This is a genomic window from Mesorhizobium sp. CA10, assembly GCF_020165285.1.
In the GTDB taxonomy this organism is placed as follows: Bacteria; Pseudomonadota; Alphaproteobacteria; order Rhizobiales; family Rhizobiaceae; genus Mesorhizobium.
This window is the reverse complement of sequence record NZ_JAIUHV010000020.1, coordinates 1-55,969: the sequence shown is the minus strand read 5'-3', so window position 1 is coordinate 55,969 and position 55,969 is coordinate 1. Positions and strand designations below refer to the sequence as shown.

56 protein-coding genes and 2 pseudogenes are annotated in these 55,969 nt (G+C 61.6%); 37 read left to right on the top strand and 21 right to left on the bottom strand.

The features are described from left to right. Positions 1–147 precede the first annotated feature (147 nt). Positions 148–990: a PRC-barrel domain-containing protein gene (locus LB535_RS27655; RefSeq protein ID WP_318012361.1), complete on the bottom strand. Its 843-nt coding sequence runs from the start codon at positions 988–990 to the stop codon at positions 148–150. A 778-nt stretch (positions 991–1,768) separates the two neighbouring features. On the opposite strand from LB535_RS27655, the gene LB535_RS27650 reads away from it, so the two are divergent. The 8 genes from LB535_RS27650 to LB535_RS27615 all read left to right on the top strand — a co-directional run bounded on the left by LB535_RS27650 (position 1,769) and on the right by LB535_RS27615 (position 7,890). Next, positions 1,769–2,095, top strand: a complete 327-nt coding sequence (locus tag LB535_RS27650) for a DUF736 domain-containing protein (protein WP_224634434.1) — start codon at positions 1,769–1,771, stop codon at positions 2,093–2,095. 287 nt (positions 2,096–2,382) lie between these two features. Continuing rightward, a complete protein-coding gene (locus LB535_RS27645) occupies positions 2,383–2,664 on the top strand; it encodes a helix-turn-helix transcriptional regulator (protein WP_224634433.1) in 282 nt (93 codons plus the stop codon). Positions 2,665–2,681: 17 nt separating this feature from the next. Further along, the gene (locus LB535_RS27640; protein WP_224634432.1) at positions 2,682–3,737 is read left to right on the top strand and encodes a replication initiator protein A; all 1,056 of its coding nucleotides are present in this window, start codon (positions 2,682–2,684) and stop codon (positions 3,735–3,737) included. Further along, positions 3,734–4,225: a DUF2840 domain-containing protein gene (locus LB535_RS27635; protein ID WP_224634431.1), complete on the top strand. Its 492-nt coding sequence runs from the start codon at positions 3,734–3,736 to the stop codon at positions 4,223–4,225. Before LB535_RS27640 ends, LB535_RS27635 begins: the two co-directional genes overlap by 4 nt. Continuing rightward, complete coding sequence (locus LB535_RS27630; RefSeq protein WP_224634430.1) at positions 4,222–4,767, top strand: S26 family signal peptidase; 546 nt, start codon at positions 4,222–4,224, stop codon at positions 4,765–4,767. Before LB535_RS27635 ends, LB535_RS27630 begins: the two co-directional genes overlap by 4 nt. A 37-nt stretch (positions 4,768–4,804) precedes the next feature. Further along, positions 4,805–5,134 (top strand): DUF736 domain-containing protein, encoded by a 330-nt coding sequence (locus LB535_RS27625; RefSeq protein WP_224634429.1) that lies wholly within the window; start codon positions 4,805–4,807, stop codon positions 5,132–5,134. 149 nt (positions 5,135–5,283) lie between these two features. Beyond that, positions 5,284–5,907: a lytic transglycosylase domain-containing protein gene (locus tag LB535_RS27620; protein WP_411969621.1), complete on the top strand. Its 624-nt coding sequence runs from the start codon at positions 5,284–5,286 to the stop codon at positions 5,905–5,907. Between the two features lie 243 nt (positions 5,908–6,150). Then, positions 6,151–7,890, top strand: a complete 1,740-nt coding sequence (locus tag LB535_RS27615) for a relaxase/mobilization nuclease domain-containing protein (protein ID WP_224634428.1) — start codon at positions 6,151–6,153, stop codon at positions 7,888–7,890. Positions 7,891–8,294: 404 nt separating this feature from the next. On the opposite strand, the gene LB535_RS27610 is transcribed toward LB535_RS27615, so the two are convergent. Continuing rightward, a complete protein-coding gene (locus LB535_RS27610) occupies positions 8,295–9,605 on the bottom strand; it encodes a type II toxin-antitoxin system HipA family toxin (RefSeq protein WP_224634427.1) in 1,311 nt (436 codons plus the stop codon). After that, on the bottom strand, positions 9,605–9,859 hold the full coding sequence (locus tag LB535_RS27605) for a helix-turn-helix domain-containing protein (RefSeq protein WP_224532300.1): 255 nt from the start codon (positions 9,857–9,859) through the stop codon (positions 9,605–9,607). The genes LB535_RS27610 and LB535_RS27605 overlap by 1 nt, the downstream gene beginning before the upstream one ends. Positions 9,860–10,144: 285 nt before the next feature. On the opposite strand from LB535_RS27605, the gene LB535_RS27600 reads away from it, so the two are divergent. Together LB535_RS27600 and LB535_RS27595 are read left to right on the top strand one after the other, a co-directional pair. Next, on the top strand, positions 10,145–12,130 hold the full coding sequence (locus LB535_RS27600) for a conjugal transfer protein TraG (protein WP_224634426.1): 1,986 nt from the start codon (positions 10,145–10,147) through the stop codon (positions 12,128–12,130). Positions 12,131–12,135: 5 nt separating this feature from the next. After that, positions 12,136–12,573: a CopG family transcriptional regulator gene (locus LB535_RS27595; protein WP_140721097.1), complete on the top strand. Its 438-nt coding sequence runs from the start codon at positions 12,136–12,138 to the stop codon at positions 12,571–12,573. 94 nt (positions 12,574–12,667) lie between these two features. Here the strand turns inward: LB535_RS27595 and ehuB are convergent, their stop codons facing one another. Then, the gene (ehuB, locus tag LB535_RS27590) at positions 12,668–13,540 is read right to left on the bottom strand and encodes an ectoine/hydroxyectoine ABC transporter substrate-binding protein EhuB (protein ID WP_224634425.1); all 873 of its coding nucleotides are present in this window, start codon (positions 13,538–13,540) and stop codon (positions 12,668–12,670) included. A 326-nt stretch (positions 13,541–13,866) separates the two neighbouring features. On the opposite strand from ehuB, the gene ligD reads away from it, so the two are divergent. Both ligD and LB535_RS27580 read left to right on the top strand, forming a co-directional pair. After that, on the top strand, positions 13,867–15,636 hold the full coding sequence (gene ligD, locus LB535_RS27585; protein ID WP_224634424.1) for a DNA ligase D: 1,770 nt from the start codon (positions 13,867–13,869) through the stop codon (positions 15,634–15,636). Positions 15,637–15,856: 220 nt separating this feature from the next. Then, positions 15,857–16,120, top strand: a complete 264-nt coding sequence (locus LB535_RS27580) for a hypothetical protein (RefSeq protein ID WP_224547917.1) — start codon at positions 15,857–15,859, stop codon at positions 16,118–16,120. Between the two features lie 187 nt (positions 16,121–16,307). Here the strand turns inward: LB535_RS27580 and LB535_RS27575 are convergent, their stop codons facing one another. The 3 genes from LB535_RS27575 to LB535_RS27565 all read right to left on the bottom strand — a co-directional run bounded on the left by LB535_RS27575 (position 16,308) and on the right by LB535_RS27565 (position 19,139). Further along, a complete protein-coding gene (locus tag LB535_RS27575; RefSeq protein ID WP_224547915.1) occupies positions 16,308–16,592 on the bottom strand; it encodes a PilZ domain-containing protein in 285 nt (94 codons plus the stop codon). Between the two features lie 181 nt (positions 16,593–16,773). After that, positions 16,774–17,433 carry a hypothetical protein gene (locus tag LB535_RS27570; RefSeq protein ID WP_224634423.1) on the bottom strand — a complete coding sequence of 220 codons (660 nt, stop codon included), beginning with the start codon at positions 17,431–17,433 and terminating at the stop codon, positions 16,774–16,776. 446 nt (positions 17,434–17,879) lie between these two features. Beyond that, positions 17,880–19,139 (bottom strand): GGDEF domain-containing protein, encoded by a 1,260-nt coding sequence (locus LB535_RS27565; RefSeq protein ID WP_224634422.1) that lies wholly within the window; start codon positions 19,137–19,139, stop codon positions 17,880–17,882. A 2,413-nt stretch (positions 19,140–21,552) separates the two neighbouring features. On the opposite strand from LB535_RS27565, the gene LB535_RS27560 reads away from it, so the two are divergent. Beyond that, the gene (locus tag LB535_RS27560; RefSeq protein WP_224532308.1) at positions 21,553–22,290 is read left to right on the top strand and encodes a Crp/Fnr family transcriptional regulator; all 738 of its coding nucleotides are present in this window, start codon (positions 21,553–21,555) and stop codon (positions 22,288–22,290) included. Between the two features lie 15 nt (positions 22,291–22,305). After that, positions 22,306–22,545 carry a DUF6894 family protein gene (locus tag LB535_RS27555; RefSeq protein ID WP_140695510.1) on the top strand — a complete coding sequence of 80 codons (240 nt, stop codon included), beginning with the start codon at positions 22,306–22,308 and terminating at the stop codon, positions 22,543–22,545. Positions 22,546–23,183: 638 nt separating this feature from the next. On the opposite strand, the gene LB535_RS27550 is transcribed toward LB535_RS27555, so the two are convergent. Further along, positions 23,184–23,651, bottom strand: coding sequence for an Lrp/AsnC family transcriptional regulator (locus LB535_RS27550; RefSeq protein ID WP_224634421.1), 468 nt, complete (start codon positions 23,649–23,651; stop codon positions 23,184–23,186). Positions 23,652–23,777: 126 nt separating this feature from the next. Here LB535_RS27550 and LB535_RS27545 point away from each other — a divergent pair, with 126 nt between their 5' ends. The 3 genes from LB535_RS27545 to LB535_RS27535 all read left to right on the top strand — a co-directional run bounded on the left by LB535_RS27545 (position 23,778) and on the right by LB535_RS27535 (position 28,292). Continuing rightward, the gene (locus LB535_RS27545; RefSeq protein WP_224634420.1) at positions 23,778–26,159 is read left to right on the top strand and encodes a transketolase; all 2,382 of its coding nucleotides are present in this window, start codon (positions 23,778–23,780) and stop codon (positions 26,157–26,159) included. Positions 26,160–26,286: 127 nt separating this feature from the next. Further along, on the top strand, positions 26,287–27,225 hold the full coding sequence (locus tag LB535_RS27540) for a kinase (RefSeq protein ID WP_318012360.1): 939 nt from the start codon (positions 26,287–26,289) through the stop codon (positions 27,223–27,225). Beyond that, positions 27,219–28,292 carry a PLP-dependent cysteine synthase family protein gene (locus LB535_RS27535; protein WP_224634419.1) on the top strand — a complete coding sequence of 358 codons (1,074 nt, stop codon included), beginning with the start codon at positions 27,219–27,221 and terminating at the stop codon, positions 28,290–28,292. The genes LB535_RS27540 and LB535_RS27535 overlap by 7 nt, the downstream gene beginning before the upstream one ends. On the opposite strand, the gene LB535_RS27530 is transcribed toward LB535_RS27535, so the two are convergent. Beyond that, positions 28,287–29,396 carry a threonine synthase gene (locus LB535_RS27530; RefSeq protein ID WP_318012359.1) on the bottom strand — a complete coding sequence of 370 codons (1,110 nt, stop codon included), beginning with the start codon at positions 29,394–29,396 and terminating at the stop codon, positions 28,287–28,289. The genes LB535_RS27535 and LB535_RS27530 overlap by 6 nt on opposite strands. 118 nt (positions 29,397–29,514) lie before the next feature. On the opposite strand from LB535_RS27530, the gene LB535_RS29015 reads away from it, so the two are divergent. From LB535_RS29015 to LB535_RS27515, 3 genes are all read left to right on the top strand, one after another. After that, positions 29,515–30,018, top strand: a complete 504-nt coding sequence (locus tag LB535_RS29015) for a helix-turn-helix transcriptional regulator (protein ID WP_318012358.1) — start codon at positions 29,515–29,517, stop codon at positions 30,016–30,018. A gap of 191 nt (positions 30,019–30,209) precedes the next feature. Then, a complete protein-coding gene (locus LB535_RS27520) occupies positions 30,210–30,914 on the top strand; it encodes a LuxR family transcriptional regulator (RefSeq protein ID WP_224634417.1) in 705 nt (234 codons plus the stop codon). A gap of 67 nt (positions 30,915–30,981) precedes the next feature. Then, on the top strand, positions 30,982–31,596 hold the full coding sequence (locus tag LB535_RS27515; protein ID WP_224634416.1) for an acyl-homoserine-lactone synthase: 615 nt from the start codon (positions 30,982–30,984) through the stop codon (positions 31,594–31,596). Between the two features lie 455 nt (positions 31,597–32,051). Here the strand turns inward: LB535_RS27515 and LB535_RS27510 are convergent. From LB535_RS27510 to LB535_RS27500, 3 genes and pseudogenes are all read right to left on the bottom strand, one after another. Next, positions 32,052–32,357, bottom strand: a pseudogene (locus LB535_RS27510) (SDR family oxidoreductase); the annotation flags it as partial. Between the two features lie 122 nt (positions 32,358–32,479). Continuing rightward, positions 32,480–32,905: a type II toxin-antitoxin system VapC family toxin gene (locus LB535_RS27505; RefSeq protein WP_224634415.1), complete on the bottom strand. Its 426-nt coding sequence runs from the start codon at positions 32,903–32,905 to the stop codon at positions 32,480–32,482. After that, a complete protein-coding gene (locus tag LB535_RS27500; RefSeq protein WP_224532317.1) occupies positions 32,905–33,147 on the bottom strand; it encodes a type II toxin-antitoxin system Phd/YefM family antitoxin in 243 nt (80 codons plus the stop codon). The genes LB535_RS27505 and LB535_RS27500 overlap by 1 nt, the downstream gene beginning before the upstream one ends. Positions 33,148–33,396: 249 nt before the next feature. Here LB535_RS27500 and LB535_RS27495 point away from each other — a divergent pair, with 249 nt between their 5' ends. Continuing rightward, entirely contained in the window at positions 33,397–33,732 is a 336-nt protein-coding gene (locus LB535_RS27495) for a hypothetical protein (protein WP_224634414.1), read from the top strand. Positions 33,733–33,847: 115 nt separating this feature from the next. Here the strand turns inward: LB535_RS27495 and LB535_RS27490 are convergent, their stop codons facing one another. From LB535_RS27490 to LB535_RS27480, 3 genes are all read right to left on the bottom strand, one after another. Continuing rightward, positions 33,848–34,264: a curlin gene (locus LB535_RS27490; protein WP_224634413.1), complete on the bottom strand. Its 417-nt coding sequence runs from the start codon at positions 34,262–34,264 to the stop codon at positions 33,848–33,850. A 233-nt stretch (positions 34,265–34,497) separates the two neighbouring features. Further along, entirely contained in the window at positions 34,498–34,899 is a 402-nt protein-coding gene (csgH, locus tag LB535_RS27485; RefSeq protein WP_224532319.1) for a curli-like amyloid fiber formation chaperone CsgH, read from the bottom strand. Positions 34,900–34,934: 35 nt separating this feature from the next. Then, positions 34,935–35,372, bottom strand: coding sequence for a curlin (locus LB535_RS27480; protein WP_224634412.1), 438 nt, complete (start codon positions 35,370–35,372; stop codon positions 34,935–34,937). 249 nt (positions 35,373–35,621) lie between these two features. Between LB535_RS27480 and LB535_RS27475 the strand changes: the two genes are divergently transcribed. Continuing rightward, positions 35,622–36,557 (top strand): GGDEF domain-containing protein, encoded by a 936-nt coding sequence (locus LB535_RS27475; protein ID WP_224634411.1) that lies wholly within the window; start codon positions 35,622–35,624, stop codon positions 36,555–36,557. Between the two features lie 501 nt (positions 36,558–37,058). After that, positions 37,059–37,757 carry a winged-helix domain-containing protein gene (locus tag LB535_RS27470; protein ID WP_224634410.1) on the top strand — a complete coding sequence of 233 codons (699 nt, stop codon included), beginning with the start codon at positions 37,059–37,061 and terminating at the stop codon, positions 37,755–37,757. Positions 37,758–37,838: 81 nt separating this feature from the next. On the opposite strand, the pseudogene LB535_RS27465 reads toward LB535_RS27470, so the two are convergent. The 3 genes and pseudogenes from LB535_RS27465 to LB535_RS27455 form a co-directional block, all read right to left on the bottom strand. Further along, a pseudogene (locus tag LB535_RS27465) lies at positions 37,839–38,616 on the bottom strand (amino acid ABC transporter ATP-binding protein). Next, entirely contained in the window at positions 38,616–39,275 is a 660-nt protein-coding gene (locus tag LB535_RS27460; RefSeq protein WP_224634409.1) for an amino acid ABC transporter permease, read from the bottom strand. Before LB535_RS27460 ends, LB535_RS27465 begins: the two are co-directional and overlap by 1 nt. After that, positions 39,265–39,924, bottom strand: coding sequence for an amino acid ABC transporter permease (locus LB535_RS27455; RefSeq protein ID WP_224634408.1), 660 nt, complete (start codon positions 39,922–39,924; stop codon positions 39,265–39,267). Before LB535_RS27455 ends, LB535_RS27460 begins: the two co-directional genes overlap by 11 nt. A 419-nt stretch (positions 39,925–40,343) precedes the next feature. On the opposite strand from LB535_RS27455, the gene trbB reads away from it, so the two are divergent. From trbB to LB535_RS27400, 11 genes are read left to right on the top strand one after another with little or no spacing between them, the layout of a single operon-like run. After that, positions 40,344–41,327 carry a P-type conjugative transfer ATPase TrbB gene (gene trbB, locus LB535_RS27450; RefSeq protein WP_224634407.1) on the top strand — a complete coding sequence of 328 codons (984 nt, stop codon included), beginning with the start codon at positions 40,344–40,346 and terminating at the stop codon, positions 41,325–41,327. Then, a complete protein-coding gene (locus tag LB535_RS27445) occupies positions 41,324–41,656 on the top strand; it encodes a TrbC/VirB2 family protein (protein WP_224634406.1) in 333 nt (110 codons plus the stop codon). The genes trbB and LB535_RS27445 overlap by 4 nt, the downstream gene beginning before the upstream one ends. Next, positions 41,656–41,937, top strand: coding sequence for a VirB3 family type IV secretion system protein (locus LB535_RS27440; protein WP_224634405.1), 282 nt, complete (start codon positions 41,656–41,658; stop codon positions 41,935–41,937). Before LB535_RS27445 ends, LB535_RS27440 begins: the two co-directional genes overlap by 1 nt. A gap of 10 nt (positions 41,938–41,947) precedes the next feature. Then, positions 41,948–44,398: a conjugal transfer protein TrbE gene (gene trbE, locus LB535_RS27435; protein WP_224634404.1), complete on the top strand. Its 2,451-nt coding sequence runs from the start codon at positions 41,948–41,950 to the stop codon at positions 44,396–44,398. Beyond that, positions 44,395–45,153, top strand: coding sequence for a P-type conjugative transfer protein TrbJ (gene trbJ, locus LB535_RS27430; protein WP_224634403.1), 759 nt, complete (start codon positions 44,395–44,397; stop codon positions 45,151–45,153). Before trbE ends, trbJ begins: the two co-directional genes overlap by 4 nt. Before the next feature lie 11 nt (positions 45,154–45,164). Next, positions 45,165–45,491 (top strand): putative entry exclusion protein TrbK-alt, encoded by a 327-nt coding sequence (gene trbK-alt / locus LB535_RS27425; RefSeq protein WP_224634402.1) that lies wholly within the window; start codon positions 45,165–45,167, stop codon positions 45,489–45,491. Between the two features lie 2 nt (positions 45,492–45,493). Next, positions 45,494–46,864 (top strand): P-type conjugative transfer protein TrbL, encoded by a 1,371-nt coding sequence (gene trbL / locus LB535_RS27420; protein WP_224634401.1) that lies wholly within the window; start codon positions 45,494–45,496, stop codon positions 46,862–46,864. Positions 46,865–46,867: 3 nt separating this feature from the next. Then, positions 46,868–47,557 carry a conjugal transfer protein TrbF gene (trbF, locus tag LB535_RS27415; protein WP_224634400.1) on the top strand — a complete coding sequence of 230 codons (690 nt, stop codon included), beginning with the start codon at positions 46,868–46,870 and terminating at the stop codon, positions 47,555–47,557. Then, on the top strand, positions 47,554–48,612 hold the full coding sequence (gene trbG / locus LB535_RS27410; protein WP_224634399.1) for a P-type conjugative transfer protein TrbG: 1,059 nt from the start codon (positions 47,554–47,556) through the stop codon (positions 48,610–48,612). Before trbF ends, trbG begins: the two co-directional genes overlap by 4 nt. Next, on the top strand, positions 48,609–49,745 hold the full coding sequence (locus tag LB535_RS27405; protein ID WP_224634398.1) for a TrbI/VirB10 family protein: 1,137 nt from the start codon (positions 48,609–48,611) through the stop codon (positions 49,743–49,745). The genes trbG and LB535_RS27405 overlap by 4 nt, the downstream gene beginning before the upstream one ends. 1 nt (position 49,746) lies before the next feature. Further along, positions 49,747–49,968, top strand: coding sequence for a DUF2274 domain-containing protein (locus LB535_RS27400; RefSeq protein WP_224634397.1), 222 nt, complete (start codon positions 49,747–49,749; stop codon positions 49,966–49,968). Between the two features lie 80 nt (positions 49,969–50,048). On the opposite strand, the gene LB535_RS29130 is transcribed toward LB535_RS27400, so the two are convergent. Then, a complete protein-coding gene (locus tag LB535_RS29130; protein WP_224634396.1) occupies positions 50,049–50,243 on the bottom strand; it encodes a transposase in 195 nt (64 codons plus the stop codon). A gap of 276 nt (positions 50,244–50,519) precedes the next feature. Here LB535_RS29130 and LB535_RS27390 point away from each other — a divergent pair, with 276 nt between their 5' ends. Next, the gene (locus tag LB535_RS27390) at positions 50,520–53,189 is read left to right on the top strand and encodes an EAL domain-containing protein (RefSeq protein ID WP_224634395.1); all 2,670 of its coding nucleotides are present in this window, start codon (positions 50,520–50,522) and stop codon (positions 53,187–53,189) included. 882 nt (positions 53,190–54,071) lie between these two features. Continuing rightward, positions 54,072–54,359 (top strand): RES domain-containing protein, encoded by a 288-nt coding sequence (locus LB535_RS29010; RefSeq protein WP_318012357.1) that lies wholly within the window; start codon positions 54,072–54,074, stop codon positions 54,357–54,359. 439 nt (positions 54,360–54,798) lie between these two features. Here the strand turns inward: LB535_RS29010 and LB535_RS27375 are convergent, their stop codons facing one another. Continuing rightward, positions 54,799–55,098: a hypothetical protein gene (locus LB535_RS27375; RefSeq protein ID WP_224634394.1), complete on the bottom strand. Its 300-nt coding sequence runs from the start codon at positions 55,096–55,098 to the stop codon at positions 54,799–54,801. 192 nt (positions 55,099–55,290) lie between these two features. On the opposite strand from LB535_RS27375, the gene LB535_RS27370 reads away from it, so the two are divergent. Continuing rightward, on the top strand, positions 55,291–55,482 hold the full coding sequence (locus LB535_RS27370) for a DUF6494 family protein (RefSeq protein ID WP_224634393.1): 192 nt from the start codon (positions 55,291–55,293) through the stop codon (positions 55,480–55,482). A gap of 182 nt (positions 55,483–55,664) precedes the next feature. On the opposite strand, the gene LB535_RS27365 is transcribed toward LB535_RS27370, so the two are convergent. Continuing rightward, positions 55,665–55,969 (bottom strand): DUF982 domain-containing protein (locus LB535_RS27365; RefSeq protein ID WP_224634392.1); only part of this gene is annotated, 305 nt, incomplete at its 5' end.

Sequence of the window (55,969 nt, the reverse complement as noted above, 5' to 3'; positions counted from 1 at the left end):
TCGATGAAGTGCAGACACGACATCGGACAGGACCAGGTCGCTGATATCTTCAGAGCTATGACGGACCTCGTCGGCTAATTTCAAGTCCGCTCCTGCGTTTTCCAGTGGAAGCGCCCGCCACACGGGCGAGCGCTGCGCGGTGATTTTTTACTTGTTGACGATGATGCGCTGCTTGTCCCGGTTTTGGGCGTAAGTGGCCTTGTCGTAGGCAGTCTGCGCCTCCAACTGGTCCTTGGTGAAGTTCGTGTAGAGGTAACGGTTGCCGTTCTTGTCGGTCATGAACTTGAGGTTCTCCATAGCGACCGCGACCTTCTTTTCGCCAATGCCCAGAAAGCCGCCTACATCAACGATTATTGCGTCGACCTTCTTGTCACCAGTCAGGATGACGTCGCCGATCTCGCCGACCTTCGCATCATCTGCGCCATAGACGTTGGTTCCGATCAGATTTGCCGCACTGATTTTGTCTGACGGCATTTCGGTCAGGGACGACTTGTCGATCGAGGCTGTCGAAGTCGTATCGGTTTTGCCGTTAGCCGCTTGGCCGTTAGTCGTCTGCTCCGTCGGTGCTGCCGCGGTATCATAAGCCTTCGTATCAAAATTGGGTTGAGCTTTGAGCTCATCCTTCGTCGTCTTTGCGACTAACCAGCGATCGCCCTTTTTGTTGACCCATTCAAGCTTGCTGAAATCATAGGCTACGTTCTTTTCCCCCACGCCAAGGAATCCGCCGACGCCAATGACGACGAGCTTGGCGTTCCCGTCCTTGTCCAGGACGATGTCATTGACATCGCCTATCTTCGTCGCGTCGTCGGCGGTGCTGTCATAGACCGCGGCTCCCATGATCTTGGAGACGAGCTTGCCATCAGTGACCGGGGCAACAACCTCCGTCTGGGTAGCGGGGTTGCTGGTATTTGCGGCGTGAGCACCCGCCGTGCAGAGCGCCGCCGACATGAGAGCTGCCGTCGCGGCCGTAGCTAGTATCTTGCGGATCATTGTGAAATTCCTCCTGTTGCCTGGTCGATTGACGTCGGCAGCAGCCAACGCCAATTCATCCAACGGAAGGAACTGCCTTGCGTTCCGGGAGGAGGCCAATGGTCGCAAAGGGCGCCGGACTGAAGGCCCATGCAGAACCTGCACGGGTTTACCGCCCCCCGCCACCAACGAGTCAAATGACCCGACCTGCAAACAGGATTACAACTGCCGTCGATGCCAGGGACCTAGCCTAATTGTCCGAAGAGGACGTTCCGTTATCGGCCGCAACGAGACGTCCGCAATATACGGCCGCTCAATAGCAAAAGCCGGTATTTGGAGCGCGTGTCTGGACCAGCTTCGATAGCATCCAGCAACGGCATTACCAGTCATGACGCGAAGCCGAGGCCGATCCCATCCGCGATCGCCAGATGGATCAGGTTCTGATGCAGCACATGTCAGGCCCTGGTGACATCAGCACCGGCGAGACGGTCCACATCATCTCTTTCAGTCGCAGATGATCCCATCGTCTCCGTCTTCCATTTCACAGAGCGCACCAACGACCTCTCGAACGGGCTATCTGGCCGAAGGACGGCTGAAGCCTCGACCGCCTATGCCGCAATGGCGCGTCGCGCGTTTCTTCCCCTGGGCGAAGCCCATTCCTCGCGAAACCAAGAAACGCGCGCCTGCGCCATCCTGCGCTTTGCTGCGGTCGCAAGCGATGCAGCGGCGGTCGCCTCCGGCCTCACGATCGCCATCGAGGCCGCATGGTGCGGCTCGGAAACGAGAACGGAGACTGAAAATGGCTACCATCGGCAGCTTCAAGAAGACCAATGCGAACGAGTTCACCGGCGAGATCATCACCCTCAGCGTCCAGGCCAAAGGCGTGCGCATCGTCCCAGACATCCGGGCCAGCGGCGAGAACGCTCCAAGCCACCGCGTCGTGGTCGGCAAGGCCGAGATCGGCGCCGCCTGGTCCAAGCGCTCCAACGAGGGCCGCGACTATCTCGGGCTCAAGCTCGACGACCCGAGCTTCACCGCTCCGATCTACGCCAACCTCTTCGCCGACGAGGAAGGCGAGGGCCACAGCCTCATCTGGTCCCGCCCCAACCGCCGCAATAGCGAGTGACCTGGCAGACGCCTCGCCCGGTCCCGGGCGAGGCGCTTTCGGCCGGCGGTCGCGCAAGCTCTTCGCGCCGCCGGTCTGTCCGACCGGATTCCTGTTACCCGATGCGCTGCTTGATGCACGATAGGGGCGAAGATGGTTGAATTGCTGCAGGCGCCGCCGCCAGTCCCGAAAGCCTTTTAATGGTGCAAAATAGCGCCCCTCAATTGCGCACCTGATCATCGTGCCCTTGCTCCTCCATCCTGGCCATCGATCGCCGTTCAACCGCAACGGCCGGAAGGAGAAACCTCATGAACGCCGACGCCGCGCCATTGCCGCCGCGCTACCTGCGCACTTCTGAAGCCGCGCATTTCCTCAGTCTCTCGGCGCGCACGCTTGAGAAACATCGCACCTACGGCACCGGGCCTGCCTATCGCAAACTTGGCGGCCGCGTCGTCTACGCCGTCGATGACCTCCAGCTCTGGGTTCAGCGCGGCGCGATGACATCGACATCCGATCCGCACGGCTCGGTGGTGCCCGCCAAGCCTCAGGCCGCCCGCCTGATCCCCTATGCCGGGCGCGAACGGCGCTGAGCCCGCTGATTTCCCCCTTGTCGGCACGACTACGCCCACCATTGGAGCGCGAACAGCTCGACCTGTTCCAGGCGCTGCCCGGCGTGGTCGCGCCACGCGATGCGCAGGACCTCATGGCCTATCCCTTCTTCTCTCTCGCCAAAACCAGGCGCATCGCGCCGATCGACTTTCGCGCCGGCGAGGTGGCGATCCGTGTCGAAGCGATGCCCGATCACGGCATGGCGACGATCTGGGATGCCGATATCCTGATCTGGGCCGCGAGCCAGATCGTCAGCGCGCGGGACGCCGGGTTGCGCACATCGCGCCTGATGGCTGCGACGCCATACGAGATGCTTACTTTCATCGGCCGCGGCGTCTCCAAGCGAGATTACCTGCGCCTCAAGGCGGCGCTCGACCGCCTGCAGTCGACAAGCGTCGTCACCTCCATCCGCCAACCCGCTGAAGGCCGTCGCCATCGCTTCTCGTGGATCAATGAATGGCAGGAGCGCTCAGGTCGAAACGGCCGCCCGCTTGGCGTCGAACTGATCCTGCCCGATTGGTTCTTTCGCGCCGTCATGGACGACGCGCTGATCCTGACGATCGACCGCGCCTATTTCGGGCTGACCGGCGGCCTGGAGCGCTGGCTCTATCGGCTGGTGCGCAAGCATGGCGGGCACCAGCGCGCCGGCTGGCGTTTCGACATCAGCCATCTGCATCGGAAATCCGGCAGCCTCTCGCCGCTCAAGCGCTTCGCCTTCGAGCTGCGTGACATCGTGCGTCGCCAGCCTTTGCCGGGATATCTGCTGTTCACGGAGGTCGAAGCCAGCGGCCGTGTGTTGTTGGCTTTCGAACCGGCGCCGACGCCTGTTGATAGGATCGTGCCATCGGGAACCCGAGCTATCGTGCCATCGGGAACCGCTTCCTCGTGCTTTCGGGAACCGCGATCGGCCTTAAGGAACGGACCCGAAACGAAAAATCGCGCTCCTAACTTAGACTCTAACTCTCAATCTAACACTCTTGCGGGCAAGCCGCGGACCGACGGTGGGGAGCAGAAGCCGCGATTTGTCGGCCGACGCTGTGGAGGCGACGCATGACGCGGTCTCCTCAATCGACGCCGCGCGCCAGCCTCACGACGGTCGAGCTGATTTGGATCGAGAAGCGGATCGAGCACCGGATCCGCTTCGGACGCCCTGCCGATCAGACGATCATCGACAACCGACGTCGCGTCGTGGGATTTGCGCCGGGTAGTGTTTTTGCCTTCGTGCGCTGGGCGGCGAACGACTTTGGCACCTTCGTTTCGCGCATCGACATCGTGCGCGCCGTCTTGCCCGCTGAACCCTATCAGACGCTGCCTTACATCCGGCCAGGCGCCGAGATCCTGCTCAAGATCGCAGGCTGGGACAAGGTTGAGCGGGTTCTTCAACTGATCGATGCGATCGAGGCGATCGGCCTCGATCCGGTCGATGCCGCCCCTGACTATTGGCGTCAGACCCACAACCGACTGGTTGCCGGCGGAACGCCGCGCGCCTATTCGCTCGAGCAGCACCGGGCCTTTCTGCTGCGCAAGCGAGCGACATCATGAGCCGCGCCGCTTGCATGGCGGTGACGCTTGCGGCCGTTGCCGCAATCGTCGCTCCAGCTGCTGTGGAAATGCCGCCGCTGCTGGTATGGAACGCATCGGCCAGCGCACCCCTCGGGCTCTATGCGATCCGGAGAATGGCCGTTCCAACGGCCGGCGCCCTCGCCATCATCGAACCGCCGGAGACCGTTGCTCGGTTCGCCGCCGAACGCGGTTACCTTCCGCTCGGCGTGCCAATGCTGAAGCACATCGAAGCGCTTCCTGGACAGGAAGTTTGTCGCGTTGCTGGCGTCATCACGGTGAACGGGCTTGCCGTTGGCGTCGCGCTGGAACGCGACGGCAAGGGGCGCGCGCTGCCCGACTGGCAGGGCTGCCGCACCATTGTCGCCGCCGAAATCTTCGTCATGAACCGGAATGTCCAGGACAGTCTCGACGGCCGCTACTTCGGCCCGTTCCCGATGGGCTCGATCGTTGGACGCGCGATGCCGCTTTGGACCGACGAGAGGGGCGATGGCCACTTCACCTGGCTTGCTCCCGCGAGCTGAAATTCAGCACAGCCAACAAGAGGAAGGAGACAGTCACATGGCCGAGATCGGCATCTTCCATGAAACGGAATCCGGTTACTCCGGACGCCTTCGAACACTGCTCGTGGACGTCGCGCTGGTGCTTGTCCCGATCAGGACGTCCAACGGCAATGCGCCGGATTTTCGCATTCACATCGGCGATGGCAGCGGCCCCGAGGTCGGCGCGGCCTGGAAGGAAACCGGGCAGACGGCTGGCGACTATCTGTCTTGTCGACTGGAAGATCCGCTGTTTGGCCGACGCTTTCGCGCCGGTCTCTTCCGCTCCGACGACGGTTCCTGGTTGCTGCGCTGGATCCGGCCGAAATCGCGGCCGGAGCGTGCTCGATGAGTGCGCCATCGGCGCCGAAATATGCGCACGAAAGCCGCCCCGTCAGTTGGTTGCCTGGTCGGAGGCAAGCACGTTGGCTTGTCGCTGGCATGCTGATTTTTTGTCACGCGATGACGGACGCCGTTGCACAGAGCGCCCCGGGGCCACGCATGCCCGCGGACGATCCATATGCCGCGGATATCACCGAGGCGTCGCATCGCTTCCGTATTCCTCAGCTCTGGATACGGGCAGTCATGCACATCGAGAGCGCCCGCGACCCGCGCGCCGTCTCGCGAAAAGGGGCAGTGGGGCTGATGCAGATCATGCCCGAAACCTGGGCTGAGCTGCGTCTTCGTCACCAACTCGGCCGCGATCCCTACGATCCGCACGACAACATCCTTGCCGGCGCCGCCTATCTTCGCCAGCTCTATGATCGATACGGTTCACCGGGCTTCCTGGCCGCCTACAATGCGGGGCCGGGTCGCTACGAAGCCTCTTTGAGGGGCCGCCCGCTGCCGGCAGAAACCTGGGCTTATGTTGCGAAGCTTCGCCCTTTGTGGCGCGGCGGTGATGCGCCCGGCGCGCTCACCGCCGGTCATGCCAAGGCCATCACTTGGAACCTCGCGCCGCTGTTCATAGTGCGGTCCGGGTCCTTGGCCGATTCCGGTCTCTGGTCCGGAGAACACGCTGCCGTCGAGGTCTCGTCGTCACCGTTGGCGCGCGAACTTTTCGCGGCCGGTTCGCTGCCGCGGCAACTGTTCACTGGGTCCGACCTGCGGACATCGCAGCGATGACGAAGTGTCCGTCAGCTCGTGCGCCGGCGCCTCTTTGGACGTCGCAGGCTTTGAGGCGCATAGGGCACAAGGCAACAACCGAGGGATGGCAAGATAAAAGGGCGCACATTGTGCTGCGGTCGGTTCGTTGTATTTGCTGGGTTTTTTGCCGCTTCTCGCACATTGCGGCGCCTCGGCGCAATGTGCTTGGAACATGCAAATCACTGTATTTGCTGTACTTATGGCAAGGTGAGGGCGGGCGCCGTGTCTGATGAGCACGAGTTCCGCATCCGTCCGGGCCGCATTCGCTCGACGCGAGCCCAATCGTCGCGGCCCTTCATCGCCCAGGCGCTTGCGGCAGCGCAAAAGGCTGGCGGCAGCGTGTCGCGCTCAGGCCGGATCGGGACAGGCAAGCGCTCGCAGTTCGGACGCGGCAGGGCAGCGAGCGTTCAAGCCAATCGCTTGCTCACCGGCCGTTCCCGCCTCGCCACGATCAAGACCCGCGTGGTTCGCCATTCGAAACGTGGCGCGCCGCTGGCGACCCACCTCAATTATCTGCGCCGCGAAGGAGTCACACGCGACGACGCGAAAGCCCGAATGTTCGGACCGGAGGTCGACGATGCGTCGACCACGGATTTCGTCGATCGCTGCAAGGACGACCGGCATCATTTCCGCTTCATCGTCTCGCCCGAGGATGCCGCCGACATCGCCGACCTGAAATCCTTCACCCGTGATCTCATGGGTCGGATGCAGGAGGATCTCGGCACGCCGCTCGACTGGATCGCGGTGGACCATTGGAACACCGACAATCCCCATGTCCACGTCATCCTGCGCGGCCGGGCCGACGACGGCCAGGACCTGGTCATCTCGCGCGACTATATCAGCCGTGGCATGCGCGATCGCGCCAGCGAGCTCGTCACGCAGGAGCTTGGCCCCCGGTCGGAGCTTGAGATCCGCCGGCATGTCGAGCGCCAGGTCGAGGCCGAGCGGTGGACCGGGCTGGACCGCCAGTTGCTCCGCGACGCAGGCGAGGACGGTGTCATCGATCTCGCGCCACGTGCCGATCGCCAGCCTGACGAATTCATTGCGCCGAAGATCGGGCGGCTGCGCAGGCTGGAGACGCTCGGCCTCGCTGAACAGCTCGGTCCTGGCCAATGGATCGTCAGCGAGAGAGCCGAGGCGACGCTGCGCCAGATGGGTGAGCGCGCCGATATCATCAAACGCATGCATCGCGCATTCTCGGCCCGCGACATCGAACGCGCGAGCGCCAGCTATGTGCTGGCCGCAGAGAGCATCGGCGAGACGATTAGCGGCCGTCTGATCGAGCGCGGCCTGGATGACGAGCTGAGCGGCAGTGCCTATGCAATCATGGATGGCGTCGATGGCCGCTGTCATCACGTCCGGCTCGCCGATCTCGAGGCGGCGGGCGATGGTGCGCCGGGCGCAATCGTCGAACTGCGCAAATTCGAGGACGCTCAGGGTCGGCGGCGGCTGGCGCTTGCCGTGCGCTCCGATCTCGACATCGACAGACAGGTGGTTGCGGAGGGGGCGACCTGGCTCGACCGGCAGGCGCTTGCCCGTCCTGCGGCGGCTCTTTCCGATGGCGGCTTCGGCGCCGAGGTGCGCCAGGCGCTCGATCGGCGCGTCGAGCACCTGGTCGGGCTGGGGCTGGCGGAGCGGCAGCCGGGCGGGACCGTCTTTGCCGGCAACTTGATCGACACGCTGCGCCGAAGGGAGCTCGAGGCGCTGGGCGACAGGATCGCGGCCCAATCCGGCCGCTCCTTCAACCGTGCGGCAAGCGGTGAATCCGTGTCCGGCACCTACAGCCAGCGCTTTGCGCTTGCGTCCGGCCGATTCGCGATGATCGATGATGGCCTCGGGTTCCAGCTCGTGCCCTGGACGCCTTCGCTCGAAAGGCACCTTGGCCAGCATATCAGCGGCAGCACTCGCGGGGACGGCGGTGTCGATTGGAGCTTTGCCCGCAAGCGCGGGCTAGGTCTCTAGCAGCTGAACGAATGGTCCTGCCATGTCGGCCGCGAAAATCCTTTGGGAGCAGATCTCACGGTTTTCCTGAGCCGTGGTGCTGACGACTTGGACGGCGACACAATCGCGGCATGGAGACTTGGCGTTCGGCGGCACCTCGGGCCGCGCTGGTCGGTCGCGCCGGCCTGCCCGTCCACTTATGCGCCTGCACGCCCGAGCCGCGCGGGGGACCGGCGAACCCTAAGAGGCCTTCGTCACCGCGCGGGACAGCCTGGCGAAAAGGGGGCGAAGCTGCGCCAAGAGATTTCGGAAGACACGATCCCGTGTACCGAGAAGAGGCAGCCTTAGCTGCGCCGCAGGGGATGTCGATATCGAATGTGCGGTTGGGTGGCCCTGAATTCTTGTGCGGCCGCCCACTAGTTTGATCAGTGTATCTCGGCGAGGATTGTCGCACGCCTGATTATCGCCGATCCGACCGACTCGACGAGTTGCGCGGGAAAGTGACGTGGCAACGACGAAATCACGGCCTCGGTCCACCGCTCGGCATTTGCGGAGATGTCTTCGAAAATCTTGCGCATCAGGGACCTCCCCACGCCGGAAACCTCGGCGGTCTGCATGAAATGGCGGGGTACAATTTCATGTATGGAATAATGCCGGCTCTTGCCTGCAGACATCGCCAGCTTGAATTTTTTGCGGGGGATCTGTCCAGCATCAAGGCTGGGCTGCGCGGTCAGCACGTCGTAGAGCGGCGTCATCCGAAACCGCCCGCCGGGCCCGAGAAAAATGCTGAAGTTCTTGGCGTGGCCGTCGGTCGCGCCAATGAGCCAGAATATTATGCAGGCACGCAAAAACAGCGAGATGTCGTCTTCGGGCCTGTCACTGCCCTTAAGCAGCTCGATAATCGACGGCATGCCGGGACCGCCCTCTGACTGGTATTTGCGTGTCGGCGGGACCGACAGTGCTTGACACATATCCTCCTGTGGAAGGCGCATGAGACGGCCATCCGCGGCCCACAACCGGTCGAACCGCTCGACGATCAGCGTACGGCGCTCCCCGAAGTCGGCGATCTCAGTTTTGGCGGCGGGAACGCCGAACGCGTCGATCAGCTTAAGGCACAGATATTCGTTCTCAACGCTGTTGGAGAGATCGATGCCATTCGGCAACCTGCCGATCTGCGGTTTCAGGATGTGGGTGGTCGCCGCCGTGCCGACCGGCTTGTACCAGCGTCCGTCCTTGCGTAGCAGCGCCGTCTTTTCCTGGGCGCCGGCGATCGAGATGCGGAAATCCTCATCCTCGCCGAGGCCAAGCGGGGCGTCAGCGAGGTTTGCGATTATCCCGGCAATCTCCTTTTTGCTGACCGGCTTGCCTTCGCTGCTACCAGGGCTGCCGGGATCGACGCCATCAGGCAGGAATTGCAATGCGCCGACGCAGTCATGGCCGAGGGCGGCAAGCATGCTGTAGGCGTCGGTGCCATCCGCCCCGACACGTTCGGCAATCCGCTTGCGGATGGCGTCATTGTCGGGAAGCAGGTTGTCGAAGACATTGATAACCGGCGCGCCGATATAGCGGTCCTCCCGCAAGGGAAGCGAAAGCGAGACAGGGAAGGTGCCGTGCCAGTCCAGCCATTCGCGGGCATATCGAAAGTCCACGGCGCCGGTGGATTGCCTGCGCAGCACGCCCACCAGGCGACCGTTCACGAAGACATTTAGGGGCGTGTGAGCCGGCCGCCGCGCCATCAGAACAGGTCCGCGATCTCGGTCGCGCTGCTTTTGCTGCGCGGGCGAACGACAAGTTCAAGGTCGAGGGCGGAGAGTGCAGCCATCAAGGTACTGAGCTGCACTGCCGGCTCGCCGGCTTCAAGGCGAGACACGGTGGCCTGACGCAGGTGGATCCGGCTGCCAAGCATCTCTTGCGTGAGATCGGCTTGCCTGCGGGCGCGACGCAGAATGGCGCCGAGTTGCTTTTCGTTGCGAGCGATCTGGTCGGTCATGGTAGTCTCCTGGAGCGTATATACGTGATCGCGTATGGTTTTGCAATATACGCGATGGCGTATAAGTCCGTCGCATACGCAGATGCGTATAGCGACCCCAATCGCGTATGATGTCTGCTACTCAAATGCGTAGCCCAAGAGGACAGCGCCCTCGCTCGCGCCCCGGGCTCTTGGGCTTCCCGATTCCCTGTCTTCCTAGCCGACGGCACGATGCGATGCGATCGGCGTCAGACGGCTGTTGCATCTCGCGTCACCTTGCTGACCTCTCGCCACAAGGAGAAGCGAATGCCGGGAACGAAAGTCCTTTGGGGACAGATTGTCGTGGTCTTCCTGATCGTGCTCCTCACGATCTGGGCCGCCACGCAATGGTCCGCCTGGCAGCTGGGCTATCAGGAGCGGCTGGGAGCGCCTTGGTTCGTCATCGGCGGGATTCCAGTCTACTATCCGCCTGCTATTTTCTGGTGGTGGTATTTCTACGACGCCTATGCGCCGGCCATCTTCGCGCGCGGCGGCCTCATTGCCGCCTCGGGCGGCTTCATCGCGATCGCCGTAGCGATCAGCATGTCGCTGTGGCGCGCCCGCGAGGCGAGGGAGGTCGCGACTTACGGCTCCGCGCGCTGGGCCGAAAGAAGCGAGGTGCAGGCGGCAGGCCTGCTCGCCCCCGACGGGGTGGTGCTGGGGCGCTATGGAACTCATTATCTGCGTCACGACGGGCCTGAGCATGTGCTTTGCTTTGCGCCGACGCGTTCGGGAAAGGGTGTCGGGCTTGTTGTGCCTTCGCTGCTGACCTGGCCTGGCTCGGCGATCGTCCATGACATCAAGGGCGAGAATTGGGGTCTGACCGCCGGCTTCCGCGCCCGCCACGGCCGGGTGCTGCTGTTTGATCCGACCAATGCAATATCGGACGCATACAATCCTTTGCTCGAGGTTCGCAGGGGTGAATGGGAAGTCCGCGATGTGCAAAACATCGCCGACATCCTTGTCGATCCGGAAGGCTCGCTTGAACGGCGCAACCATTGGGAAAAGACGAGCCACGCGCTCCTGGTCGGCGCGATCCTGCATGTGCTCTATGCCGGACCGGATAAGACGCTTGCCGGCGTCGCCGCCTTTTTGTCCGATCCGAAGCGGCCGATCGAATCGACCTTGGTCGCGATGATGACGACGCCGCATCTGGGGGAGGGCGGTCCGCACCCGGTCATCGCCAGCGCTGCCCGTGAGTTGTTGAACAAGTCCGACAACGAACGCTCCGGCGTGCTCTCGACCGCGATGTCCTTCCTTGGGCTCTATCGCGATCCGGTGGTGGCACAGGTGACGCGCGCATGCGGCTGGCGCATCGCCGACCTTGTCGCCAATCCTCGTCCGGCGACGCTCTATCTCGTCGTTCCGCCTTCCGACATCAGCCGCACCAAGCCGCTGATCCGTCTCATCCTCAACCAGATCGGCCGCCGTCTGACCGAGGATCTGCAGGCCAGGACGGATCGCCATCGATTGCTTCTGATGCTGGACGAGTTCCCGGCGCTGGGACGGCTCGATTTCTTTGAATCCGCGCTCGCTTTCATGGCCGGCTATGGATTGAAAAGCTTCTTGATCGCGCAGTCCCTCAACCAGATCGAGAAGGCCTACGGGCCGAACAATTCAATTCTGGACAACTGTCATGCGCGCGTCAGCTTTGCGACCAACGACGAGCGGACCGCCAAGCGTGTTTCCGATGCCTTGGGCACGGCAACCGAGCTAAAGGCGATGAAGAACTATGCCGGTCACCGGCTCTCGCCCTGGCTCGGTCATCTCATGGTGTCGCGCTCGGAGACGGCGCGACCGTTGCTGACACCCGGCGAGATCATGCAATTGCCGGCCGGGGACGAGATCGTCATGCTGGCCGGCACGCCGCCTATCCGGGCGAAGAAGGCGCGCTATTTCGAAGACCCGCGGTTGCGGGAGCGCATTCTGCCGCCACCGGCTGTCACAGCTCGAGCCGAGCCGGAGCCTGACGATTGGACGGCGCTTCCGTTGCCGCTCCCGCCATCTGGTACGGCAGCCGCAACTGCCGTGGCGAAAGTTCAGGAGGAATCGACCGAGTCCGAATTGCGACGTCAGCCCGAGCTCGATCGACTTCTCCCGGCTGCGGCGGAGCTGCCGCCCGTCAACGAATTCGAGATCGAAGCGCCTGACGAGACGGATGATCTCGCATTGAGCAGCAGCCGGATGGCTCGCCTTGCTCGGGGCGTGGCGCGTCAGATCGCGCTCGATCCGGACGACGGCATGGAGTTGTGAAGGTCGTGACAGCAAGAAAGAAGAAGGTCCAAATTTCCGTCTATCTCGACCCTGCCGTGATGGCCTTGCTGGTCGATTATGCCGCCCGGCGCGATCGCTCGCAGTCGCTCATCGCTGAAGCGGCGATCGCCTCGTTCCTCTCTCCGGATGCCGACGCGCAACGCGAGGCGGCGATCTCCAAACGTCTCGACCGGATCGATCGCCGGATCGCGCGGTTGGAGCGCGACGTCGGCATCTCGGTTGAAACCCATGCGGTATTCGTCCGCTTCTGGCTTGCCACCACTCCGGCCTTGCCTGAGCCGATGGCCCAGGCAGCGCGCGCCAAGGCAAGCGAGCGTTATGAAGCTTTCGTCTCCGCGCTTGGCAGGCGGCTGGCCAAGGGGCCGAGCTTGCGGCAGGAAATCCCCGAGGACATCGCGCCACCCGGCGATCCCGAGCGATAGTGATGTGAGGGCCCGCGGGCGAAGGCGCCGGCGGAGTTCGCGCGGCGCCTTCAGGTCCTGTCGATTGCTGTACGTCTTCCCGTTGCCGACCCGGTCAGTTGGCGGCTCCGCACAACTGTGAGGTCGTCAATCCTGGCGGCACGTTTTCCGTGGGGCCAAATCCGTACTTCGCCATGATGCTGGCAATCGTGCCATTCGACATGACCTTGGCCAGCCCCTGATTGTAAAGGTCGCGCAGGTCGCCATCATCCTTCCTGAACGCGATCGCGACGTAGCTGATCGACTTCTCGTCGGTCGTGAATGGGTTGGCGCGCTCCAGATCGGGGCTCTTTTTGCCGGCCAGCAGCCCGATCGCAGTCGGGGACGAAAATACCGCGGCGTCGATGCGGCCGGCGCGCAGTGCCGCGATGTTGGTCTCGATGTCGGGAAACTGCAGGATGCGATCGGCAGGGACGCCCTCGGCGATGGCGTTCTGGATGACGTTGCTGCCGCGGCCGCCGCCCATGATCGTGTCGGATTTCTTGGCAAGATCAGCATAGCTATGGATCGCCTTGGGGTTGCCGGCGAGTACGATCGCTGCGTCGTCCTGCCTCAGGTCGGGAGCGCCGAAGGCGACCTGCTGGCATCGCGGCGGCGTTATTGACAAGCCGGACGCCACGGCATCGAAACGCCCGGCCATCAAGCCAGGGATCAAAGCGCCGAACTCCGTGACCTGGAAGTCGATCTGCTTGATGCCGAGGTCGGCGAACGCAGCTCTGAGCAGGTCCGGATGCCAGCCGAGCAACTCGCCGGTTTCTTCCTTCTTGTAACCCCATGGCGCGCGGTTGTGGATGCCGATCACGATCCTGCCCTCTCTCAAGACGCGTTCCTTTGTCGTTTCCGCCGTGGCCGGCAACACAGATCCGACAATCGCGGCATAGGCGATGCAGGCCAGGCCAATGACGGCCGATCGGGCTCGAAATTTCATCGTGCAGTCCTCCCGTGAGATTAAGTTGCGCGCAGGGGTTCGGCCCCAGCCCTTCAACGCTACGTTGAGGGCCGCCAATGCGTCAATATAGATATACAAGATATGTACAAAATATTGCCGACGCGAGGCAGCGAGAGGCGGCTCACCGCTGGATTGGCCGTTGAGCGGATAAGGCTCAGCGCACGATCATCGCCTACAAGGTTTCTAAGAACTTCCAGAGGTAGCAGCGAACCGCGCCGGCGGCGGGGATCATATTCAATTTTGCTAAAATCTTCGGAACCGATTGCTCCGGCCCGGTTTGAATCCCGGTCCAGGAGTTCGAGTGCATGCGTAAATTGACCGGTCACCTCGCCTTCATCGAGTTCCAATCACCGACGCTGGTCGAGAGCGCTCCTGCCGATACGGACTGGCTGCACGAAATCAAATACGATGGCTACCGGACCGAGCTTATCGTTGAAGGTGGCGCGGCACGTGCCTTCACCCGTCGGGGCTATGACTGGTCGCATCGGTACAAACGGATCGTCCAGGCGGCGGCGAACCTATCGGTCAAATCCGCAATCCTCGACGGCGAAGCGGTCGTCCTCGGCAAGACTGGCTTGCCGGATTTCCAGGCTCTCGAGCGGGAGCTGGCAAACCCGAGCTCGCCGAAGCTCATGTTCTTTGCGTTCGATCTTTTGTACCTCAACGGCCGAGACATTCGACAGCAGCCGCTGATTGAGCGCAAAGCTGCTCTGCACAGGCTCCTGCAGGAAACGGCTCCAACGCTGACCTTTGTCGAACACCTGGACATTAGCGGCAAGGACGTGTTCGACCATGCCTGCCGCATGGGCCTGGAGGGGGTGGTCTCAAAGCGGGCTGACTCTCCCTACCGTTCCGGTGTCCAAACGAGCTGGCTCAAGGTGAAGTGCGTCAAGAGCGACACGTTCCCGATTGTGGCTTTCGTCGAAAAGCTTGGCGCGCAGCCGCGCCGCGTTGCTTCCCTGTATATCGGCAGATGGGAGGGCGAGCGGCTGCTTTATGCTGGAAAAGCGCAAAGCGGCTATACGCTGGAGGCAGCCCGGCGAGTTCGCGAGCGGCTCGATCCGCTCATCATCAGCAAATCGCCTCTTTCGGAACCCATCAAAAAGCCTAAAGCAACTTGGGTGCGGCCGGAGGTGCCGGCTGAGGTGCAATTCAGTGGCGTGACCGACCGGGGTATCTTGCGCGAGGCGGTGTTCAAGGGATTGCGCGAGGATCTCGCTGTGATCCCAGCGAAGCCGCCGTCGCTCTCCAAGCGCAGGTTGGAGAGCCAACATGGCGTTCCTGGCGAGAACATTCTCCAGCTGCTACCCGATGCGGTTGCACCTTCCAGGGAAGAGCTTTTGGGCTACTGGCGGCGGGTGGCCGACCGAGCGTTGATTCATCTGGGCCGAAGACCATTGAAGCTGGTTCGCCATGCGTACGGGGCCACCTTCTATCACAAGGGGCCGCTGCCGCCGATCCCTGCGTCGGTGCACCAGCTGCGGGTGCAAAAACGCGAAGGTGGCGAAGGTGTCCGGGTTTGGGTGGATGACCTTGACGGACTGCTCGGCTTGATCGAAATGGATGTCATCGAGCTTCATCCTTGGAATGCCACGATTGACGACATTGAACATGCCGACCGGCTTGTCCTGGACCTCGACCCTGGCGAGGGCGTCTCCTGGGATGCGGTGATCGAAGCCGCGCTGTCGCTACGCGCGATCTTGGAAGCAACTGGCTTGGACAGCTGGCCGAAGCTCACCGGCGGCAAAGGTATTCACTTGATGGCACCGCTCGCCGCGAAGATGACTCATGACAGGGCGCGGCAACTGGCCAAATCGCTGGCCCAATGTCTCGTTGATGCCGATCCTGACCGGTACCTGTTGTCAGCCAACCCGGCAGCGCGGAGAGGCCACATTTTTCTAGATTACCTTCGCAACGGCCGAGGCAATACCGCAGTTGGTGCGTTCTCACCTCGATCGCGGCCCGGCTTTCCGATTGCGCATCCAGTTACATGGAAACAGGTTGAAGTCGGCATTAGGCCGGACGTTTTCACCATGAGCCATCCGTTTAGAGCCGCTGCTCAAACGGCGGCTTGACTGTAAGAAAGAGCACGGCAGGGTCCTGTCGATGACGTCCGCGTCGCATTCGAGGCTGCGGCGCGCTAGGAGGATGGTTTTCGATCGAAAGAAAAGCCCGTCGCAGCTAATGAGCGTAAGCGACGGGCTTTCCGGGACGAAAGAGCAGCTACACCTCGGCGGATCGACTGCTTCGCTTAAATCATCAAATCGTGAATGCGTTCTATGATGGGACACTTTTTTGTTCGATGCCTTGGGAACCAAATCCGAGTTTGAAAGTTGCGGCCGCTGGGGGAAAAGAGATTCCCAGCCAATGTCAGACAAAAACCAGACGATACCGATCGTCCAAAAGCTCGTTCAAGAAACCGGTATTGCTGAGGCGCAGGCCTACGAGCTTGCCCTCCTAATTGGTATGAATTGGAACTCGCTCGTGCGAGAGGCGAAGCTCATTCGCGCTGCGGCAAGGGCCGAGGTCGCCCAGGACGGGCCGCCTGTCGAGAATTGACGCGCTAGGAACCGAAATATTTTTCCTGACCACCAGTCCGCCGGTCACGTAGAGGCTTAGAATCTGATCAGCCCATTGTGCTGGAGGACATACGGAAGGATCAGGACCATTTCGATCCCACATACCCATAGGATGGCTTTGTTCATTCCGATATCCGTTGAAGGCCACGCCGAACATTATCGATCCGTCAGCCATAGTGAAGCTTCGGCTTGCTTTCGGTGCCGGTAAATTGAACGCCGATCCTGTCGTTCTTCCGCCAGCGTATCACGCACCGGTAAGCGATCCCATCGACCGGGACATAGAGTAGAAATTCTGCCGGGACCCTAGTGTCGGCCGGCACTTTCAATTCTGCTCCAGCCGCGTGTTGATTGCGGATCGTGCACGTGGTTTCCGAGTTAGTAATGCTGGTGATGATCGTCGCGCCCTTGAGAACACGCTTCCGATGTTCGCGACGGTGGTCCTTTTCCGACAACGTGGATTCCTCCGGGCATAATCAGCGCCGATCGACCCCGAAGCCGCCCCTTCTTATCACGAACGAACCGCGGACGGCGAAAAGCCCGCCGCGTTGTCGCAGCGGACTTCCAACCGGCTGGAGGCCGGAGAGTGTCACAACGGGCCTCCTGCCTGTTCACACTTCCGTCCTGCAGACCAGACTATCGGCGCGAAATCATCAGGCACAGTTGGCGCAGGTCCCGATCGTAGCTGTCCTGACTGCCCAGCACATCGACACAACGATTTTTCATCCGAGCCAATTGAGTGCCAGACAAGCCAGAGACAGCGCTGGCCACCTTGGGACTCGTCGGGTTAACCGGGCTTGTCAGGCCGCTCGGATTGGTTCCTACCCCGACCCCGGCAGTAACGCCGTTGCCGACCCCAACACCAACTCCGATGCCCGTCCCACTGGTGCCGCCTACCGTAGCGCCTAAGCCAGCCGTGGCGCCGCTCGCACCGCCCACTGTCACCCCAGCGCCTGCGTTCACCCCGTTAGAGCCGCCTAGGGAAGCACCAGCTCCGGCATTGGCACCACTTGATCCGCCAATGGAGGCACCGAGCCCGGCGTTCACCCCATTGGAGCCGCCCAAAGAAGCTCCAGCCCCGGCGTTGACGCCATTTGATCCGCCAATGGAGGCACCGAACCCGGCGTTCACCCCGTTGGAGCCGCCCAAGGAGGCCCCAGCCCCGGCATTAACACCTCCACTGCCGCCGACTGATGCGCTGACGCCAATTCCGGCTGCATTTGCGGACACGCACATAATCGCGATCACTGCACCGCCCGCCAATGTTCGAGCAAGTTTTGCGAAGATGTTGGCCATGACACTCTCCTGTCGTTGCTTTGAGCACCTGCAACAAGCCATTTGCCGTTACTCAAATTAGTACGCCCCGAGGTACGGAGGGTTTCCGCGCAGAAGCATGAGCCGCAAGATATGGTTTCTCAGCGGTTAACAATATACTCGGAGTTTTAATGTCCTCGTCGTACTACCGCTGCCAAGCCGTTGTCCTCCGATGTTGGCTTGGCGGCATGGCGGGGAGGGTTGGTGAGATTGCGAGCCTGACGAACCCAAACTGCGGCGGCCGACGGCGTGGAGATCAGGGGAATCGCTAACCTTCGAATGGCGAGTCATGTTCGCCAATGCTGCGAGCCGCGCGTTGCAGGTCGAGCGGCGCTTGGCTTAGCCATGATGAATACGCACATTCAACTCACGTAGATTGAAATGCCAACATATTCCGGAACGGCCCACCGCGGACCCGCTCGAGAGCATCACCGTGTCGAGCGAATATGTTTACGTCCCGCTGGGTCGGGTGTGTGGAGCAGCACTCGGTTTCGGCCGGTTTGCTTGGCCAAATAGAGTGCGGCGTCCGCTTTACCCTGTAGCTGCTCCGGTGAAATGGCTTCGTCAGCGGTCTGAACTGCAACTCCAATGCTGAGAGTGACGCTGCGCGAGACGCGCGATCCTGGGTTGGGCAAAGCGGCGGCCTCAACGCTCTTACGAACCCGTTCAGCCACTGAGACAGCCTCTTCCTCTGTCACCCCGGGCAGCAGCACGAGGAACTCTTCCCCACCGTAGCGGGCAACATGATCTCGATCGCGCCTGACGTTTTCCTGGATAATGTTGGCGACCTCCACCAGACAGCGATCGCCCTCGGCATGGCCGAGGTGATCGTTCAGCTTCTTGAAGTGATCAATGTCGCACATCAGCATCGCGGCCCCGTCGAGGCAGCGTTGGTCGGTTCCCCACAGATGGTCGAGCGTTTCCGTCATCCAGCGCCGGTTGGCGATGCCCGTGAGCGGATCAGTCTTCGCCAGCAGTTCCAGCCGATCGTTCGCCTTAGCCAATTCGGCGACCCTGCGCCGGTCGCGCAACTCAAACAGGAAAGTCTTTTGAGCGAGAATTGTCATGATGCGACGGGCTGCAACCGTCGCGAACAAACCGCTGGCGAAGAACAGCGTTCCATCGATCGCGCTGCCATGCTCAATGGCCGGATTCTCCACCTGAAACACGAGATACAGTCCGAGCGCCAGCGCCGCGATCGCGACCGTCCAGGCCAGCGGGATGCCGAAGATGATGATGGCTGTAATGGCTACGAACAGCATGACGTTCAATTGCCGTTCATAGAACTCGCCGCCAGCGGCTACGCCGACCAAGGCTACCGACAGCAAAATCAGGAACATACCTGTAATCAGCGAACCCCCTTCGAGCCAGGAAGGGCGCGGCTTCCGCCATACGAGCACCACTGCGATGACGGCAGGGGGGATAATGGCTCCGGGCAGGAGCATAGATTCCGCGGTTGCGGTTGGGAGCACCAGCATGTTGAGCGCTAGCGTTAGCACATCCAGCACGGCCACCCAGATCATCCAGGCACGGATGATCTTCGCCGTTTGTGACCAGACCCGTGCCCGAAACAGACGCCTGACCTCACCTTTGAGGCGGATGTCGCGCGTTCGGCGCGCCAGAAGCCGGTCGACTTCAGCAATTAAGGCAGGATCATCCTGCACGTCGATGTGCGTAAGATCTGACACAGTCGAGAGGCCTTACGCTTTCTCCTGATCACCCATTCGGACCCCACCCGGAGTTCCGTACAGCCCAAGCGTGTCAAACTATCCTGAAGATTTCATTTCCAGGCGTGGTGTGTTCCAAGAACCTGGGCTGCAGCCAAGGACGTGGGCATCCGGCTGGAAGCCTGACCGGCGCACCGTGCTCTGCGCGAGATCAACTCTTGGATTTTGGTGTCTCGCGTTCGAGAGTCCCTCGGTCGTTCGTGTTCTGAGATGGCGCGTAGCCGCGCCTTAGGTTTCCGCAGCGGTTTTTTGCTTTGCGTCAAAACATCAAATGAGATTAGTTTCTCATGTATTCCGCTCAGGGAGCTCTGCATACCGATTCCTCAAGGAGCTAACCAAGCTGGCGTGTTCAGTTCGGCCGAGATCGCCTTGTTGGCACGCGTGCTCGAAGATTGAAACCGATGGTCAATCGCTTCAGCGACGTGAAGCGCTCGCGTCTCGCGTATAGCAAGCTATCAGGCAGGCATTAGAGACGAGGAAGAACTGGCGTCGGAAGCTACCGCTCGGACGCTAATGGCCATACCTAGGAGGCGAAATATTGGCAGGTGCCTGGACTAGGCCTTCTTGGCAATTCGGAGCTTTGAAAGCAATTTCCACAATTCCGTCTCGTCAGTGATTCCCTTATCGAAGGCTGCGATAACTTCGCACGCAAGGCATTCCCTCTGCTCCTCGTCTTTGAGGGCCAGACGTCGCTCTCTGCACAGTTGGTCGAATACCCTCTGAAGGATGTCGAGATCGCAAGGCGCGTATACGCCGCTGTATTTCTTGAAGGCCACTGCGCTTCTGTCCCCCCGGACCCGAGCAAACTGAACTGTAGATTATTGCGCTCCGTGCCAAACTTGGGCGCTAGTAATCGCATGCCGCGTAATCCGAACGAGTGGCGATATTTGGCCCTTCTGCCGCCTATCGGAACCGCTCCAAATCTGGACCCGAGAGCATGCTTTTATTGCGCTCAACCGCTCTAGCGATTGCGGCATCGATCTCGTGGCGTATTGGGCCTGATTCCAGCGTTGCGCCAAAATTTCATATCTTCAGCGAGTTGAATGATCCACGTCGAATTCACGCGGCCTCCCTCGTCCACACGTGACCGCCAGAAAGCCGCTGGAGCGACTGGCCATGCCGTCGAGCCAGATTCCTCTCGGCGTCAAGCAACTCGTGCTCCCCAGTCAAGCCGTTCATAAAAAGCTTGAGCAAATGGGACGCTAAGCGTTCCCCTTGTTCCGAAGCGGATAAAATGCCGCGCTCAGCGCAGATCGCCCGAAGAACCCGAGCTAGCATCTCGATTTCGCTCGCCTCCAAAAACCGACCTGGATACAGCATGACGTCCGCTCCCGAAAAGCCCGTTGATCCGGCGTTTACGCGACGTCAGGTACGGCACGCGATTACCTATGATAGTCTCATTCATTTTTTTCCGATCTAATGCCGCCAAGACTCCTGTTCCGGGCGAGAGGCCGTTGGAGCAGGATCAATTCTGTCCATGCACGCAAACCGCGATGCAAAGGTTCCGGGTGCACAAACTATCGGTGATGAGACGATGATGCCTTCTAGAGCTCACGAAAACTCCCTTGAGCAGGGAGGCGACGCAGCTCTCGCCAAGACTCGACTTCAGCAATTTCAGTGGTGCGCAAGCTTAGAACAGTTTCTTCATGCCCCGATAACATGTGTTATTCGGCGGGAACAGGTCACGGCCTAGCTTGGAGGTTCAGGAAAGGCATAGTGGCATGCGGGGAGGCACCATGAATTTCGTGAGAAATAGCGTCGGTCCGTTTGAGGCCGCCATGGTCGCGGTCATGACCTTAGCGGCGATCGGAATCATACTCGTCATTGTCCTAGGGATTTACTGAATTTCCCTCCGTCCGTTCATCGTCAGATCACGAATGCCCGCCAGTCACGCCAACGCAACAGCTCGATCCCACCCGCACAATCAAAGAAGATCAGGACGTGAAGGATCGCGTCTGTGCGCTCCGGCACCCGCCTACATGGATTGGCAGCCGCCAGGGGGCGGCGCAAGCGCGAACGCCGCTTAGAAATCAACGGATGAGCGGAACGAATATCGAACGACGTCGTTACCTGTCGTTGCGATCATGGCTCTTTGGAACCACGCTTATGCCGATTACCTCGGGCCGCGACCTCGTGCATAGGCTTCTGGAAGAAACCAGCATTACCGAGGCACAAGCGCGAGAGTTGGTCTCTCTACTCGGCACGAATTGGTCTTCGCTCGTCCGAGAGGCCAAAGCCATCACCAACAAGCCGAGGCCGCCGGGACTGCGCTCGTAAGACATTCCAAGCTCGCGCTTGGCAGCAAAGCCGCCCGCCAAATGGAACATTAGCGCCTGATCCAGGTTCGGTACGCAACTCAACCCGGTCATCCAACTTGGCACATGTCCTTTCCCCGAACGTTTTGATCCGTAAGCTTCAGAACATCTCCGATCTGACCCAGTCAGATATAGCTATTTTAGAAGGCATTCCGCTTTCAAAGAGGGACTATCATGCAAACGAGGATATTGTACGCGAGGGCGATCGACCTACTCATTCATTTGTGGTCTTGGAGGGCTTGGTGGGATCCACCAAGCTTACCGGCGACGGCAAACGGCAGATCACGTCCTTCTTTGTTCCGGGAGATATTCCCGATCTGCACGGTATGCATCTCTCGGTTCTGGACTGCACCTTTTCATCGCTCGCGCGCGCCAGTCTGGGCTTCATGCGGCATGATGCTATGCGAGCCATCTGCGACCGACATGCCTCCATAGCCGCTATATTTTGGCGCTCGACGCTGATCGACGCAGCGATATACCGAGAATGGGTTACCAACGTTGGAAGGCGCGACGCCTATACCCGTATGGCTCACATATTGTGCGAACTCATCGTCCGCCTTCACTCGATGGGGGTTATCAAAGATCATGTAGCCAATCTCCCGGTCACGCAGGCAGCCCTTGCCGACGCGTTGGGCCTGTCAACTGTCCACGTGAACCGAGTGCTTCAGGAGCTGCGACGCAACGGGCTTATATTTACCGAGGGCACCCGATTTCATGCTGTTGATTGGGACGGGCTCGTCCGAGCCGGAGATTTTGACGCCACCTACTTGCATCAAAGGACCGCAACAACATTCTGATGGCGAGCTGGTGCGATGGCGAGATACTTCTTTGATAGCGGTGATCGCGACGTTGTCCTCAAGGATGAGGTAGGCATCGAATGCGATGGGATCGGGAGCGCGCGTCATCAGGCCATAGAAGGTCTGGTAGACCTGACGAGAGAATTCCTTAAGGACCTCAATGGCCAGGAGTTGTTCATCGAAATCCGCAACGAGCATGGAGAAAAGCTGGCAAGGTTGAGCCTATCTCTGCATGCGCAACCGAGCGCTCAATGAAGGTTAGGGATTTCCGTGACTGGCGGCGGTCTTTGCCGCTTCGACGCAGACCACCCTTGATGATCGCTGACCGCTATGTCGCCCGTAATGAGCATATCGCGACGCCAGAAATTGACAGTCGCATCACCGCAAGCAAAGCAATTCGACCGCTTGTCAATTTGGAAAGCGCTTGGATTGCTTTACGTTCCTGTACAACCCGCGGTGGCGGAGAACAAAGCGGCGTGGAGATGATCCCAGTCCCTGTGGGACAACACTTGCACCGGCTTCTCCGATGAATCAGATCGGAAGAGTTTCGGAAACGTGAGTCGATTGGAAGCCTACGTCCAAGTGAAGAAGCGCTTTCCCATTCTTATCGAGCAGCGAAATAAAGCTTGCTTGGCCGACGTCCCTTACAGCCACGGCAGCCGGAATCTTGATGGTGCCCAGCGTGGCTTGAACGTCGGATAACGGAGTACCTGTCGGCACTTGGCAAATTTGTTTGACATGTGTCGGCAAGGCCGAAATAGGGGTTGCCGCAGCTCTCGCGGGCTGCACGAGCGGGCATACATCTGTCGGTGAAATGCCATCGGGGTAGGTGAGGGGTGCCGAACCTCGCGTCAGTTGCCGCCGCGGTTGCCCGGCACGGAATACCCGGCCGATCAGATGGGCAGCACTTCCGAGCGCTTGACCTGGCCCAGGGCAAAGCTGCTTTCGATCGAAGCGATGTTGTCCAGCCGCGTCAGCTTGTCCTTGATGAACCGCTCATAGGCCTCGAGGTCGCGCACCACGATGCGCATCAGGTAATCGCGCTGGCCGGTCATCAGATAGCAGTCGACAACCTCCGGCCAGCGCAGCACGGCCTGCGAGAAACGGTCGAGATCGTCCTCGCGTTGCCGTTCAAGCTTGATCGATGCGAAAGCGCTGATCGGCAGACCGAGCTTCTTCTGGTCGACGACCACGGTGTAGCCCTTGATGACGCCGGCGCTCTCCAGGAGTCTGACGCGCCGCGCGCAAGGCGAGGGCGACAGACCGACGGCTTCGGCGAGGTCGTTCGAAGTCGCCTTGGCGTTCTTCTGCAGCGCGGCGATGATCTTCAGGTCGATTGCGTCAAGCGCTGGCTTTGGCATCGTTCCCTCGTTTGGGCGTCGTTATTGGCTGGAGCAGCCAATATGATCGATCGGTTTGGGCAAGAATAGTCACATTCGGAAGATCGACGCAGGTATCGTTGAGCCGCGATTTCACAGGAGCCGACGATGACGATCCTTTCCGAGCTTGAGCGCAAGGTTCTCTGGCTGGCCGTCTGGATGATCCATCACGCCAATCATCTTCGGGCGTCGACGGACGGCCTCAAGGTCGGCGGCCACCAGGCGTCGTCGGCGTCCGCGTCGACCTTGATGACGGCGCTCTATTTCCAGATCCTGAGGCCGCAGGACCGCGTCGCCGTCAAGCCGCATGCCAGCCCGGTATTCCATGCCATCCAATATCTGTTCGGCAAACAGACGGTTGAGCAGCTGCAGAATTTTCGTGGCTATCGCGGCGCGCAGTCTTATCCGTCCCGAACCAAGGATATCGACGACGTCGATTTCTCGACCGGGTCGGTTGGACTGGGCGTGGCGCAGACCCTGTTCTCGTCCCTGGTCCAGGATTATGTCACGGCAAAAGGCTGGAAGACCGATCGGCCGGAAGGCCGGATGGTGGCCCTGCTCGGCGATGCCGAAATGGATGAAGGCAATATCTTCGAGGCGCTTCTCGAGGGCTGGAAGCATGGCCTGCGCAACACGTGGTGGGTCGTCGATTACAACAGGCAGAGCCTCGACGCGGTAGTGCGCGAAGGCCTGTGGCAGCGTTTCGAATCCATCTTTCGCAACTTCGGCTGGGATGTGGTGATCCTGAAACATGGGACGTTGCAACAGGCCGCCTTCGAGGAAGAGGGCGGCGAAAAGCTGCGGACCTGGATCGATGCATGCCCCAATCAGCTCTATTCCGCGCTGACCTTCCAGGGCGGCGCTGCCTGGCGCAGGCGCCTGCTGGACGATCTGGGCGATCAAGGACCGGTCAGCCGTCTGATCGAGAAGCGCAGCGACGATGAGCTTGCGGCCCTGATGGCAAATCTCGGCGGCCACGATCTGGCGAGCATCATCGATGCCTTCGAGCAAGCGCGCGGACATGATCGTCCGACCTGCTTCATCGCCTATACGATCAAGGGCTTTGGCCTGCCGCTCGCCGGCCACAAAGACAACCACGCCGGACTGATGACACCGGCGCAGGTCGACGTGCTGCGGCAAGGCATGGGAGTCCGCGAGGGCCGCGAATGGGACATTTTCGAGGGCCTTGCCTATGACGAGGCTGCGATACGATCCTTCCTCGCGTCGTCGCCTTTTGCGCAGCCAGCCCCGCGTCGTCACAAAGCCCCAGCTGTTCCGGTGCCAGCGCGCATCGGCTTCGGCGCTCAGCCGGCCATGTCGACACAACAAGGTTTCGGGCTTTTGATGCACGAGATCGCAAAATCGGACAGCGAGTTTGCGAGCCGTGTCGTCACGACATCCCCCGACGTCACCGTCTCGACCAATCTCGGCGCCTGGGTAAACAAACGGGGTCTGTTCGCGCGCGGCGACCAGGCGGACATTTTCCGCCAGGAGCGCATTCCCTCCACCTTCAACTGGACGTTTGCGCCGTCGGGACAGCATATCGAACTCGGCATTTCGGAGATGAACCTTTTCACGATGCTTTCGGCGCTCGGGTTATCGCACTCGCTCCACGGCGAGCGACTGCTTCCGGTCGGCACGCTCTACGATCCCTTCATCAAGCGCGGCCTCGATGCGCTCAACTATGCCTGTTACCAGGACGCCCGCTTTATCCTGGCGGCGACGCCCTCCGGTGTGACGCTGGCTCCAGAAGGCGGAGCGCATCAATCGATCGCCACGCCGCTGATCGGCATGGCGCAGGACGGTCTGGCGACGTTCGAGCCTGCCTATGTCGATGAACTGGCAATCATCCTGCGTTGGGCATTCGACTACATGCAGCGTACCGGCGAAGCAGACCCTGACGACCACACCTGGCTGCGCGATCAGACCGGAGGTTCGGTCTACTTGAGGCTCTCGACGCGCTTGATCGAGCAGCCGACACGCCCGATGGAAAGTAAGCTGGCGCGCGACATCGTCGATGGCGCCTACTGGCTGCGCGCGCCCGGGCCAAACGCCGACCTTGTGATAGCTTATTGCGGGGCAGTCGCGCCGGAAGCGATACAGGCATTGGGATTGATGGCCGGCGATCGGCGCGATATCGGCCTTCTGGCCGTGACCTCGGCCGATCGGCTGAACGCCGGCTGGTCAGCCGCGGCCCGGGCGCGACAGTATGGCCATCCGCGCGCTTCAAGTCATGTCGAGCGCCTTTTTGCCGGTCTTCCGGCGTCCTGCGCCATCGTGACAGTGCTGGACGGGCACCCCGCGACGCTCGCCTGGCTGGGGTCGGTCCATGGGCACCGCACACGCGCTTTGGGCGTCGAGCATTTCGGCCAGACTGGTACGATCGCCGATCTCTACCGGCATTACGGGATCGATGCGCAAGGTATCATGGCTGCAGCGCAGGCGGTTTCGATTGGCCGGCCGCTGAGGCACCTCGGCTCCGCCGCCTGACCATCGATCACGCGCCTCCCGGCCGGCTCGTTCGATAGCAAGCCGTCAATACCGGAATTCCTTGAGAGCGGGTGTCAGCCGCCGGCGCCATCCTCCTGCGCTGCGAGAAAACCGTGGGGGAATGGAAATGACTGGCGCCAGCGATCTTATGAGCCGTGAAACGCTGCGGTCTTCGATCGGGACGGGAGCGGCGATCGCGCATCACGGCGAGCTCATCCAGGGCGTCTTCAAGGATGATGGCGGGCGCCTTCATCGCGGGCTGGTCACGCTGCCGATCGCCGCTTTGAGGTCCGAGGCGACCTTTGCCAGAACCGATGGCGATGCGGTCATTGTCCACCCCGATCATAAGATCAAGGCGTCGGCAGCGGCGCGGCTCACGCTCGATTTCTTGAATGTGACCGGTGGTGGCGTGCTGACACTTCAAAGCTCGATTCCCGTGGGGCACGGCTACGGCTCATCGACCGCGGACGTCGTCGCTTCCATTCGCGCTGTGGCCGCAGCCCTCAAGGTTCAGTTGCGGCCCTCGAGCATCGGGCGTCTCGCCGTTGCCGCCGAGCGCGCCAGCGACGCGATCGCATTCGATGAGCATGCGGTCCTGTTCGCGCAACGCGAGGGCACGGTGATCGAGAATTTCGGCGGCTCGCTGCCGCCGCTGCTACTGGTCGGGTTCAAGGCGAATGGCGGCGTCCCGGTCGACACATTGCAGCTGCCGCCGGCGCGCTACGACAGTGCCGAAATCCAGGAATTCGGCGTGCTTCGGGCGCTGGTGGCGCGCGCGGTTTACCGTCAGGATCCAAATCTTCTCGGACGCGCCGCCTCGGCCAGTGCCGTGATCAGTCAACGGCACTTGCCGAAACAAGGGTTCGACGAGATCGCCGAAATCGCCAGGCGAGCCGGGGCCTGCGGGGTGCAAGTCGCCCATAGCGGCTCGTTGTTTGGTCTGATTTTCGATCTTTTCGCATCGAACCTGAAGCGACGGGCAGCTTTGACGGCACAACAGATAAGACGCGCCGGCTTCAAGGACGTCGAGGTCCATCTGGTCAATGCGGAGGGCTGGACATGGTGACCCTCGCAGTCGACTATTTCAGGGACCTTGAGACCCCACGCCTTGCTCGCCTGGCGCCAAATCTGGTGGCGGCGGCTTTTCCGTTGATGAAGCTGATGCCGGCCCGCTACATTCTGGATCGGGCAGCGTCGAATGGCGAATTGAAGGCAGGCTCCCACATCGTCGAGACGACGTCCGGCACGTTCGGCATGGCGGTGGCGCTGCTCGCGGCGGCGCGTGGCTATCGCCTTACCCTCGTCACCGCTTCGACGCTTATCGATGCCAAATACAAAGCCCGACTGGAGCGCATCGGCGCCACGGTCATAGCGCTCGACGATCCACGCGGCGACGGCAATCAGCCTGGTCGGCTCGAGCGCCTGCAGGAAATCCTGGCCACGGAGCGGGACGGCTTCTGGACCCGCCAATACGACAGTCCGGGGAACTGGCTTGCCTATGCGCGGCTGGCTGAACTTTTCATCCGGGCAATGGGAAAGGTCGATTGTCTGGTCGGCTGCGTCGGGACGGGCGGTTCGCTATGCGGCACCGCGTCCTTTCTGCGAACGGTCTTTCCCCATCTGACGGTGTTTGCCGTCGATACCCATTGCAGCATACTGTTCGGGCAGCCCGTCGGCAAACGTATGCTGAGGGGCCTGGGCAACAGCGTTCTGCCGAAAAACGTCAGGCATGAGCTTGTCGACGAGATCCATTGGGTCGGCGCCTATCCGGCGTATCTGAGCGCGCACCGTTTGTTGCGCGAGCGCGGCATCTTCATGGGGCCGACCAGCGGCGCCGCTGCGTTGGTGGCGCGGTGGGTCGCAAAGACCCTTCCGGACGCACAGGTCGCGGTCATCATGCCTGACGAAGGCCATCGCCATGCCGAGACCGTCTACAATGACGACTGGCTTGCAACCCTGCCTGCCTGGCCCTGCAAGGAACCGTCTGAGCCGAGGACGCTGACGACAATCGCACCGGCGGCAGAGACGCAATGGACGCGCTTTCTTTGGCTGCGGCGCAGTCTCGACGATGTGCTCAAAACCCAGGCAGCAAGTGCGGTGCCGTCGGCTATTGGTGCGGTGGAGAATCTATGAGGCGAGATCCAGCCCGCTTTTGTCGAGCCAACGCCAGGCATCTTGCGTCGTCTGGAAGATCTGGCCGTGTTCATTCGATCCGGCGGACCGATCGAGGTCCTTGAGTCCGCTGGCGGTCACGACGGCCACGACGCGGTCTGTGGCCGCGACGACCCCTCGATCCCTCAACGTCGATATCGCGATCAGCGGCGTAACCGATGCCAGTTCCGCAAAGATCCCTTCGTCGCGCGCAAGGCGTTCCTGCATCGCGATCAGGCCATGATTGTCGACGGGGACCGCGTGCCCGCCCGATTCGCGCAGAGCCTTCAGAGCCTGAAAGGTGCTGCGCGGCGTGCCGATCGATACGGCAAGGCTGTCGAAGAGCATCTTGCGTTCAGTCAAGGCATCGGCGCCGCTGGCAAGGGCGTCCGCCAACGACCCGTGCACCTCCGCCGCGACGAGACGGGGCAGCTGCGTGATGGTCCCCTGCGTGTACAACTCGCAAAAACCCGCCCACACGCCGGACAACGCATCGCCATAGCAGACCGGCAGGACGCACCAGTCCGGCGCCGCGCCATCCGATTGCTCGACGATCTCGTAGGCGATCGTCTTGTAGCCCTCGATGCCGAGCGGATGGCTGCCGACGACCGGACCATGATAGGGCGAGGCGATGAACCAGTCATAGCGGGCAGCCGCCTGTTCCAGCAGTGACCATCGGTCCATTTTGTTGACCAAGGGCAGCACCGTCGCGCCATATTTTCGGATCTGCGCCAGCATCGCGCCGGCCGACCCGGCGAAAGTAGTGACAACGCACTTCAGGCCGGCTCTGGAAGCGTAGGCCGCCAGCGAGGCGCCGGCGTTGCCAGAAGACGCGGTCGCGACGGTCTTCGCGCCACGTGCGCGCGCCACGCTCACAGCGACGGTCGAGAAACGATCTTTATGCGACCAGGTCGGGTTTCGGCCTTCGTCCTTGATTGCGAGGTTGGGCACGCCGAGAAGCGCGCCGATGCGCGGAGCCGCGAGCAGGGGCGTCAAACCCTCGCCAAGGCTCACTGCATCCGCGGCATTGCAGGGGAGCATATGCGCAAAACGCCATAGCGAGCGCGAGGGGGTGGCGCCCTCCACGGGATGAGCGGGAGGATCCGCATACACGGGCCGAAGATTTGCGGGTGCGGTCGCCTGGCACCGTGCGCACCCCTTGGAGTCGATGCTGATATCGGCGGGGTAGGCGGCACCGCAACGGATGCAGACGAATTCCAGGACCCGGCTCTCGTTCGTTCGGGGTCGGCTGATCTTCCCTGAGGCACGCACGGATATCTCGTGCGCGAGGTCGCGAAACGGCCGGCTCGGCATGGCTATTCCTGTGTCAGGAAACGATGAATTCGCTGGTAGTTTCAAACAGTCCGCGGCACCGCTGTCAATGCGGAATGTGCACTATAGTGTGTCGCACCATAGTGCGCGTCGTAGCATCCGTTGTTTGATGAAACTTCGCGGCGTTTTTGGTTTGAACGTGCAGCGGCTACGGAGAGAAAGAAAACTGTCTCAGGAGCAGTTGTCTTTCGTTTCGGGCCGCACGCGAGCCTATATCAGCAGCGTCGAGGCCGGTCGGCGAAACGCCACGCTGGATACAGTCGAGATCCTGGCGAAGGCTTTGGATGTGGAGCCGCAAGAGTTGATCGCGGCCGTTCCATCGAATCGGCGAGCAGTCCGCGGGACAAAGCAGACGACCCCAAAGTCAGCGGAATGAAGCGCGGTCTGTTCAGCCAGCATTGATACGGCTTTCAGGCTCTGTATCTTTGTGCCAGCTAATTGACTCCTGAAGTGTACATTCGGCGCAAGTCCCATTGAATATATCGCATCTGTGACCGTAAGTTTCTGGCTGGGACGGGGCCTGACTCTTGTCGAGGTCTGCCGATGGAGATTGATAGTCTTGTCGGGTTGTTTGCAGCGATCTCAAGGATCGATGCCGCGTGCTCGGTGGATGGTATCCTCCAAGAGTTCCGCTCTGCCATCGAGCGTTATGGCCTGCGTTATTTTCTGATCACCGGCCTGCCGGTGCCGCACGACACCGACTGGAAGCGAGAGATCCTGGTCGATGGTTGGCCGCCCGAATGGTATCTTCGCTACATGTCAGAGGATTACTTTTCGCATGATCCCTGCGTCGCGCAGTGCCGGCATTCGTCGAAGCCGTTCCTGTGGGAGGAACTGCCGCCGGCAAAGCTTGTTGCGCGCGCAAAGCTGGTGATGGACGAAGCGGCGGATTTCGGAATGGGCCAAGGCCTCTGTGTTCCCGTCCACGTGCCTCTGGCGGGCCCAGGCGTCGTCACGGCAGCGGGCGATCGGATTGAAATAGCGCCGAGCGTCGTGCCGTTCATCGAGACGCTTTGCGTGCATACGTTCCGATGCCTGTCAGGGTTGGAAGAATCCGGCCAGTCCGTTGAGGCCGCGCCCTTGACGCCGCGCGAGCGCGAACTCCTGGAGTGGAGCGCCGAAGGCAAGTCGAACGAAGACATCGCCTGCATCCTGGGCGTCACAAGGAACACGGTTGAGAGCCATCAGCGCAACATTCGAGGCAAGCTCGATGCAGCCAACGTCTCGCATGCCATCGTCAAAGCTCTGCGGCGACAGGAAATCCAGATTTAGCAATACCTGAATACCATCATACGGGCATGAAGCGTGTTTTCCTACGACCTCCACTTTTGGAGGCGTCATGGTCCGTATTCATCTGGTCACCTGGGAAAACAGGAAGCAGTATAGAAAAGTGCTGGAGCGCTATTTTCGCATCCGGTACGACATTTACGTCAGGCATAGACGCTGGCGCGCCGTCGCCCGGCCCATCAACATCGAGATCGACGCCTTCGACAACGAGCACGCGCTTTATGTTCTGGCGCTCGACACCAACGGCAAGATCGTCGGCGGCTCCCGTCTTGTGCCGACCCTGCAGCCGCATCTGATGAGCGAGGTCTTCCCGGTTCTCGCCGGCGGCACGCCTCCGAGAGCGGCTGAAATTTTCGAATGGACGCGTTTTTTTGTCGTCCCATCGCTTCGCACGCACGGAGCGTCGTCGCCGATCGCCGGCTTTGTTCTGTGCGGCCTTCTTGAGACGGCGCAAAGTCTGGGGATTCGACAGATCAGCGTGGTGTGCGAAACATTCTGGCCGAAACGCCTGCGTGCGCTTGGCTGGACGCTTTTCGAACTCGGCAACACTCTCGAGCATCCGGATGGCGACATTATCGCGCTGCTGATCGATGTCACGCCTGAGGCTATTGAGCAGACGCGCCGCGCTTATGGCATCAGCGGCGTCATACTTGCGGATAAAATCTAGGCTGATTGCTACCGGCAGCTGAAGGTTCGCTCGCCAGAGGATATTGTCATCGCGCCCATTTGCGCGGTAGTCAGCGCTATGATGCACAGGAACCATAGACACATATCTCAGCGCTCCTAGACTGCACTAGGAAGCTCGGTTCTTGACCTGCTCCTGCGTCGAGGCTTGAGCTTTCGAGTTGGGCGGATCTCACAATGTGAGCAATGCACTCGCTGCAGCATTGAACATCGGGCTGTCATCTCAGATGAAGCGCAGGGGCATCAGAAAACCCTGCCTGTTCGGGCCTTTTCCTTGTAGCATCGAACGAGAGTCCAGCGTCGTTTCAAGTCGCCATGTTGAACCTGTCTCGGCCTGCAGCGACAGCCTTGAGCAACGGAAGCAAAAACTCCGCTGAGGGCCTCCGCAGGTGATCATTGATTAGAGCGATGGTGAAGATCTGAGCCGCGGCATCTATTTCACCGGCAAGTGCATCCGCCGTCGATGGGCAGGTGGACCCCGGTGATCATCGAGGCTGCGTCGCTGAGCAGGAACACGATCGGGCCGGCGACCTCATCCTCGGTCGCCCAGCGCCCGAGCGGCATCTGCTTCAAGAAAGGCTCAGCGACATGCGGCTGGCTCCAGTGGCCGGACGAGATCGGCGTCATCACCACGGTCGGGTTCACGCTGTTGACGCGGATGTTGTATTTGCCCAACTCCAGCGCCGAGCAGCGGGTGATGTTTTCGAGCGCTGCCCTGGACGAGCCGCAGGAAATGTGTCCCTCGAGCGCAACTAGCGCCGCCTAGCTGGAGACGTTGACGATCGCGCCGCCCTTGCGGATCGCCACCATCTGGCGCACCGCCCATCGGCGCCCCAGGCAAGGTCAATGGGGCAGGAGGGGCATGATCATGCCAGCAGTTGTGTCGGCACACCGAGCACTGGCCCGGCTGTGGCAAGCCGTTGGTCAAGGGTGTACACGGTCGTTCCATGCTCCGACGCCGTCGCGAGATGCAATGCATCACCGGCACGAAGCCCCAGCGTATGCTGATCGACGAACTTCGCCGCCGCTCGAAACTGCCCGCTTGTGACCGAAAGCACGGTGAAGCTCTCGGCGACCAGCTTGTTGAACATTGCCAGCGCTGCGGCACGCTGCTCCAGGTTGATCTGCCCGGTCCGTAGCTTGACCGCCATGGCAGAGGACATCTCGGTGATCGTCCAGTCGCTGATCAGAAGCTGAGCAGGATCCTGCTGAGCGAGCCACATTTGGGCGCGTGGGGTCGTCGCTTCGTTGGAAAGCGCCGCCACGATCAGCGACGTGTCGAGATAGAGCATCAGTAGCGATCGCCATCGCGCATCGACCGCACCAGATCGGCGGCACTTTGACCCTCCGGCGGCATGCTTGCCGTCAAGGATCGGAGCAGGGCGGCATCGATCCGCATGCGTGGCCTGGCCGCCGCTGTGAGGCGGGCGACTGGCTTGCCGCGTCGAGTAATGTCGATCGAATCACCAGCCTCAACTCGGTCAACGAGTTCGCTCAGATGTGCCTTGGCGTCCGCCAGATTGATAGCGTGCATGTCATGCTCCTGACCATGTAGATGGTCATATAGCGTACTGGATCAAAGAAATCCAGTGGGAGAGAAATCGGTAGTGCAATCCAGACCTGAGGGCTCGGTCTGGTCCAATGGACAACCCCCTGAAAGCTTACAGTTGGGTCAGCTTTAACGCTCATATGTTCAGCCGAAAATCAAAGTGATCACTGCCGCCCCAAATTGCCCCCAATCAGCGGGTTTTCCGGCCTTAACTCTGAGACGATGGAGCGGTCGATGAAATTGCCTGTTCTTGCTCTTGCCTGCGGCATGCTGCCAACGATGCCTTCGGTCCAGGCGGCGCAGATGATGGCGGCGCCAGATATAGATAGGCTGGTGCAAGAGGCGCATGTGACATGCGCCTATCTCACGGAAGACGGCTACTGCGTGCGGCCGCACAGGAAGCAGAAGTATTGGAAGCCTAAGCATCATTACCGGCAAATCTACCGCACCTATGAGTCGCAGCCGTCAGACGAGTATCAGTGGCGTTATGAACGTCCGCGGCCAATTATCCGCGTCGTACCCAACTACCCGCCGCAGGATGAAGATGACTGGGACGACTCGGACGATTGAGGCAGTCTGATGCCGGTGGTCCGTTTGCGCTTGCGGGCCCCAGGCTGCAATTGATCGACGGCGGCGGATGCGTGGCGGACAGTTGTCACGCATCCGCAACCGCGCAGTTTCTTTCCTACCACCCGAACAGGAGAGCCGCGCCGCTCTGCCTGTCGCCGGCCTGCACGACGTTTGCTTCGGTGTTTCGGCCAAACTGGAAGATACCGTAGGAACTGTCGTTGCCGTCCTGCCGCAGGGTGGCCGAGTGTCCGCTGCCCTCCTGTCGAACTATGCCAAGATTGCCGACCCCGTCCTGATCTATGCCGGCACGGTTGTTCCAGCCGCGCTGCCGTATGTGGGCGCCGCTGCGCAGCCCTTTGTAGGCCGAATAGGCGCGCAGACCGAAATCCAGCGCCCGCGCATCGCGGGCCGTCGGAGGCGAGTAATAGAACCCGATCGCGCCGCCCGCCCTCGCCGGACCGGAGACAAGGGGCAGACCGACGGCTGTCGCGAGCGCGATGGCTGCTATCAGTTTTGTGACCTGGCGGTTCATGATGCCTCTCTTGTGGTTTCATCATCTGATGAGCCACAGTCGCACAGCGAAGCTGAACCGTGACGGAAGGTTTCGTTCAGCCGCGGTTCAAGACATGGAGCGGCGCGAGCTTCGGCGCCCGTCAAAGCCCAAGTGTTTGTTGCATCACTCCGGAAGGAAAAAACCCATCGTGTAAGAAGAAAGGGCTCCGGTCGCCCGGAGCCCTTCTTTCGATTATCGAAGACAGACGGCGCTCAGTTCGCGCCGGACACCTGTTTGAGGCAGTTGACGCTGGCCCCGCCTGCGGTCACCTTCAGCTTAACGTCGTAGGCAGCGCCATTGGCTCCCACGCTCATCCGGCCCACTGACGCCGGATTGCCGGGACCGGCCTCGAAGGCGCCGCCCTGGCTGATTTTGGCGGAGCCGGACGTTCCACCCCCGGAGACGCTGACCGTGTAAGTGCCGGTGGTTTTCCTGTCGGCATAAACCACGGGCTCCAGCAGGATAGCGTCGCCTTGCACGGTATGCCGGATCTCGCATCGCAGCGGCTCGTGACTCGAGCCGTCCTTGTCGGCCGTCGCGGCGGTCGCGGCGGCGACCATGACAGCCACGAGCGCGGCCGACACCGCTGCTGCTCGCTTTTCCAGTCTGGTCATGAATGATCTCCTCGCGATTGCGGGCCGTCCATGGTTCAGGGGCAGTCCTGGACGAAGGCGGCGACATTGCCGCTGCCGCCCTGGCTGACATCGGCATTGCACCCGTGGCCGACCTGGACACCGGCTGCGATGTTGCCGTTGCCGTCCTGCGTCATAATTGCGGTGTGGTTCGAACCGAACTGGGCAATCCCCGCGGCACTGCGGTTGCCATACTGGTACGTCGCGCCGTAATTGTTGACGCCTTGCTGTCCGATCACCGATCGGTTGCGATGACCATATTGCTGGCCGATCGCGGTGTTGAAGCGGCCATCCTGGTAGACATGGATGCGGTTACGGGAGCCGTGCTGGCCGCCGCCGGCGGAATTGCGCCAGCCGTATTGTTCGATATTCACATCGTTGGCCTTGGCGGGCGCGATGGTGGTGAGGCCGACCAAGGCGGCAAAGGCTGCAGCGACGACTGATGTGCGGGTCATGGGGCTTCTCCTTGGGTGCGGTAGGGTACCGCGGGTTGAACGGTCTCTTTGTAAGAGGATGGCCCGGAACGGTGGCTGAAGGCTCCATTCAGTGAAAATTCATGATCGCTACGTTTCTGCTTCGGAGTTGGCAGCGCGCCTCCCTTCGAAAGAGGCCATGGCTGCGAGAGGAACATGTCACAAAACCGGAAGGCACGGAGTATCAGAGGTTCTCTTCTGCAGGGCGCCACCTTAGGGCCCGCGCATCGAATGTCCCCGATCGGCAATTGCAGGACGAAACTGAAAATCCCGTTGCCCGTGCCGGATCTGCGCTCGCGAGGTCCGAATAACCTTAGTCGAACCGATAACGTCGCGTTCAGCGCCAGCGGTTATAAAGACGGTATGACGCCGCGCACCAAGCGTATTCTGGGCAAATCGATCGTCGTGACGATAATTGCAGTCGTCGCGACTTTCGGTCTGTCGTTCACAGCCAGAATTGCCTTGCAGATGCCGATCGATTGGTTGAGTTGGGTGGAATGCACCGTCATCCCCATTCTGATCGGAATGCCTGTCGGTGCCTATATCTTTGCCCAGTCCGAAACGATCCAGGACACATGTGACAAGCTGGAGAAGTCGTACGCAGACCTGAAAGAGGCGCACGACAGGTTCACCTTCGTGACAAGCCATGATCCCATGACGGGACTCCTTAGCCGCGGTGAATTCATCGCAAGGATGAACAGAAAGCGTGATGAAGGGGAATGCGACACGCTTCTTCTGATCGATCCGGATCATTTCTCCTTGATCAATGACAAGCACGGACATTCCAAAGGTGACGAGACATTGGTTCGGATCGCCAAGGCCCTTGTCTATACGACGCGCCCAGGGGACTCGCTTGGCCGGCTTGGCGGGGGAGAGTTCGGGGTCCTGCTACGTGATGTGCGCAAAGAGCAGGCGATCACCATAGCGGAGAACATCCGCCGGCATATCGAGGGAGGTCCCTGGGTCAAAGGGCGACAGGATGGCGTAAGGGTCACTGTCAGTATCGGCGGAGCGGAAATACCTCGCGCTGCTGATGCTGAGGATATCCTTCGTGTTGCCGGTCGCTGCCTTTTTGAGGCGAAACAACTTGGACGGAACTGTGTCTCCTTCACTCATGAGGTGGCCAGGTTGCGGGACATCGCGCTCCCCAAAATGCGACTCGAATAATCGGCGGTCGCCATCAGCGTTTGCGTAGCTCCGCCGCTTGATCTCGCTCGACACGAAAGACCGGTCCTTCTTCAGAGAGGGCCGCGGCCTTGGAGCGGCGAGGGGACTTGCCTACGTCGCATATGTCGTCGATATGGACGTTGATAGTTCGTCGGAAGTTTCAGGCGCGCTATACGTGACTTGTTCTGCGTCTCTCCACGATCCACTTGGCGCTCCGGTCGCCCAGCGGCGTGCGTAGTCACGGCGCAGGAAAGTTTCGCTGGCGTGGAGCGACCTTCGCGACGGATTTGCACGCGCCAGGAACCGGACGAGAGCTTTGTGTAGGTTGCCATTTTCGTGTGCGCTCCGTGTGCAGTGAGATCGAAACGTGACGAAAAGGGTCGTATTCTGGCGTGAATTCGGGTTGGCTAAACAATTTGATGTTAAAGAAAAAATGCTGAAAAACCAACGGCATAGAGTCGGCATGGCACCCATGATGCACCGCATTCGGTTGATGGACTCATGACGCCGCTGGTCCTGATCTCTTCGAAGGACCCGGATTTCTTTCTGGTTTTCGGGCACATCCTTTCAGCAGCCGGCTTCGAAACCCAGCTGATCACGGCAGACACGGAGATTGCGCGCGCCATCAAGGCCGCTGCGCCGCTTGCCATCGTCCTGGACTGTCATCCGGGCGACCGCGCAATCGTCAAGCAATGCCTGGCGCTGAAGTCGGCCGAAGCGACAAAAGCGACGCCCCTTGCAGGGTTGGTCGCGCCTCGTTCCGGCAAGCTGCACCTGGACCTTATCAAGGCTGGCGTCGATGAGATATTTTCGCGGCCGTTTGCGCCCGAACAGCTTCTGAGTTGGCTGCATGGCAAAGCGCGTGTTGCGAAGCGTTCGCGCGAAACCAAGACAGGCGATCTGGTGCAGGGCGATTTCCGGTTGGAGCGACAGACCCACCGGACATTCTTCAAGCAAAAAGAAATCGTGATGCCACCGATCGAGTTCAAGCTTTTGCGCAGCCTTCTGGCGCAACCCGGCAAGGTCCTCAGCCGGGAGGAACTGGTCGCGACCGCATGGCCTGAACATGCCGCCGCAACCGATGTGCGCGGTGTTGACGTTCATATTGCCAGGTTGCGAAAGAGGCTTCGGGCATCTGTGGGAAGCGATGTGATCCGCACCGTCCGCTCTGCTGGTTACGCATTCGCGCCGGACTGGTAGTTCGCGTGGCGATCCCGGCACCAATTGTCATGTTGCCGATCGCGCCGCAGCGGCGTGCGCGACGCTCACGCGTGTCAGCTCTCAATGGCTCAGGATGGTATCCAGGAACAGCCTAGCGCGCGGATGAGCGGCTCCAGAGAAGAAATCACTGGAAGACGTGTGCTCGACGATGCGGCCCTGATCCATGAATATGATCTCATCCGCGACTTCGCGTGCAAAACCCATTTCATGGGTCACGCAGACCATGGTTACGCCGGTTTTCGCGAGCGCGATCATGACGTCGAGCACTTCCTTGATCATTTCCGGATCGAGCGCCGAGGTGGGTTCATCGAAAAGCATGATGCGGGGATCGAGACAGAGCGCACGCGCGATCGCCGCCCGCTGTTGTTGGCCGCCCGACAGCTGGGCCGGATAAGCTCGCGCCTTTTCGGCGATGTGCACCGCTGTCAGGTGCCGCATCGCGATCTCTTCGGCCTCCCGCGCCGATTTCAAAAGGACCCGGCGCAACGCCAGCGTGCAGTTGGCAAGCACGGTGAGGTGAGGGAAGAGGTTGAAGCTTTGGAACACCATGCCTGTCAGGCGGCGCGCCATCGCGGCATCGCGATTCGCTTTTTCCCAGGCGTCTCCCTGCAAGCTCGATCGTCCCCTTTTGGAAGGGCTCGAGACCGTTGATGCAGCGGATCAAGGTCGACTTGCCCGACCCCGAGGGTCCGCAGACGACGACGCGTGCGCCCGGACGTAAGGTCAGATCGATATCTTTCAAAACCTGCAGCGCACCGAACCACTTGTTGAGACCGTCGAGCCGCACGAGCGGGAAGGATTGAGGTGTCGAGGTCGGAGGCGCACGCCGGTCGAGCATCAGCGGCGCCCGCTCGCAAGCAGGAGCTTCTCCATGCGCTTCACCCCATAGGATACGATCAGCGCCAGCGCGAGAAACAGAACGCCGGCGACGGTCAGCGGCTCCGCGTAGCGATAGGTCTGGGAAGCGATATCAAAGGCACGCCCGAGCATTTCCGGCACCGCCAGGATCGCGAGATAAGGCGTCGCCTTCAGGATGGAAACCAGGTAGTTGCCCAAGGGCGCGGCGATGTTGCGCAGCATCTGGGGTGCGATGACGAAGATCACCGTGTCGCGGCGGGTGAGCGACAGGGCTCTGGCTGCTTCCTGCTGGCCCTTCGGAATAGCGTCGATGCCCGCCTTGAACACCTCTGCCAGATAACCGCTGTAATAGAGGCTTAGCCCCGATATGCCCACCGTCATGGCGCCAAGCCGGATCCCGTAGAACGGCATGACGAAATACAGGAAATAGAGCCAGGCTAAGACCGGCGTCGAGCGGATGAAGTCGATCAGGAAGCGCACGGCGAGGCCCGGCGCACCGCCCCCGCGGCGGATCATTTCGAAAGTGAAGCCAAGCGCCGACGCACCGAGGCAACTCAAGACCGTGGCGAGCAGGGTAGTCCCGATCGCACCGATTATGATCGGGACGGTCGAGAGCGCGAAATCGAGGTTAAATCCCACGAGGCGCTCCTCCTTCGGGATTGACCCGCGCCTCGAGCCAGCGGCCGGCAAGCGCGATCGGATAACAGACGACGAAGAAGGCCAGCAGCAACGCCGAATATATCGCGACCGGGTCGTATTCGGTCTGCGAGATTTCCTTGGCGCGGAAGGTCATGTCCGTCAACGTGACCAACGAGACAAGGGAAGTCGCCTTGACGAGCTGAATAAGGTTGTTGACGAATGTGGGACTCATGGCGACCAATGCCTGGGGCAGCTCGATCAGAAGCAGGATCGCCGGGCGCGAGAGGCCGAGCGCCATTCCAGCCTCGCGTTGGCCGGCAGGAAGAGATTGGAGCCCGGCCCGCACCGCTTGGCTGGCATAACCGCCGCTATTGAGGCCAAGCACCAACGCACTGACGGTCATCGCCGACAGAGTGACCCCGATGACCGGCAGAACGTAGTAAAAGACGAAGAGCAGGACGACGACCGCCGAACTGCGCCAGAATTCGATAACTGCCGTGATCAGAAAACGCGTCAAGCCGGTCGTCAGAAACTGCGCGACGCCGAAAACAAGCGCGAAGGGCACCGCGAAGAGCAAGCCATAGGCGGTGACCGCTGCCGTTATGCGCAGCCCTTGCAGAATCCCAAGCCAGATGTCGAGCATGCTCATGAAGCTTCGCCGCCCCTTGCCATCACGGGGCGCGGCGTAGCGACTCTCGGAGCGCTTCGAGCATATTTGGAAGCGGCTGTCTGGCGCCGCGAAACCAAGCCTTCCGGACCAACCCGCATGACAATCCTCCTCGCCGTGGAAAGGGCGATCGCCGCCCCTGCCAGGAGATTTCATAATCCCGGCGAGAGTCATGTGTCAATAAACATGTACAAAATATTGCGACAGTCTACACTCTGCCGGTGCTGAAGCACCGCGATCCGCCGCGATGGAGCTTCCCGAGCTCGGCGCCGCCGTTCGCCGGTTTTTACTCGCTGCGCTACGACGGCGGTCGAAAGCTGTTGAATCGGGCTGCTCCAGGCCTCTTTTGCTCATCCCGACCGGGAACTGCTCGATGAGTTCCCGCACCAAACGGGGACAGCATGGCTATCTTGCACAACGATACCGAAGCACGTTCGCGCAGCTCGCGTATGCTGCGCACCGCGCTCGGGCCCGCCATCGCCCGGTTCCTGGACGATCCCGCGATCGTCGAGGTCATGCTGAATCCGGATGGCCGCATCTGGGTGGATCGGCTCACGGAGGGCCTGGCCGACACGGGGCAAACGCTCGCGCCTGCCGCTGGCGAGCGGATCGTGCGCCTGGTCGCCCATCATGTCGGCGCCGAGGTCCATTCCCGTTCCCCGCGCGTCTCGGCCGAGTTGCCGCAAACCGGCGAGCGTTTCGAGGGCCTGCTGCCGCCCGTGGTCGCCGCGCCGGCCTTCGCGATCCGCAAGCCCGCGGTCGCCGTGTTCACGCTCGATGACTATGTCGCGGCGGGCATCATGACTTGTGGCCACGCCGCTATGTTGCGCGCCGCCGTTGCTGACCGCGCAAACATCCTCGTTGCCGGCGGCACGTCGACGGGCAAGACCACCCTGACCAACGCGCTGCTTGCCGAAGTGGCGAAAGGGACGGACCGGGTCGTCATCATCGAAGACACCCGCGAACTGCAATGCGCGGCCCCCAACCTCGTCGCGATGCGCACCAAGGATGGCGTCGCCACGCTTTCGGACCTGGTTCGTTCCTCGCTGCGCCTGCGGCCCGATCGCATTCCCATCGGCGAGGTGCGCGGCGCCGAAGCGCTGGACCTCTTGAAGGCGTGGGGCACCGGGCATCCCGGTGGCATCGGCACCCTTCATGCGGGCTCCGGTATTGGCGCTCTGCGCCGACTTGAGCAGCTGATCCAGGAGGCCGTCGTCACTGTCCCGCGTGCGCTGATCGCCGACACCATCGGCCTTGTCGCCGTGCTCGCCGGACGCGGCGCCGCGCGACGGCTTGTCGAACTGGTCAGGGTCGAGGGTCTGGGCCCCGATGGCGACTATCGCATCGCTGAAGCCACACCGATCAACACAGGAGACATTTCATGATCCGCCTGCTTTCGCGCTGCCAGGCCAGCCTGGCCGCGGCCAGCGCCGCCATTGCCTTCAATCTCATGGTCGCGCCGGTCGCCCTTGCGTCGGGCTCCTCAATGCCGTGGGAACAGCCGCTCGAGAAGATCCTGCAGTCGGTCGAAGGACCGGTATCCAAGATCATCGCCGTCATCATCATCATCGTCACCGGCCTGACGCTGGCCTTCGGCGACAGTTCGGGTGGCTTCAGGCGGCTGATCCAGATCGTTTTCGGGCTTTCAATCGCCTTCGCTGCGTCGAGCTTTTTCCTTTCGTTCTTCTCGTTTGGCGGCGGAGCGTTGATCTGATGACAACCGCTTTTGAACAGCTCGACGCAGTGCCGGGGTGGACGGTGCCCGTGCACCGGGCGTTGACCGAGCAGATCCTGCTCGGGGGCGCGCCGCGTGCAATCGCGATCCTGAATGGCACGCTGGCGGGCGCTGTCGGTCTTGGGCTGCGGCTCTGGCTGGTCGGTCTTCTCATTTGGGCAATCGGACATTTTGCGGCGGTATGGGCTGCCAGGCGCGATCCGCTTTTTTTCGAAGTCGCACGCCGGCACCTGCGGCTGCCTGGACATCTTTCGGTTTGAGGACGCCGCCATGATGAGCCTTGCCGAATACCGCCGGACTGCTGCTCGCCTTGCCGACTTTCTACCTTGGGCGGCACTCGTCGCCCCCGGGATCGTGCTCAACAAGGACGGCAGCTTTCAGCGCACCGCGAGGTTTCGCGGACCCGATCTCGACTCCGCCGTAGCGGCGGAACTGGTTGCGGTGGCGTCGCGCATCAACAATGCCTTTCGCCGCCTCGGCTCGGGCTGGAGCATCTTCGTCGAAGCGCAGCGGCACGAAGCGGCTTCCTATCCCGAAAGCCAGTTTCCCAATGCGGCCTCCGGCCTGCTCGATGCCGAGCGCAAAGCCGACTTTGATGAGGAGGGGGTTCATTTCGTATCGAGCTACTTTCTCACATTCGTGTTCCTGCCGCCGCCCGAAGACGCCAGGCGCGCCGAGGGCTGGCTTTATGAGGGTCGCAACCAGGGCGGCGCGGATACGGGCGAGATCGTCCGCGCCTTTGTCGACCGGACTGAGCGTGTGCTGTCCCTGCTCGACGGGTTCATGCCTGAATGCCACTGGCTCGATGACGGCCAAACGCTGAGCTACCTGCATTCGACCATCTCGACCAAGCGCCATCGGGTGCGGGTCCCCGAGACGCCAATTTATCTCGATGCGCTGCTGTCCGACGAGCCGCTCGCCGGCGGGCTCGAACCGCGGCTTGGCGACAAGCATCTTCGCGTGCTTACCATCGTCGGCTTCCCGACCGCCACGACACCCGGCCTGCTTGATGACCTCAACAGGCTGGCCTTCCCGTACCGCTGGTCGACGCGCGCGATCCTGCTCGACAAGGTCGACGCTGTCCGCCTTTTTACCAGGATACGGCGGCAATGGTTCGCCAAGCGCAAGAGCATCGCCTCGATCCTGAAGGAGGTGATGACCAACGAGGCATCAGCACTCCTCGACACTGACGCCGCCAACAAGGCGGCCGATGCCGACGCGGCGTTGCAGGAGCTCGGCGCCGACATGGCTGGCATGGCCTATGTCACCGCCAGTGTCGCCATATGGGATTGCGACCCGCGCGTGGCTGACGAGAAACTGCGGCTTGTCGAGAAAATCATCCAGGGCCGCGACTTCACGGCCATTGTCGAGACCGTCAACGCCGTCGACGCCTGGCTCGGCTCATTGCCCGGGCACGCCTATGCCAATGTCCGCCAGCCGCCTATCTCGACGCTCAATCTCGCCCACATGATCCCCCTTTCTGCCGTGTGGGCGGGGCCGGAACGGGACGAGCATCTGGTCAGTCCTCCCTTGCTTTACGGCAAGACCGAAGGCTCGACCCCGTTCCGGTTGGTTCTTCATGTCGGCGACGTCGGTCACACGCTGGTCGTCGGCCCGACCGGTGCCGGCAAGTCGGTGCTGCTGGCGTTGATGGCGCTGCAATTCTGCCGCTACCGCAAGGCTCAGATCTTCGCCTTCGACTTCGGCGGCTCGATCCGCGCGGCGACGCTCGCCATGGGCGGCGACTGGCACGATCTCGGGGGTCATCTCACCGAAGGCCTGGACGCTGCCGTTGCGCTGCAGCCGCTCGCCCGCGTTCATGACACGTACGAGCGCGCCTGGGCGGCCGACTGGATCGTCGCGATCCTGACGCGAGAAGGCATCCAGATCACGCCGGACGCAAAGGAGCATATCTGGGCGGCGCTGACCTCGCTCGCCTCGGCCCCGGTCGAGGAGCGCACCATCACCGGGCTCAGCGTGCTTCTGCAGGCCAATGACCTGAAACAGGCGCTTCGCCCTTACTGTGTTGGTGGCCCGAACGGCCGGCTCCTCGACGCAGAGGCCGAACAGCTCGGCCAGGCATCCGTGCAGGCGTTCGAAATCGAAGGCCTGGTGGGCACGCCGGCCGCGCCGGCCGTTCTGTCCTATCTGTTTCATCGCATCGGCGACCGGCTCGACGGTCGTCCGACACTGCTCATCATCGACGAAGGCTGGCTTGCCCTCGACGATGACGCGTTCGCCGGGCAGTTGCGCGAATGGCTGAAGACGCTCCGGAAGAAGAATGCCAGCGTCGTCTTCGCCACCCAGTCGCTCTCCGACATCGACAATTCGGCTATCGCGCCGGCGATCATCGAAAGCTGTCCAACCCGGCTGCTGTTGCCCAATGAACGCGCGATCGAGCCGCAAATTACCGCCATCTACCGCCGCTTTGGCCTGAACGACCGCCAGATCGAGATCCTGGCGCGAGCCACACCCAAGCGCGATTATTACTGCCAGTCCCGTCGCGGCAACCGTCTCTTCGAGCTCGGCCTGTCCGAGGTCGGGCTTGCGCTTTGCGCCTCGTCCTCCAAGAGCGATCAGGCCCTGATCGGCAGCATCATCGCCCAGCATGGCCGCGACGGCTTCCTGTCGGCCTGGCTGCGTGCCCGCGACGTCGGCTGGGCCGCCGACCTCATTCCCAACCTCACCGTTTCCGAACCTGAAAAGGATCCCCAATCATGACTGTTCGTCAAAGCCGCCGCCGCGTTCTTCTTCTGGTCGCGGCGACGCTCGCCGCGCCCATCGCGATCTCGCCGATGATGACCGCGCCAGCGCATGCCTTAATCGTGTTTGATCCATCGAACTATTCCCAGAATGTCCTGACGGCCGCGCGTTCGCTGCAGCAGATCACAAACCAGATCAGCTCGCTGCAGAACCAGGCCCAGATGCTGATCAACCAGGCGCGCAACCTGGCGAGCCTGCCTTTGTCCTCGCTGCAGCAACTGCAACAGTCGGTGCAGCGCACACAACAGCTTCTCGGCGAAGCACAGAACATCGCCTTCGACGTCCAGCAGATCGACAAGGCATTTCAGCAGCAATACAGCAGCGCCTCGCTTTCTGCTTCCGACCAGCAACTCGTCGCCGATGCGCGCTCCCGCTGGCAAAACACAGTGGGCGGCCTCCAGGACGCAATGCGGGTCCAGGCGGGTGTCGTCTCAAACATCGACACCGGCCGCGCGCAGATGTCGGCGTTGGTCGGCGCCAGCCAATCGGCGACCGGTGCGCTGCAGGCGACGCAAGCTGGCAACCAGTTGCTTGCGCTTCAGGGTCAGCAGCTTGCGGACCTGACAGCCCTGGTGGCCGCCAATGGTCGCGCCCAGGCGCTGACCGAAGCCGAACGCGCTGCCGCGGTCGATCAGGGCCGTGAGCAACGCCGCCGCTTCCTGACCCCAGGCTCCGGCTACCAAGCCGGCTCGGTCCAGATGTTCAACCGCTGAGGTCGATCGCCATGGACGGCAAAACCCTCGCTCGCGTTGTGGCCGTCGTCTTCGTCATCGTCGCCATGACGGCGACGGCGCTCGAGATGAGCCGGAAGGGAGACAAGCCGGTGGGGGAGGGCCAGCACACACCGGCGGCCTCTGTGCCTACTCCGCTTCGCGATGGCCTGCGCCGCTGCCAGGTCCTCGGCGAGGCTGCCTTGCGTGACGATGGATGCGCGCGGCTGTGGGCCGAACAGCGTGATCGCTTCCTCGGTCTCGAAAATGCGTCGGGCAGTTCGACAAGCGAGCCGGCCGCTTCGCCGTCGCCGGATGCTGCCCTGCACGGGGCCCGCTAGACATGGGCAATACCGGCGTCATCGACCAATTCCTGGCCACCTTCACCCGCTATATCGACAGCGGTTTCGGCCTGCTCGGCGGCGAGGTCGCCTTCGTCGCCACCACGCTGATCGTCATTGACGTGACACTTGCCGCGCTCTTCTGGAGCTGGGGCGCCGATGACGACATTCTTGCGCGGCTCGTCAAGAAGACGCTCTTCGTCGGCGTCTTCGCCTATCTGATTTCAAATTGGAACGGCCTCGCCCAAATTGTTTTCGAGAGTTTCTCGGGTCTTGGTCTCAAGGCGAGTGGAACCGGCTTCTCGGCACAGGACCTGCTGCACCCGGGCAAGGTGGCGCAAACCGGCCTCGACGCCGGACGACCATTGCTTGAGGCGATCTCCGGCTTGATGGGCTACATCTCCTTCTTTGAAAATTTCATCCAGATCGCCTGCCTGCTCTTTGCCTGGGGGCTCGTCCTGCTCGCCTTCTTCATCCTGGCCGTGCAGCTCTTTGTGACGCTGATCGAGTTCAAGCTGGCGACGCTGGCCGGCTTCGTGCTGATCCCCTTCGGCCTCTTCGGCAAGACGGCCTTCATGGCCGAACGCGTGCTCGGCAACGTCATCTCGTCCGGCATCAAGGTTCTGGTGCTTGCCGTGGTCATCGGCATCGGATCGACGCTCTTTGGCGAATTCACCCAAGGCTTCGGCGGCGAGAACCCCACCATCGACCAGGCCATGGCGATCGTGCTGGCTGCGCTGTCGCTGCTTGGCCTCGGCATCTTCGGTCCCGGCATTGCCAACGGCCTCGTCGCGGGTGGACCGCAGCTCGGCGCCGGTGCGGCTGTCGGGACTGGCCTTGCCGCCGGCGGCATCGCAGTTGCAGGCTACGGAGCAGCCAGCCTCGCGGCGCGAGGCGCGACAGCCGCATTCGCGGGAGCAGCGTCAACCGTGCGTGGCGGGACGTCACTCGCTGGGGGCGGTTCGGCCGCCTATATGCTTGGCGCCGCCGGCCAGTCGGGCGTGGCAGGCGTCGCCTCCGGCTTGGGCGGCATTGCGCGCGCTGGTGCTTCGGCGGCAGCCTCTCCGCTCAAGCGCGCCGCCGCAAACACCGGTCAATCGCTCAAGTCAAACTTTGCCTCTGGCGGCGGTTCGGCCGCTGAAATCACCGGCGGTTCGTCGACCATGGGAACGATCGGCGGCGCTGCTGCGTCAACGGCGGCGGCTGCTTCCGGCGCGGGCAAGCCATCCAGCGCCCAAGGAGAGCCCGAATGGGCCAGACGCTTGCATCGTTCCCAGCGGCTCGCCCACGGCGCCCAGACCGCCGCCCACGCGGTGCGCGCCGGCGACAGCCATGGCGGCGGAGCCTCGATTTCTCTTTCTGAAGGCGAATGACCCATGAACATCTTTAGGCGCCCCGCCGTCCACTATGGCAAGAGCCCTCGACCGGAAACACCCTATCAGAAGGCGCAGCAGATCTGGGATGAACGCATTGGCTCCGCACGCGTTCAGGCACGCAACTGGCGCGCCATGGCGTTCGGGTCGCTCATCCTGTCGGCGGGGCTCGCCACTTCGCTGGTCTGGCAGTCGAGCCGCGGCACTGTCGTGCCCTGGGTCGTGCAGGTCGACAAGCTGGGCCAGGCTCAAGCGATCGAGCCCGCAACCGCCGACTATAAGCCGAGCGATCCGCAGATCGCGTGGCATCTCGCCCGCTTTATCGAGCAGGTACGCTCCATCCCCGCTGACCCGATCATCCTGCGCCAGGATTGGCTGCGCGCCTATGATTGGACCACCGACCAGGGTGCTGCGGCGCTCAACGACTATGCTCGCGCTGCGGATCCTTTCTCCAAGGTCGGCAAGCAGCAGGTCGCGGTGGACATTTCTTCGGTGATCAGAGCCTCGCCGGGCTCCTTTCGTGTCGCCTGGATGGAGCACCACTACGAAAACGGTCAGCTTTCAGGTACCGAGCGCTGGACCGCGATCCTGACGATCGTGACGCAGATGCCAAGCGACGCCGAACGGCTTCGCGCCAATCCGCTCGGCATTTACGTCAACGCCATCAACTGGTCCCGGGAGATGAGCCAATGAGCCCGACATCGCGTCCTGTTGCCGGCACGAATTTCTCGAGATCTCTGCTGTCGGCGCTGGTCTCGGGGACGACGCTGCTTGCGGGTTGCGCCACGCCTGCGAAGAAGCCGCCGACGATCAGCTACGATACCTACGTTCCGCCGTTGCCGCCGGCTCCGGCCGCCGCGACCGACCAAAGGCCGAAACCTCTTCGCGTGCCACCAGGCTGGGCGCCCGCGCGGGGCGGCGCCATCGGGCAAACACCGGCCGCCCGTGTCGAGAACGCAAATGCCGCGGCGCGCGTGGAACCCCGCCGTGAGGGCTACTACAACGCGATTCAGATCTACCCGTGGAGCGAGGGAGCGCTCTATCAGGTCTACGCCTCACCTGGCCAGATAACGGACATCGCGCTAGAGCCTGGCGAGAGCCTGACCGGAGACGGTCCGATCGCGGCGGGTGATACCGCGCGCTGGATCATAGGCGACACCGAAAGCGGGTCCGGCATTGCCCGACGCGTCCACGTCCTGGTGAAACCCTCGCGGCCGGACATCACAACGAACCTTATCATCGCCACGGACCGGCGCAGCTACATGCTTGAGCTACGCTCAGGCGCCAAGCCCTACATGCCCGCCGTTGCGTGGTCCTATCCGGCTCCGAAAGCAGGCCTCCTGCAGACGATCGCCACAACGCCGATCATACCGCAGCTTACGGCGCGAAATTATCGCTATGGCATCACCGGCGACAGCCCGCCCTGGAAGCCGGTGAGCGCCTACGACGATGGCCGCAGGGTCTATGTCGAGTTTCCCCGCGGCATCGTGCAAGGCGAGATGCCGCCGATTTTCGTCATCGGCGCGGACGGCGAGGCTGAAATCACCAACAGCCGCGTCTATCAAAACATCCTCATCGTCGACCGCCTTTTTGGTGCGGCCGAACTGCGTCTTGGCGCCGGCAAGCGGCAGCAGGCGGTCAGGATCGTGCGTGTCGATAGAAGAACCGATGGGCTGCGGCGGGGCCCAAGCGACAGCGCCGCGTCAAAGCTGCCGAACGCACCGCACACGGGAGCGCCGCAGCCATGAACAAGAAGAACATGGCCGTCGAACCCATGCGGCTTCGCGCCGACCCGCCGCGTGTGACGCGTCTGTCGCGCAAGATGCTCGCAGGCATCGGCTTCGTCGCCTCGCTCGGTGTCGGCGGTGCGCTGATTTACGCTCTGCAGGATGCCAACACGCTCAAGCAGGGCGAGGAGCTCTACCCAACCTCCAATCGGCCGCCCGCCGATGGACTGGCAACACTGCCGCGCGACTATGCCGGCCCGATCCTTGGGCCGCCGCTGCCTGGCGATCTCGGCAGGCCGATCCTCGATGCTCAGAACAACGGGCAGGCGGTCGTGCCGCCCTCAATCGCAAGCCCCGCGATTGACGAAGCCGAGCAGCGCCGACGAGCCGATGAGGAAGCGGCCAGAACCTCGCGCGTCTTCTTCCAGACAGGGCAAGGAGATCCCAGGCCCGCCGAAGCGTCCGCTCCTGCTGTTAACGACTTTGCCGATCAGTACGGTCAGCCAAGTGCGCAGGATCGCCAGCTTTCCTTCCTGTCCGCCGCCGCTGACCGGCGGACCCTGGCCCCGGATCACATCACGCCGCCCGCGTCACCCTATGTGCTTCAAGCCGGTGCCGTGATCCCGGCCGCGCTCATTACCGGCATCCGCTCGGACCTTCCCGGGCAGATCAGCGCTCAGGTGACCGAAAATGTCTATGATAGTCCCACCGGCCGCTCGCTGCTCATCCCGCAAGGCGCTCGTATCATTGGGCAGTACGACAGCGGAATTGGTTCCGGGCAGCGCCGCGTGCTGCTTGTCTGGAACAGGCTGATCTTTCCCGACGGACGCTCCGTCGTGCTGGAGCGGCAGCCCGGCGCGGAACCCCAGGGCTATGCCGGCCTGGAGGATGGCGTCGACTATCACTGGGGCGAGTTGTTCAAGGCCGCGGCGTTGTCGACCATTCTGAGCATAGGCGCACAAGCCGGTTCTTCCGATCAAGACAGCGATATCGTGCGCGCTCTGCGAAGCGGCGCTTCCGATAGCGTCAGCCAGGTAGGCCAGCAGGTGGTTCAGCGGCAACTCGCTATGGCACCGACGCTCACGATCCGGCCGGGGTTTCCCGTTCGCGTCCTTGTCACCCGCGACCTTGCCCTTGAACCATACGGAGGTTGACATGGCCAAGTTGAAACTCACAACGATTGCTGACGACAAGCCAGTGAAGATTACGGTGGAACTGCCGGCGCCCCTGCATCGCGATTTGGTGAAATACGCAGAGATCCTCGGGCGCGAGACTGGGCGGCCATCTGCCGATCCATCGCGCTTGATTGCGCCGATGCTTGAACGGTTCATCGCAAGGGACCGCGGCTTCGCGAAAGCGAAGAAGGAGCAGGCTTAGAAGATCAGCAGGCGGCGGTGCGGCCCAACCCCGGCTGTTCTGGGGTTGCCCAGATGATCGCAACTCGGCTGCACCGCCGCTCAGATACTGGCCCGCCAGTGATACAGCAACTTGTGTACCCGCCACCCCAGCTCTCTGGTCAGGGCCGCCACATTCTCTCCCGCCCGCATTCGCTCAGCGGCTGCCAGCTTCACTTGTCGGCTAAATCTCCGTCTTGCATCAGTCCCTCTCTCAGGACTTTCCTTATCCTTTTTCCAATTTAGGGTGCACTCCAACAGACAATCATCCTATTGGCGGAGGACTTCGGCGATTCGACTTTGCTCAGACTTTTCGGTTTCAGGTTCTTTTCGCTTCCTATCCACCAGTAAAAGACTTGTTCAAAGTCGGTAATTACATGGATGCCGTTAGTCGTCACGTCAGGCTCCGGCTGGCGATCGGCTTCGCTGCGGACGTTCACAGACAATTAGTAGATCACAACTAACTTGTGCGGGATTTTTGCTCGCACGCGGCCAATTGTATTTGCAGCGCAGGCCGAAGCGGAGGAACTCTGTTTGGCCCCGAAATCATCCAGTCGCATTGCCAAGCCGGCGGACCAATCGGGCCTGGTTGTGCTGTCGAAACTGGCAGTCGTCTCATACGAGAACCTGGAGAGCGAGCTTCGGGCCACGAACGCGACGCTCCAAGCACAGACACGGTGTTTCGAGGCGGCGCTCGACAACATCTCGCAAGGCATTTGTTTCTTCGACGCCGACGAGCGGCTGATCATGTGCAACCGCCGCTACGCGGAAATCTATCGTGTCGCGCCCGAAAAACTGCATGCCGGCGCAATGCTCAGCGAAATCGTCGAGCTGAGGCTCGCTGCAGGAACATCGCCAATGACCGGCGAGGACTATCTCGCTTTCGCGCGCTCGATCAATGCGGGCAGCCGTTCGAAAACCTGGACTGCCGGCCTCAAGGACGGCCGCACGATCCGGGTCTGCCATCAGCCGATGCCCGACGGCGGATGGGTGGCGACACATGAAGATCTCACGGAACCCGCCGCCAGCCGCATGATCGCTAATGAGCGCGTTTCACTGCAGGCGCTTATCGACTGGGTTCCCGACTATCTGTGGGTCAAGGATACCGAAAGCCGTTTCGTCGTGGTTAACCGGGCGCTTGCCGCGGACAGTGGCCGGCAAACGGCCGAAATGATCGGCCTGACCGATTTCGACCTGCATGCTCCAGAGCTCGCCCGGCAGTTTCGCGCCTGCGAGCTGGACCTCTTGCGCCGTGGCCAGCCGATGGTCGACGAGGAAGAATTCGTTGTCGATGCCGCCGGCGCCGGCAAGTGGCTGTCCTCGACCAAAGTGCCGTTGCGCAACGACCAGAATGAGATCTTCGGCCTGGTCGGCATCGCCCGCGACATCACACAGCGCAAGCGGGCGGACGATTTGCGAAACGGCCAGGCGAAAATTCTGGAAATGATCGCCGCAAGCGCCCCGCTCGAGGATGTGCTCGACCGACTCATGCGCCTCATCGAGTCGCAGTTGCATGGCATATTCGGCTCCGTGCTCCTGCTCGACAAGGATAGCAGCCACTTGCGCCATGGCGCGGCGCCGAGCCTGGCAAAGGACTATGCAAGCGCCATTGACGGCATTCAGATTGGCCCCAACGTGGGGTCTTGCGGCACCGCCGCTTATCGCCGCGAACCCGTCATCGTGACCGATGTGATGAGCGATCCACTCTGGGACGATTATCGCGACATCGCAGCCCCGTACGGTTACCGCTCGTGCTGGTCGACGCCGATCCTGTCGCATACCGGCGCGGTGCTGGGGGTCTTTGCCATGTATTCGATGACAGTGCGCGAGCCGGACGAGAGCGAGACCAGCCTCATCGACTTCACCACCCGTATCGCCGGCATCGCCATCGAGCGCAAGCTTGCCGAAGACCGCATCCACTTCATGGCCAACCATGACACGCTGACCGGGCTTCCCAATCGCGCCTTGCTCGGGGACCGGCTTTCGCAAGCGATCCTGTATGCGCAGCGCTATCACCGTTGGGTGAGCGTGGTGTTCATCGATCTCGACAATTTCAAGCTCGTCAATGACACGCTGGGCCACAATGCCGGAGACACGCTGCTGAAAGCCGTTGCCGACCGGATGGTCGAATGCGTGGGGGCGACCGATACCGTCGTGCGGCTCGGTGGCGACGAGTTCGTCGTCGTGCTTTTCGACCAGGACCCGGATGGTGAGCTTGTTGCCGCGACGGTGCAGAAGATCCGCGCGGCGATCGCGGAGCCGGTTCAACTGGGCGAGCATCATCTCAGGACGACAGCCAGCATGGGCGTGGCGAACTACCCCAAGGACGGGGCTAATGCCGATGCGCTGCTGGCCAATGCCGATGTGGCCATGTACCGGGCCAAGGAACTCGGCCGCGACAATTTTCAGTTCTACGCGCCCGAATTCAACGCCACCAGCCACGAAAAATTCCTGCTGCAGGAGGAGTTGCGCAACGCGTTGTTGCGTGCCGAATTCACGCTCCTGTACCAGCCGCAAGTCGATCTTCGCTCAGGTCGTGTATTCGCGGTCGAGGCGCTGATCCGCTGGAAGCATCCGGCGCTGGGCCTGATCTCGCCGATGAAGTTCATTCCGATGGCCGAGGAGACGGGCTTGATCGTGCCAATCGGCGACTGGGTGCTGCACGAGGCCTGCCGACAGAACAAGGCCTGGCAGGACGCGGGGCTGCCGCCGATGGTGATGTGCGTCAATGTGTCGGCGCGACAATTCAAGGAGAGCAACCTGATCAATGGTGTCGTTGCGGCGCTGGAAAATAGCAGCCTGGAGCCGAAATACCTTGAGCTCGAACTGACCGAGAGTCTGATCATGCAGAATGTCGAGACGGCGGTCGCCACGATGAACGCGCTGCAAAATCTGGGTGTCCAGATCTCGATCGACGATTTCGGAACGGGATATTCGAGCCTGAGCGCGCTCAAGACTTTCCCGGTGGCGCGCCTGAAGATCGACAAGTCATTCATCAACGACCTCGCCACCGATGCGAATGACCAGGCCGTGGCCAGCGCCATGATCTCGCTCGGCCAGAAACTGAACCTCAGAGTCATTGCCGAGGGCGTCGAAACGGACGAGCAGCTAGCGTTCCTGCGCAAGAACAATTGCGACGAAATACAAGGCTATCATTTCAGCAAGCCGGTCGCCGCCGAGGATATCGTCAAATTGCTCAACTGAGGTCGAGACGACCACACACTTCACCAGAAATGAGAGATCACCGTCAGTAACAAAAACGTCTTCGCTCCCGGCCGTGGATTTCCACACGCAAGCTATCTTCTAGCGAGAAAGGTTGCTGCACCTGGCTTCATTCGGTTTTTCAATCTGGCGATATCTGGCCAGCGGATCATGCCGCGATTTGCAGGACGCGGAAGCGCTCGAGCATTTGCGGCCGGTTGAACGGCGTTAACAGGTCGCCATGGGCACCGGCCCACTTTGCCCGCATGATCGGAGCTTCTTTTGCATGCCCTTTAGGGAAGCGGCAAAGGCGGACTAGCGCACCGTGGCGAGTTGTCACCGTATCGAGCCAGCACGGCCTGAAGCGCTTCGATCGCTTCATCCGGCACCTTGCCATCCGGCAAGACGAAGAATTCATGGCTCTGCCGGCCTATGTAATCGGGCACGATTTGAAACCGGTAGGCAGGGAGCGCTGCGTGGAGATCCTTAGCCAGATCGTCAATAAGCTTGGGGGTGACCGCGCACATGCGAGGAGGCACAACGATCATGCCGGTGGCCGGCTTAGAAGTCATTGGTGCCTGATCCGTCAAAAGATACCGGCGGCCGACGCATACCTGGATTTGGGGTCCGCACATGAAAGCGTCGGCCGCCAGTTTTGGGCGGGAGGGTGCGTCTCAAATGACGCAAGGGGTAGACTAGGCGCGTTGGGGGCACCTTCAATCAGGTTGCCGCGATATGGTGAACAGGCGGTTACTATCCACAGGCCGACCGACTGCGGAGTTCGGCCGCCAATGCTTCGAACGCTTCCACATCGTGTGAGTAATTGGCTGCATCGCCCCGCCATCACCTATTCGGGCCGGCTCTACCGCGCTCTCAATCCGGTGTATGCCCCGCAAGCCTATGTCGGGATGCGGTGCCGAGCTTTATGGAGGGCGCTTCAATCCCAAAGGCATGCCGGCGCTCTATGCATCGACCGCGGTCGTGACGGCTTTGCGCGAGGCCAACGAGGTGGGTGATCTGCAGCCGACGACACTGGTCGCTCGAGGCCGTCTTCGAGCGGGCGACGCCACTGCTCTTGTAGCGTGGGTCTCCATACGCGGCCCTCGCGGACCCGACGTAGCGCGATCAGATGAGAGGCCATGGCGAGGCGCATACGCAGCGATTTGCCCGTGAGCTGGTCGCGCGAGGCTACAATGCCTGCTTGTGCCGAGCTTCGCCAAGGGCGCAGCAATCGGCGACCTGAAACTCGTGTGGGGCGATGGGTGATGCTGCCCATCAGTCTCGAGCTGATCGACGACGAGCCCGGCTCGGTTGATCTAGCCGGCGGCTGCCCGCGCTGGCGCCGACTTCTGCCTCGCTCGTGGACCCCGCGGAACAGATGCTTTTGGGCATTCAGCGATTTGTGGAAACGAGGGCCGGCATCAAGTCCGACTTCACCGACATAAGATGTCTCGTCTGAAGGATCAGGCAAAGGACATGTTCGACAGACAGTTTGGAGGTCGGCATTCTCGGCAAAGCCGGCTCTCTTGCCGAGGAGACTGCCACCATCGGGATGCCCGGTTGCATTCTGATACCTTAGGAATGCCCTCGGCAGTCGTTTTGCTTTCCGCAGCTAGGGCGTTCGCCAGCGTTTCGAAATGGCGAGCAAACGCATCGAATTCGGCGCGGGATTGGTCAATCTCCGGCTTCGCCGCGGAAGGCTCCCAAGCAACCCAAAGGGAATTCCTCGACCCGGCGCTGGTGCGGCGATGAATGGTTCGGCCGCCTGCCTGAATGCCGGCGCCTCGTAGGGTACCCGCCGAACCCGCCAGCGATCTGCGGCCACCTCCTTCATCGATGCCTTGCCGTTGGTGATGATGGGGCCGTTGGGAAGATGCACTGCGCGACCGTTTCGTGGCAAGGTCTTGCTCATGTCCCTTCCAGAGGGATCGTTGAATAAACATCCCCAGCGTTCTAGATTCCGATCGGTTCCATAGCTTCCAATCGCCGAACCAGGCTCCTTCGGGCTCCGGATCTAGTGCTATGGGGACACACGTCACTGTCCTGCTTCCTCGATGCTTTGCCTTCCCTTAAAATCCCTATCGGACAAGAGAGGAGTTCCGCCGTGAGCCAAGATGCCTTCAACATGTCGATCCGTAAGTTCCTGAAGGAAGTCGGCGTCACCTCCCAGCGCAAGATCGAGGAGACGGTGCGCGAAGGGCAAATCGGCGGCAAGAAGTTGAAGGTCCGCATGACTCTGACGGCGGAAGGCACTGGCCTCACCCACGTGGTGGACGGCGAGATCGAACTTCCATGAGAGCGGCGAAGTCGTCCGGCCGAACAGACAGCGTTCGCAGCGGCGCGGCCTCCATCAGTCAACCCCGGTTCTATGGGATAGGACGAGGGGGGCCGAGGTCCCACATACGCGACCCTGACGCGGCGTTTCGCTCCGGCAGGTTTGATCGCAAGCTGCCCCTGACGAGGAGGCCTTTCGCAACCTCACAAGAGGTCTGCGTTGCTGATTTTTGGCCCAGTCATCCACGGCGGTGCTGTGGGCACGTCCTCGATCACGCCAACCTTGCGGGCCCAAGTCATAAAGGCCTTGTGCGCGGCCTCGACTGATTTGCGACCGTCATAAGCCGAGTAGCACGCTTCGCAGGCCGCCGCGTGAAGCAGACCACGTCTCTCCACAGGCCATTCTTCCAAAAACTCAATGGCATCCATTAGGCAGTCGATCTTTTGGATGTAGCCATTCTCCCCTACGAAAACTGACTGCTTGAAAGCATCACTTTCCATAGTGACCT

Excerpts from the sequence above, each read along its gene's own strand:
- LB535_RS27500 (WP_224532317.1), bottom strand. The coding sequence starts at position 33,147 with ATGCACGCTATCAATCTGGCGGACGCCAAGGCACATCTGAGCGAACTC.
- trbB (WP_224634407.1), top strand. The coding sequence starts at position 40,344 with ATGGCTATCTTGCACAACGATACCGAAGCACGTTCGCGCAGCTCGCGT.
- trbE (WP_224634404.1), top strand. The coding sequence starts at position 41,948 with ATGATGAGCCTTGCCGAATACCGCCGGACTGCTGCTCGCCTTGCCGAC.
- LB535_RS27545 (WP_224634420.1), top strand. The coding sequence starts at position 23,778 with ATGACGATCCTTTCCGAGCTTGAGCGCAAGGTTCTCTGGCTGGCCGTC.
- LB535_RS27555 (WP_140695510.1), top strand. The coding sequence starts at position 22,306 with ATGGCGAGATACTTCTTTGATAGCGGTGATCGCGACGTTGTCCTCAAG.
- LB535_RS27490 (WP_224634413.1), bottom strand. The coding sequence starts at position 34,264 with ATGAACCGCCAGGTCACAAAACTGATAGCAGCCATCGCGCTCGCGACA.
- csgH (WP_224532319.1), bottom strand. The coding sequence starts at position 34,899 with ATGACCAGACTGGAAAAGCGAGCAGCAGCGGTGTCGGCCGCGCTCGTG.
- LB535_RS27625 (WP_224634429.1), top strand. The coding sequence starts at position 4,805 with ATGGCCGAGATCGGCATCTTCCATGAAACGGAATCCGGTTACTCCGGA.
- trbK-alt (WP_224634402.1), top strand. The coding sequence starts at position 45,165 with ATGGACGGCAAAACCCTCGCTCGCGTTGTGGCCGTCGTCTTCGTCATC.
- LB535_RS27405 (WP_224634398.1), top strand. The coding sequence starts at position 48,609 with ATGAACAAGAAGAACATGGCCGTCGAACCCATGCGGCTTCGCGCCGAC.
- trbG (WP_224634399.1), top strand. The coding sequence starts at position 47,554 with ATGAGCCCGACATCGCGTCCTGTTGCCGGCACGAATTTCTCGAGATCT.
- trbL (WP_224634401.1), top strand. The coding sequence starts at position 45,494 with ATGGGCAATACCGGCGTCATCGACCAATTCCTGGCCACCTTCACCCGC.
- LB535_RS27550 (WP_224634421.1), bottom strand. The coding sequence starts at position 23,651 with ATGCCAAAGCCAGCGCTTGACGCAATCGACCTGAAGATCATCGCCGCG.
- LB535_RS27535 (WP_224634419.1), top strand. The coding sequence starts at position 27,219 with ATGGTGACCCTCGCAGTCGACTATTTCAGGGACCTTGAGACCCCACGC.
- ehuB (WP_224634425.1), bottom strand. The coding sequence starts at position 13,540 with ATGAAATTTCGAGCCCGATCGGCCGTCATTGGCCTGGCCTGCATCGCC.
- LB535_RS27505 (WP_224634415.1), bottom strand. The coding sequence starts at position 32,905 with ATGCTCTATCTCGACACGTCGCTGATCGTGGCGGCGCTTTCCAACGAA.
- trbF (WP_224634400.1), top strand. The coding sequence starts at position 46,868 with ATGAACATCTTTAGGCGCCCCGCCGTCCACTATGGCAAGAGCCCTCGA.
- LB535_RS27515 (WP_224634416.1), top strand. The coding sequence starts at position 30,982 with ATGGTCCGTATTCATCTGGTCACCTGGGAAAACAGGAAGCAGTATAGA.
- LB535_RS27645 (WP_224634433.1), top strand. The coding sequence starts at position 2,383 with ATGAACGCCGACGCCGCGCCATTGCCGCCGCGCTACCTGCGCACTTCT.
- LB535_RS27375 (WP_224634394.1), bottom strand. The coding sequence starts at position 55,098 with ATGAGCAAGACCTTGCCACGAAACGGTCGCGCAGTGCATCTTCCCAAC.
- LB535_RS27470 (WP_224634410.1), top strand. The coding sequence starts at position 37,059 with ATGACGCCGCTGGTCCTGATCTCTTCGAAGGACCCGGATTTCTTTCTG.
- LB535_RS27610 (WP_224634427.1), bottom strand. The coding sequence starts at position 9,605 with ATGGCGCGGCGGCCGGCTCACACGCCCCTAAATGTCTTCGTGAACGGT.
- LB535_RS27540 (WP_318012360.1), top strand. The coding sequence starts at position 26,287 with ATGACTGGCGCCAGCGATCTTATGAGCCGTGAAACGCTGCGGTCTTCG.
- LB535_RS27570 (WP_224634423.1), bottom strand. The coding sequence starts at position 17,433 with ATGGCCAACATCTTCGCAAAACTTGCTCGAACATTGGCGGGCGGTGCA.
- LB535_RS27630 (WP_224634430.1), top strand. The coding sequence starts at position 4,222 with ATGAGCCGCGCCGCTTGCATGGCGGTGACGCTTGCGGCCGTTGCCGCA.
- LB535_RS27635 (WP_224634431.1), top strand. The coding sequence starts at position 3,734 with ATGACGCGGTCTCCTCAATCGACGCCGCGCGCCAGCCTCACGACGGTC.
- LB535_RS27620 (WP_411969621.1), top strand. The coding sequence starts at position 5,284 with ATGCCCGCGGACGATCCATATGCCGCGGATATCACCGAGGCGTCGCAT.
- LB535_RS27605 (WP_224532300.1), bottom strand. The coding sequence starts at position 9,859 with ATGACCGACCAGATCGCTCGCAACGAAAAGCAACTCGGCGCCATTCTG.
- LB535_RS29010 (WP_318012357.1), top strand. The coding sequence starts at position 54,072 with ATGCCCCGCAAGCCTATGTCGGGATGCGGTGCCGAGCTTTATGGAGGG.
- ligD (WP_224634424.1), top strand. The coding sequence starts at position 13,867 with ATGCGTAAATTGACCGGTCACCTCGCCTTCATCGAGTTCCAATCACCG.
- LB535_RS27445 (WP_224634406.1), top strand. The coding sequence starts at position 41,324 with ATGATCCGCCTGCTTTCGCGCTGCCAGGCCAGCCTGGCCGCGGCCAGC.
- LB535_RS27650 (WP_224634434.1), top strand. The coding sequence starts at position 1,769 with ATGGCTACCATCGGCAGCTTCAAGAAGACCAATGCGAACGAGTTCACC.
- LB535_RS29015 (WP_318012358.1), top strand. The coding sequence starts at position 29,515 with ATGCAGACGAATTCCAGGACCCGGCTCTCGTTCGTTCGGGGTCGGCTG.
- LB535_RS27455 (WP_224634408.1), bottom strand. The coding sequence starts at position 39,924 with ATGAGCATGCTCGACATCTGGCTTGGGATTCTGCAAGGGCTGCGCATA.
- LB535_RS27655 (WP_318012361.1), bottom strand. The coding sequence starts at position 990 with ATGATCCGCAAGATACTAGCTACGGCCGCGACGGCAGCTCTCATGTCG.
- LB535_RS27495 (WP_224634414.1), top strand. The coding sequence starts at position 33,397 with ATGAAATTGCCTGTTCTTGCTCTTGCCTGCGGCATGCTGCCAACGATG.
- LB535_RS27600 (WP_224634426.1), top strand. The coding sequence starts at position 10,145 with ATGCCGGGAACGAAAGTCCTTTGGGGACAGATTGTCGTGGTCTTCCTG.
- LB535_RS27400 (WP_224634397.1), top strand. The coding sequence starts at position 49,747 with ATGGCCAAGTTGAAACTCACAACGATTGCTGACGACAAGCCAGTGAAG.
- LB535_RS27475 (WP_224634411.1), top strand. The coding sequence starts at position 35,622 with ATGTCCCCGATCGGCAATTGCAGGACGAAACTGAAAATCCCGTTGCCC.
- LB535_RS27440 (WP_224634405.1), top strand. The coding sequence starts at position 41,656 with ATGACAACCGCTTTTGAACAGCTCGACGCAGTGCCGGGGTGGACGGTG.
- LB535_RS27480 (WP_224634412.1), bottom strand. The coding sequence starts at position 35,372 with ATGACCCGCACATCAGTCGTCGCTGCAGCCTTTGCCGCCTTGGTCGGC.
- trbJ (WP_224634403.1), top strand. The coding sequence starts at position 44,395 with ATGACTGTTCGTCAAAGCCGCCGCCGCGTTCTTCTTCTGGTCGCGGCG.